At 41.7% G+C, this 57,671-nt stretch carries 57 protein-coding genes (1 of these 57 running past the window's edge); 35 read left to right on the top strand and 22 right to left on the bottom strand.

Annotation, left to right across the window (positions count from 1 at the left end):
• The 7 genes from M998_RS12010 to M998_RS20090 form a co-directional block, all read left to right on the top strand.
• Positions 1 to 716: the 3' portion of a fimbrial protein gene (locus M998_RS12010; RefSeq protein WP_068909068.1), read on the top strand. It extends 271 nt beyond the left edge of the window; 716 of the gene's 987 nt are visible here — the last part of the coding sequence; its start codon lies beyond the left edge, outside the window; the stop codon is at positions 714 to 716.
• 11 nt (positions 717 to 727) lie between these two features.
• On the top strand, positions 728 to 1,237 hold the full coding sequence (locus tag M998_RS12005) for a fimbrial protein (protein WP_282956479.1): 510 nt from the start codon (positions 728 to 730) through the stop codon (positions 1,235 to 1,237).
• A 14-nt stretch (positions 1,238 to 1,251) separates the two neighbouring features.
• Positions 1,252 to 1,749, top strand: a complete 498-nt coding sequence (locus M998_RS12000) for a fimbrial protein (protein WP_068909066.1) — start codon at positions 1,252 to 1,254, stop codon at positions 1,747 to 1,749.
• 36 nt (positions 1,750 to 1,785) lie between these two features.
• Positions 1,786 to 2,076: a helix-turn-helix domain-containing protein gene (locus M998_RS11995; RefSeq protein ID WP_068909064.1), complete on the top strand. Its 291-nt coding sequence runs from the start codon at positions 1,786 to 1,788 to the stop codon at positions 2,074 to 2,076.
• Positions 2,063 to 3,040: a fimbrial protein gene (locus tag M998_RS11990; RefSeq protein WP_068909062.1), complete on the top strand. Its 978-nt coding sequence runs from the start codon at positions 2,063 to 2,065 to the stop codon at positions 3,038 to 3,040. The genes M998_RS11995 and M998_RS11990 overlap by 14 nt, the downstream gene beginning before the upstream one ends.
• 290 nt (positions 3,041 to 3,330) lie before the next feature.
• On the top strand, positions 3,331 to 3,561 hold the full coding sequence (locus M998_RS11985) for a helix-turn-helix domain-containing protein (RefSeq protein ID WP_068909060.1): 231 nt from the start codon (positions 3,331 to 3,333) through the stop codon (positions 3,559 to 3,561).
• A 64-nt stretch (positions 3,562 to 3,625) separates the two neighbouring features.
• A complete protein-coding gene (locus tag M998_RS20090) occupies positions 3,626 to 3,913 on the top strand; it encodes a helix-turn-helix domain-containing protein (RefSeq protein ID WP_068909058.1) in 288 nt (95 codons plus the stop codon).
• A gap of 70 nt (positions 3,914 to 3,983) precedes the next feature.
• Here M998_RS20090 and M998_RS11975 read toward each other — a convergent pair whose 3' ends face one another.
• Positions 3,984 to 4,865, bottom strand: a complete 882-nt coding sequence (locus M998_RS11975) for a LysR family transcriptional regulator (protein ID WP_068909056.1) — start codon at positions 4,863 to 4,865, stop codon at positions 3,984 to 3,986.
• A 193-nt stretch (positions 4,866 to 5,058) separates the two neighbouring features.
• Between M998_RS11975 and ampC the strand changes: the two genes are divergently transcribed.
• Complete coding sequence (gene ampC, locus M998_RS11970; RefSeq protein WP_375342652.1) at positions 5,059 to 6,192, top strand: class C beta-lactamase; 1,134 nt, start codon at positions 5,059 to 5,061, stop codon at positions 6,190 to 6,192.
• 357 nt (positions 6,193 to 6,549) lie between these two features.
• Here ampC and hemN read toward each other — a convergent pair whose 3' ends face one another.
• The 14 genes from hemN to greB all read right to left on the bottom strand — a co-directional run bounded on the left by hemN (position 6,550) and on the right by greB (position 21,128).
• Positions 6,550 to 7,923, bottom strand: coding sequence for an oxygen-independent coproporphyrinogen III oxidase (gene hemN, locus M998_RS11965; RefSeq protein WP_068909052.1), 1,374 nt, complete (start codon positions 7,921 to 7,923; stop codon positions 6,550 to 6,552).
• A 227-nt stretch (positions 7,924 to 8,150) separates the two neighbouring features.
• Positions 8,151 to 8,669: a Der GTPase-activating protein YihI gene (gene yihI, locus M998_RS11960; RefSeq protein WP_068438652.1), complete on the bottom strand. Its 519-nt coding sequence runs from the start codon at positions 8,667 to 8,669 to the stop codon at positions 8,151 to 8,153.
• A gap of 260 nt (positions 8,670 to 8,929) precedes the next feature.
• On the bottom strand, positions 8,930 to 10,261 hold the full coding sequence (locus tag M998_RS11955) for an NCS2 family permease (RefSeq protein ID WP_068438654.1): 1,332 nt from the start codon (positions 10,259 to 10,261) through the stop codon (positions 8,930 to 8,932).
• 190 nt (positions 10,262 to 10,451) lie between these two features.
• Entirely contained in the window at positions 10,452 to 11,204 is a 753-nt protein-coding gene (locus M998_RS11950) for an amino acid ABC transporter permease (RefSeq protein WP_068438656.1), read from the bottom strand.
• 1 nt (position 11,205) lies between these two features.
• Positions 11,206 to 11,958, bottom strand: a complete 753-nt coding sequence (locus M998_RS11945) for an amino acid ABC transporter permease (protein WP_068909050.1) — start codon at positions 11,956 to 11,958, stop codon at positions 11,206 to 11,208.
• Between the two features lie 168 nt (positions 11,959 to 12,126).
• Complete coding sequence (locus M998_RS11940; protein ID WP_068438665.1) at positions 12,127 to 12,966, bottom strand: ABC transporter substrate-binding protein; 840 nt, start codon at positions 12,964 to 12,966, stop codon at positions 12,127 to 12,129.
• Between the two features lie 500 nt (positions 12,967 to 13,466).
• On the bottom strand, positions 13,467 to 14,180 hold the full coding sequence (gene phoU, locus M998_RS11935; protein ID WP_068439029.1) for a phosphate signaling complex protein PhoU: 714 nt from the start codon (positions 14,178 to 14,180) through the stop codon (positions 13,467 to 13,469).
• Between the two features lie 13 nt (positions 14,181 to 14,193).
• A complete protein-coding gene (gene pstB / locus M998_RS11930; protein WP_068438668.1) occupies positions 14,194 to 14,970 on the bottom strand; it encodes a phosphate ABC transporter ATP-binding protein PstB in 777 nt (258 codons plus the stop codon).
• A 37-nt stretch (positions 14,971 to 15,007) separates the two neighbouring features.
• Positions 15,008 to 15,889, bottom strand: coding sequence for a phosphate ABC transporter permease PstA (gene pstA / locus M998_RS11925; RefSeq protein WP_068909048.1), 882 nt, complete (start codon positions 15,887 to 15,889; stop codon positions 15,008 to 15,010).
• A 1-nt stretch (position 15,890) separates the two neighbouring features.
• Positions 15,891 to 16,847 (bottom strand): phosphate ABC transporter permease PstC, encoded by a 957-nt coding sequence (pstC, locus tag M998_RS11920; RefSeq protein ID WP_068438672.1) that lies wholly within the window; start codon positions 16,845 to 16,847, stop codon positions 15,891 to 15,893.
• Positions 16,848 to 16,962: 115 nt separating this feature from the next.
• Positions 16,963 to 18,006 carry a phosphate ABC transporter substrate-binding protein PstS gene (gene pstS, locus M998_RS11915; protein ID WP_068438676.1) on the bottom strand — a complete coding sequence of 348 codons (1,044 nt, stop codon included), beginning with the start codon at positions 18,004 to 18,006 and terminating at the stop codon, positions 16,963 to 16,965.
• A gap of 471 nt (positions 18,007 to 18,477) precedes the next feature.
• On the bottom strand, positions 18,478 to 19,809 hold the full coding sequence (gene envZ / locus M998_RS11910) for a two-component system sensor histidine kinase EnvZ (protein WP_068438681.1): 1,332 nt from the start codon (positions 19,807 to 19,809) through the stop codon (positions 18,478 to 18,480).
• Positions 19,806 to 20,525, bottom strand: coding sequence for an osmolarity response regulator transcription factor OmpR (gene ompR, locus M998_RS11905; protein ID WP_068909046.1), 720 nt, complete (start codon positions 20,523 to 20,525; stop codon positions 19,806 to 19,808). The genes envZ and ompR overlap by 4 nt, the downstream gene beginning before the upstream one ends.
• Positions 20,526 to 20,642: 117 nt before the next feature.
• Positions 20,643 to 21,128 carry a transcription elongation factor GreB gene (gene greB, locus M998_RS11900; RefSeq protein WP_068438684.1) on the bottom strand — a complete coding sequence of 162 codons (486 nt, stop codon included), beginning with the start codon at positions 21,126 to 21,128 and terminating at the stop codon, positions 20,643 to 20,645.
• Positions 21,129 to 21,297: 169 nt separating this feature from the next.
• On the opposite strand from greB, the gene M998_RS11895 reads away from it, so the two are divergent.
• The 4 genes from M998_RS11895 (at position 21,298) to M998_RS11880 (ending at position 26,861) form a co-directional block, all read left to right on the top strand.
• The gene (locus M998_RS11895) at positions 21,298 to 23,628 is read left to right on the top strand and encodes a Tex family protein (protein WP_068909044.1); all 2,331 of its coding nucleotides are present in this window, start codon (positions 21,298 to 21,300) and stop codon (positions 23,626 to 23,628) included.
• Between the two features lie 381 nt (positions 23,629 to 24,009).
• A complete protein-coding gene (gene feoA / locus M998_RS11890) occupies positions 24,010 to 24,240 on the top strand; it encodes a ferrous iron transporter A (protein ID WP_048605471.1) in 231 nt (76 codons plus the stop codon).
• A gap of 57 nt (positions 24,241 to 24,297) precedes the next feature.
• Complete coding sequence (gene feoB, locus M998_RS11885) at positions 24,298 to 26,616, top strand: Fe(2+) transporter permease subunit FeoB (protein ID WP_068909122.1); 2,319 nt, start codon at positions 24,298 to 24,300, stop codon at positions 26,614 to 26,616.
• Between the two features lie 11 nt (positions 26,617 to 26,627).
• Entirely contained in the window at positions 26,628 to 26,861 is a 234-nt protein-coding gene (locus M998_RS11880; protein ID WP_068438690.1) for a FeoC-like transcriptional regulator, read from the top strand.
• A gap of 47 nt (positions 26,862 to 26,908) precedes the next feature.
• On the opposite strand, the gene bioH is transcribed toward M998_RS11880, so the two are convergent.
• A complete protein-coding gene (gene bioH / locus M998_RS11875; protein ID WP_068909042.1) occupies positions 26,909 to 27,688 on the bottom strand; it encodes a pimeloyl-ACP methyl ester esterase BioH in 780 nt (259 codons plus the stop codon).
• 43 nt (positions 27,689 to 27,731) lie between these two features.
• On the opposite strand from bioH, the gene M998_RS11870 reads away from it, so the two are divergent.
• From M998_RS11870 to M998_RS11840, 7 genes are all read left to right on the top strand, one after another.
• Positions 27,732 to 28,415 (top strand): competence protein ComF, encoded by a 684-nt coding sequence (locus M998_RS11870; protein WP_068438695.1) that lies wholly within the window; start codon positions 27,732 to 27,734, stop codon positions 28,413 to 28,415.
• Positions 28,416 to 28,478: 63 nt separating this feature from the next.
• Positions 28,479 to 29,057: a Fe-S biogenesis protein NfuA gene (nfuA, locus tag M998_RS11865; protein ID WP_068438699.1), complete on the top strand. Its 579-nt coding sequence runs from the start codon at positions 28,479 to 28,481 to the stop codon at positions 29,055 to 29,057.
• Positions 29,058 to 29,174: 117 nt separating this feature from the next.
• Positions 29,175 to 29,498: a thiosulfate sulfurtransferase GlpE gene (glpE, locus tag M998_RS11860; protein WP_068438702.1), complete on the top strand. Its 324-nt coding sequence runs from the start codon at positions 29,175 to 29,177 to the stop codon at positions 29,496 to 29,498.
• A gap of 16 nt (positions 29,499 to 29,514) precedes the next feature.
• Complete coding sequence (gene glpG, locus M998_RS11855) at positions 29,515 to 30,360, top strand: rhomboid family intramembrane serine protease GlpG (RefSeq protein WP_068438705.1); 846 nt, start codon at positions 29,515 to 29,517, stop codon at positions 30,358 to 30,360.
• Positions 30,361 to 30,387: 27 nt separating this feature from the next.
• On the top strand, positions 30,388 to 31,146 hold the full coding sequence (locus M998_RS11850; RefSeq protein ID WP_068438709.1) for a DeoR/GlpR family transcriptional regulator: 759 nt from the start codon (positions 30,388 to 30,390) through the stop codon (positions 31,144 to 31,146).
• A 286-nt stretch (positions 31,147 to 31,432) separates the two neighbouring features.
• A complete protein-coding gene (gene glpD / locus M998_RS11845) occupies positions 31,433 to 32,935 on the top strand; it encodes a glycerol-3-phosphate dehydrogenase (protein WP_068909040.1) in 1,503 nt (500 codons plus the stop codon).
• A 329-nt stretch (positions 32,936 to 33,264) separates the two neighbouring features.
• Entirely contained in the window at positions 33,265 to 34,827 is a 1,563-nt protein-coding gene (locus M998_RS11840) for an ATP-binding cassette domain-containing protein (RefSeq protein ID WP_068909038.1), read from the top strand.
• 60 nt (positions 34,828 to 34,887) lie between these two features.
• On the opposite strand, the gene M998_RS11835 is transcribed toward M998_RS11840, so the two are convergent.
• Genes M998_RS11835 through M998_RS11825 form a run of 3 tightly spaced genes read right to left on the bottom strand, consistent with a single transcriptional unit; the run spans position 34,888 to position 36,369 of the window.
• Positions 34,888 to 35,412, bottom strand: a complete 525-nt coding sequence (locus tag M998_RS11835; RefSeq protein WP_068909036.1) for a DUF2569 family protein — start codon at positions 35,410 to 35,412, stop codon at positions 34,888 to 34,890.
• Positions 35,413 to 35,424: 12 nt separating this feature from the next.
• Complete coding sequence (locus tag M998_RS11830; RefSeq protein WP_068909034.1) at positions 35,425 to 35,778, bottom strand: DUF488 domain-containing protein; 354 nt, start codon at positions 35,776 to 35,778, stop codon at positions 35,425 to 35,427.
• A 39-nt stretch (positions 35,779 to 35,817) separates the two neighbouring features.
• Complete coding sequence (locus M998_RS11825; RefSeq protein ID WP_082787499.1) at positions 35,818 to 36,369, bottom strand: DUF2569 domain-containing protein; 552 nt, start codon at positions 36,367 to 36,369, stop codon at positions 35,818 to 35,820.
• Positions 36,370 to 36,550: 181 nt separating this feature from the next.
• On the opposite strand from M998_RS11825, the gene M998_RS11820 reads away from it, so the two are divergent.
• The gene (locus M998_RS11820; RefSeq protein WP_068438722.1) at positions 36,551 to 37,438 is read left to right on the top strand and encodes a DNA-3-methyladenine glycosylase family protein; all 888 of its coding nucleotides are present in this window, start codon (positions 36,551 to 36,553) and stop codon (positions 37,436 to 37,438) included.
• Between the two features lie 84 nt (positions 37,439 to 37,522).
• Here M998_RS11820 and poxB read toward each other — a convergent pair whose 3' ends face one another.
• Positions 37,523 to 39,247, bottom strand: a complete 1,725-nt coding sequence (gene poxB / locus M998_RS11815) for a ubiquinone-dependent pyruvate dehydrogenase (protein ID WP_068438724.1) — start codon at positions 39,245 to 39,247, stop codon at positions 37,523 to 37,525.
• 778 nt (positions 39,248 to 40,025) lie between these two features.
• Here poxB and proP point away from each other — a divergent pair.
• The 3 genes from proP to M998_RS11800 all read left to right on the top strand — a co-directional run bounded on the left by proP (position 40,026) and on the right by M998_RS11800 (position 43,399).
• The gene (gene proP / locus M998_RS11810; protein WP_068438726.1) at positions 40,026 to 41,528 is read left to right on the top strand and encodes a glycine betaine/L-proline transporter ProP; all 1,503 of its coding nucleotides are present in this window, start codon (positions 40,026 to 40,028) and stop codon (positions 41,526 to 41,528) included.
• A gap of 25 nt (positions 41,529 to 41,553) precedes the next feature.
• Positions 41,554 to 42,999, top strand: coding sequence for a deoxyribodipyrimidine photo-lyase (gene phrB, locus M998_RS11805; protein WP_068438728.1), 1,446 nt, complete (start codon positions 41,554 to 41,556; stop codon positions 42,997 to 42,999).
• Between the two features lie 88 nt (positions 43,000 to 43,087).
• A complete protein-coding gene (locus tag M998_RS11800) occupies positions 43,088 to 43,399 on the top strand; it encodes a monooxygenase (protein WP_068438730.1) in 312 nt (103 codons plus the stop codon).
• A gap of 115 nt (positions 43,400 to 43,514) precedes the next feature.
• Here M998_RS11800 and M998_RS11795 read toward each other — a convergent pair whose 3' ends face one another.
• Together M998_RS11795 and paaZ are read right to left on the bottom strand one after the other, a co-directional pair.
• Positions 43,515 to 44,276, bottom strand: coding sequence for a class I SAM-dependent methyltransferase (locus M998_RS11795; RefSeq protein WP_068909032.1), 762 nt, complete (start codon positions 44,274 to 44,276; stop codon positions 43,515 to 43,517).
• A gap of 111 nt (positions 44,277 to 44,387) precedes the next feature.
• Entirely contained in the window at positions 44,388 to 46,448 is a 2,061-nt protein-coding gene (paaZ, locus tag M998_RS11790) for a phenylacetic acid degradation bifunctional protein PaaZ (protein ID WP_068909030.1), read from the bottom strand.
• A gap of 321 nt (positions 46,449 to 46,769) precedes the next feature.
• Here paaZ and paaA point away from each other — a divergent pair, with 321 nt between their 5' ends.
• From paaA to paaX, 12 genes are all read left to right on the top strand, one after another.
• The gene (gene paaA, locus M998_RS11785) at positions 46,770 to 47,708 is read left to right on the top strand and encodes a 1,2-phenylacetyl-CoA epoxidase subunit PaaA (protein WP_068909028.1); all 939 of its coding nucleotides are present in this window, start codon (positions 46,770 to 46,772) and stop codon (positions 47,706 to 47,708) included.
• 30 nt (positions 47,709 to 47,738) lie between these two features.
• The gene (paaB, locus tag M998_RS11780) at positions 47,739 to 48,026 is read left to right on the top strand and encodes a 1,2-phenylacetyl-CoA epoxidase subunit PaaB (RefSeq protein WP_068438738.1); all 288 of its coding nucleotides are present in this window, start codon (positions 47,739 to 47,741) and stop codon (positions 48,024 to 48,026) included.
• Positions 48,027 to 48,036: 10 nt separating this feature from the next.
• On the top strand, positions 48,037 to 48,795 hold the full coding sequence (gene paaC, locus M998_RS11775) for a 1,2-phenylacetyl-CoA epoxidase subunit PaaC (RefSeq protein WP_068909027.1): 759 nt from the start codon (positions 48,037 to 48,039) through the stop codon (positions 48,793 to 48,795).
• 4 nt (positions 48,796 to 48,799) lie between these two features.
• Positions 48,800 to 49,309, top strand: coding sequence for a 1,2-phenylacetyl-CoA epoxidase subunit PaaD (paaD, locus tag M998_RS11770; protein ID WP_068909024.1), 510 nt, complete (start codon positions 48,800 to 48,802; stop codon positions 49,307 to 49,309).
• A 10-nt stretch (positions 49,310 to 49,319) separates the two neighbouring features.
• On the top strand, positions 49,320 to 50,378 hold the full coding sequence (paaE, locus tag M998_RS11765) for a 1,2-phenylacetyl-CoA epoxidase subunit PaaE (protein ID WP_068438744.1): 1,059 nt from the start codon (positions 49,320 to 49,322) through the stop codon (positions 50,376 to 50,378).
• Positions 50,379 to 50,386: 8 nt separating this feature from the next.
• The gene (gene paaF / locus M998_RS11760; protein ID WP_068438747.1) at positions 50,387 to 51,160 is read left to right on the top strand and encodes a 2,3-dehydroadipyl-CoA hydratase PaaF; all 774 of its coding nucleotides are present in this window, start codon (positions 50,387 to 50,389) and stop codon (positions 51,158 to 51,160) included.
• A 2-nt stretch (positions 51,161 to 51,162) separates the two neighbouring features.
• A complete protein-coding gene (gene paaG / locus M998_RS11755; RefSeq protein WP_068909023.1) occupies positions 51,163 to 51,957 on the top strand; it encodes a 2-(1,2-epoxy-1,2-dihydrophenyl)acetyl-CoA isomerase PaaG in 795 nt (264 codons plus the stop codon).
• A 2-nt stretch (positions 51,958 to 51,959) separates the two neighbouring features.
• Positions 51,960 to 53,510 carry a 3-hydroxyacyl-CoA dehydrogenase gene (locus M998_RS11750; protein WP_068909021.1) on the top strand — a complete coding sequence of 517 codons (1,551 nt, stop codon included), beginning with the start codon at positions 51,960 to 51,962 and terminating at the stop codon, positions 53,508 to 53,510.
• Positions 53,507 to 53,947 (top strand): hydroxyphenylacetyl-CoA thioesterase PaaI, encoded by a 441-nt coding sequence (gene paaI, locus M998_RS11745; RefSeq protein WP_068909019.1) that lies wholly within the window; start codon positions 53,507 to 53,509, stop codon positions 53,945 to 53,947. Before M998_RS11750 ends, paaI begins: the two co-directional genes overlap by 4 nt.
• Positions 53,944 to 55,146 carry a 3-oxoadipyl-CoA thiolase gene (gene pcaF / locus M998_RS11740; RefSeq protein WP_068909017.1) on the top strand — a complete coding sequence of 401 codons (1,203 nt, stop codon included), beginning with the start codon at positions 53,944 to 53,946 and terminating at the stop codon, positions 55,144 to 55,146. Before paaI ends, pcaF begins: the two co-directional genes overlap by 4 nt.
• Positions 55,147 to 55,250: 104 nt before the next feature.
• A complete protein-coding gene (gene paaK, locus M998_RS11735) occupies positions 55,251 to 56,561 on the top strand; it encodes a phenylacetate--CoA ligase PaaK (RefSeq protein ID WP_068909015.1) in 1,311 nt (436 codons plus the stop codon).
• Between the two features lie 161 nt (positions 56,562 to 56,722).
• Complete coding sequence (gene paaX, locus M998_RS11730) at positions 56,723 to 57,661, top strand: phenylacetic acid degradation operon negative regulatory protein PaaX (protein WP_068438758.1); 939 nt, start codon at positions 56,723 to 56,725, stop codon at positions 57,659 to 57,661.
• Positions 57,662 to 57,671: the final 10 nt, after the last annotated feature.

The raw sequence follows: 57,671 nt of genomic DNA, 5'->3' as shown, positions 1-57,671 counted from the left end.
CGCCTAATACTAATAACATAGCTCCAACAAATATATCAGGAGTAGGTATTACTGTCGCTACCGGTGCAGTAGGTGGTAACTATAATCGTCGTTGGGGGCCATCAGCAGGAGGGACATTAAGTTGGATAATATCCGATACCACCTGGCATATTACTATCAAAAAAACAGGGCAAATTACAACATCGGGTTCAATACGATCCGGACAAGTTGCACGTTTGACACAAACAAATACGCAGCCAAGCGCATCAACATGGTATTTAACAACACTTAATATGCCTGCCAATGCGATAAAAATAAATGTATTGAGCTGCTCAGTAAAAAATAATGCGACCACCTATAATATTAACATGGGTGATTGGTTTGATACGCAATTTCAAAATATTGGTGATGCTAGCGCTGCGGTTGATATACCTCTCACATTAACTTGCATGGCAGGTGCAAATATTAAAGCAACGATCACCAGTGCAAGTGGATATGTGGATACCAACACCGGAAAACTGGCACTATCAGGTGCAGATAAAGCGACAGGCGTTGCAATACAATTGTTAGATAAAAACAATGCCCCAATAAAACTCAATACTAAAAATAGCCTACAAAATAATGTTCCTGCTGGTGATTATCTATTTAATTGGAAAGCTAGATATATTAAAACAGCTGAAACTATTATACCTGGCTCAGCAAATGCAACTGCAACTGTGAATATTCGCTATGAATAAGGGTTATTAAAATGGAAACAATCAGAAAAATTTTATTCATCAGCTTGCTTATTAACTTTCAAGCTATTGCTGCCAGTAATGTTACCTTAAACTTTACAGGTAATATTAAAGCCGCTACTTGTAATATTTCTGGTGGTGAAAACATTAATGTTGATTTAAAAGCATTACCGGCCGGATTATTTAACGTAGCACAATCGGGATCGAACTGGACAGTATTTAATATTAATTTAATTAACTGTTCTACCTACATAAACCAAGTGAAATTGACATTTACAGGTACAGCTGATCCAGATAATACCAATAGCCTGTATAAAAATCAGGGCACTGCCAAGAATATTGCAGTACAGCTACAAAGTAATGCGAATGCAACACCGCTTGGCAATAATAAAGTACTACAAGTGCCACTAAATGGGCAAACAAGTATCAGCATCCCATTAAAAACACGAGCTTTTAGTTTTAAGGGTAATGCTATTCCAGGCTCTATATCCGCCAATGTTACCGCGACTATTACCTACTTATAAAAAGGAAAGATAACATGAAACAACTAATACTCACATTATCACTCCTTATCTATTCTTCATTTTCAATCAGCGCTACAGTTAAGATAAATATTTTTGGTTCCGTTACTGCTATGCCTTGTGAGGTTGATAAAGCTAATTATCAAATTGACCTAAAAAAAGTGAATATATGGAATATTAGAGATAGCCAAACATCTCCATGGGTTAATTTTTCAGTTAAATTAAAAAATTGCCCGATAAATACAACAGGCGTAACTATGACTCTATCTGGGGTTATTGACCCAATAAATGCTGATTATTTTATTAATAATGGTACTGCAAAAAATGTCGCTTTAAATTTAGCCACGGGTACAAATAAAACCATAGTTAAAAATGGTACGAAACTTACATCTACAATTAATAGCCAAACACGCAGTACTGAAATTCCATTTTCGGCAAGAATGGCCGGCTATGGTAGTGGCATGACAGCGGGTTCATTTAAAAGCCATCTAGAATTCACACTATCATATAATTAATACATGTATTAGAAATAGATCAGAAGGGGTTATATAATGAGCAGCCATTATCCTGTATCTAAAATAATTGGTCATAAAATCACTTATTATCGAAAAATGAATGGAATGACATTGAGCCAGTTAGCAACAATAATTGGTGTAAGCGAGCAGCAGCAATCACGATATGAGCATGGTATTAATCGAATTAATTTAGACAGGCTAAACCAATATGCAATAATATTTAACGTAAATATATTAAATTTTTTTGAGTTCAATCATAGAGAGAAAGAACATCTTAAAAATAATTTATCTGAAAAAATGGGAATAAATAATCATGAAAAATTTTAATCTAAAGTTAATATTTTCAGCAATATTATTGTATTCAACATATTCATATTCTGCTTGTGTTCAGAACCCTAACTTAAGAAATATTATAGTCAATGTACCCGTAAGAACATATTCAATTCAGTATGATGATATGGGGTCACGCGACTTAGAGACTATTTATGTTAATTTTAAAAGCTCAGTGACTAATACTTTTTCAGGAGAGGATGGCCTTTGTGGTAATGCTTATCTACATGCAGATTATGTCAATGGCTGGGTGCCAAATGGTAATAAAATTGTAGCGAGTAATATACCCGGTATTAGTGTCCAAGTAAAAGCAGCTGGAATTGGTGCCTTAAATACAAAATACGGACCCGAAAATACATCAGAGCCTTGGTTATGGCGCATAGATAACCCCTATTGGACAATTATCATCAAAAAAACAGGGCAAGTAACACAATCCAATAGTTTAAAATCAGGACATATAGGTAAAATGACACAACGTAATACTGTACCAAATAATAGTACATGGGATATCTCATCCCTAAATATTCCAGCAAATGCGATTAAGATAAATGTCGTTAAATGTACGACTAAATCGCCTAACTATACCGTTAACTTAGGTGATCGGTATGATACTCAATTTAAAAATATTGGTGATGCCAGTGTAAGCGTAAATATTCCGATAACACTGAGCTGTGCGGCGGGTACCAATATTAAAACAACTGTTACCAGTAGTGCGGGATATGCTGATGCTTCTACCGGAAAAATTAATCTTTCCGGAGCTAATTCAGCCAAAGGTGTTGCTATCCAGCTATTAGATAAAAACAATACCCCAATAAAATTAAATGTAAAAAATAACTTACAAAATAATGTGCCTAACGGTAACTATATTTTTAATTGGAAAGCTAGATATATAAAAATATCTAATAATATAACACCAGGAAAAGCAAACAGCACAGCAACAGTTAACATTCGTTATGAATAGCATATGTTAAACAACATTTGACATACCCTTTTATAATTCTTATATGACTTTATTTTTTGATTGCAAAACAATCTAATAGTCATCATTAAAAGTATGTCATTAAAAAACCACTGTGGTATTAATAAGCAAACATATATTTTTCATGACCTATCCCTATATATAATAAAAATACTATCTGCTAGAGTAGCCAATATTATATTGACTATGAGGTTATTGATTAGAATATAAACTACTTTTTTATTTATACTAATTATGATTACTCGAATGTTTTTTAATAAACGAGGATGACTATGCTTAAATATTACCCAGCCTCAAAATTAGTTGGTAATAAAATTTTATACTATCGAAAAATGAAAGGGGTTTCATTATTAGAGATTTCAAAAGTGATTGGTATTAGTGAGCAACAGCAATCAAGATACGAGAGGGGCATTAATAGAATTAATCTAGATAGATTAGCACAATACGTTAATTACTTTGACGTTAGTTTTCATGACTTATTAATGATTAATAAAACTAAATGATTCTTATTATATATGAAACCAACAGTCATTAATTAAATTTATATATTTACTTGGGGATATAGTGATGAAAAAAACAACATCAAAATGTGTCGGTCTAAAAATAAGAGCCTTAAGAGAAAGTCGAGGAATGAGTGGTAAAGCATTAAGCCTTTTATTAGGTATTAGCCAACAACATCAATCACGCTATGAAAATGGTGAAGTTAACATTCATGTTGATACCCTTTTCCAGCTAGCTCAAATATTTGATATAGATGCGACTTATTTTTTCTCTGATTTTAATATCGACAATAATATAACCAATGATACACACTGTAAAAAGAGTTTTTACACCGCAGAAACGCTTGTTTTCTGATGGCTTATCCACATTGGATGGATAACCCCTTATTATCATCGGCGTCAACCTTATTACGACGCCGATTTATTTAAGCTTGTTTCGACTCATCCATTAGCCAGTTGCGAAATATCGCCATTGCCGGCGTCATCGGTCTGGACTTTAAACGACTCAACCAGTAACCACCAAGCGTAACGCTAATATCAAAGGGCTGTACTAGAGTGCCAGCACTTAGTTCATGTTCAAACATACTACTAGGGGCTAAAGCAACGCTCTCGGTCAATAGGGCAGCCTCGACCATTAAACGGGATGAATCAAATAAAGGCCCTTTTACTCTCCATGGCTCAATACCCGCAGCAATCATCCATTTTTCCCATTCATCTTTACGATAAGAACGCAGTAAGTGTTGCTCTTTCAAATCAAGCGGAGTCTTCAGTTTATTCGCGATTTTCTCTGAACATAGCACCGTGTGCGCAGCCGGAAATAGTGGCGTATTTTCGACTAATGGCCATAAGCCTTCGCCAAAACGGATTGCAAAATCAACGCCCTCTCCCGCTAAATTCACCACATTATTGTGAGTCATAATACGTAAATCGATATAAGGGTATAAATCATAAAACCGTGGTAAACGCGGTAATAACCAGCCGACTGCAAATGTTCCTACCACCGAAATACTGAGTACTTCATGATAGTGCCCATCTTCAAATTGCTGTAATAAAGCTTCGATTTTATCGAAAGAATGACTTAAAACAGGTAATAGCGCTAAGCCTTCATCCGTCAATGCTAACCCTCGCGATAAGCGAATAAACAATTCAAGACCTAGCTGATCTTCCAGTAGACGAACTTGCTGGCTTACCGCGGCTTGGGTGACATTTAATTCAACACCCGCCTGCGTAAAACTAAGGTGGCGAGCTGAAGCTTCAAATGCTCTTAATGCATTTAATGGTAACCGGTGGCGAGAACTTCCTGACATAAGATTTTCTATTGCCTCATCGAATTTTATATCGTTTTAAATAAATAATAAAAGCATGCATACTTGCCGCCAGTGACTACTCAATCAGGCTCATGTGTATATTAAGGCACTTCATATTACCTAAAAAGCCATTTTCTGAATTTAATTAGCAATAACTTAAACTTTTACTTTAATGGATATCTCTATGAGAAATATTTTTCGTCAAGGGCAGCTTTTTATCGCCTTAAGTTTAGTTTTCACCTCAATCTCAGCCTCTGCGTTAACCCAAATAGAGGTTGATGATATTATCAAGCCTTTGATGAAACAGCAGCAAATTCCCGGTATGTCAGTGGCAATTTCCGTTGATGGCAAGCATTACATTTACCATTATGGTGTGCAATCGAAACAAACCAATGTACCTATTACAAACAATACATTGTACGAAATCGGTTCATTATCGAAAACATTCACCGCAACACTGGCTAGTTATGCACAAGGGAAAGGACGGTTAGATTTTGCTCAAACCGTCAGTCACTACTTACCTGAATTAAAAAATACGGTGTTTGATAAAGTGACAGTGATGAATTTAGCCACACACACCTCCGGTTTATCCATATTTGTTCCCGATGCGGTTACTAATAGTGCAGAGCTAATGCATTATTACCAACAATGGAAACCTGAAAATGAGATTGGGCAATATCGTTCTTATTCTAATCTTGGGGTAGGGCTATTAGGTATTGTGGCAGCAAAGCAACTTAATATGCCATTTTCCCAAGCCATGGAAAAAATGATGCTACCCGCCTTGGGACTGAAGCACACTTATATTAATGTGCCTGATGCGCAGCAAAAATATTATGCGCAGGGATACAATAAGAAGGATCAGCCCGTTAGAGTGACGCCGCAAATATTAGACGCCGAGGCTTATGGGCTAAAATCCACAGCGAAAGATTTAATTCGTTTTTTAGATATTAATATGCAAGTCACCAAAGTCGCACAACCTTGGCAAGATGCCGTTGAGGATACTCATACTGGCGTTTATCTCACTGACTCATTTGTTCAAGATATGATGTGGGAAAGTTATCCTTGGCCTGTTTCCCTTGCTCAGCTACAACAAGGCAACCGCGATGATATGGCGCTTAAGCCGCAAAAAGTTGAAATTATTCAACCTATTTTACCACCTGAAACACGCGCTTATTACAATAAAACAGGTTCAACCAATGGCTTCGCCGCTTATGCAGTATTCATCCCTGAAAACCAAGTCGGTATCGTAATTTTATCAAATAAATGGTATCCAATTCCAGAACGCATATCTACTGCCTACCAGTTAATTGAAAAGATTGATCACTAGAATTTGCAGTATAAAAATAGCGAATACGCTAAATAGTTCGTACTGTAGCTAGGCGGCAAGTGAAGCTAATCCCTAGGAGCATACAAAAAGTATGTGACTAGGGTTAGTGAACGCAGCCAACAACGCTACAGGGCGAAATAAGGATATCTAGGGGAGCATACACTAAGTATGTGACCCGAGTAGCCGAATGAAGCCAACGCAGCTATAGCGCGAAATATAGTGATTATTCAATGTTCTAAATAGTTCGTGCGAGAGCAAGGCGGCAAAATGAGGATATCTCGGGGAGCATACACTAAGTATGTGACCCGAGTGGCCGAATGAAGCCAACGCAGCTATAGCGCGAAATATGACGAACAATTAGATGACCCGGGAAAACTGACGCTGCCTCATCTGATTCCGTAGATAAACATCAAAACACATACAAATATTACGGATCAACAAGCGCCCTTGGGGGGTCACTTTGATGCCCACGTCATTGATTTCCACCAGCCCATCATCTGCCATCGGTTTCAATAATGCTAAATCTTCGGCAAAGTGAGTTTTAAAATCAATCGGATACATCTCTTCGATTTGAGAATAATTCAGTTGGAAATTACAAATCAGCAGTTTAATAACATCACGACGTAAACAATCATCATCGGTTAATACCAACCCACGCCATAGGGCATGACCTTGTTCCTCAACTTGCGCATAATAGGTTTTTAAATCTTTCTGATTTTGCGCATAGTTGTCACCTAACATACTGATTGCAGATACACCAAGCCCTAATAAATCGCAGTCCCCTTGAGTGGTATACCCTTGAAAATTACGGTGTAAAACCCCTTCACGCTGCGCGACCGCAAGCTCATCTTGAGGTCGAGCGAAGTGATCCATACCGATGAATTGGTAACCACCCGAAGTGAGTGTGGCAATGGTTTCTTGTAGAATATCTAATTTTTGCTCTGCGCTGGGCAAATCTTCATCTTTGATTTTACGCTGCGCTGCAAATAAATTGGGTAGGTGAGCATAATTAAATACACTCAAACGGTCAGGGGATAACTCCGCCACTTTTTTCAAGGTGAAGGCAAAACTTTCTGGTGTTTGTTTAGGTAAACCATAAATTAGATCGATGCTTGTCGAGGTAAAGCCGGTTTCTTTTGCTCGATTAATCAGTGCAAAAATAAAATCTTCATCTTGCTCGCGGTTGACTAGTACTTGCACTTCTTTATTGAAGTCCTGTACGCCCATACTCAGGCGGTTAAAACCTTCGTGGCGTAAGTGGTCAATCATATCCAGCTCAATTTCACGAGGGTCAATTTCTATCGACATCTCTACATCATCAGCGAAGTGAAAATGTTGTTTTAATAAGCCGACTAAATGACTGACTTGTGCTTTATCAAGATAAGTTGGCGTGCCACCGCCCCAATGCATTTGTGTCACTGTACGATTTTTTAATAATTCGGCACGCTGAACAATTTCTTTTTCAATAACTTTTAGATATTCATCTGCTTTATGCTTTTGACGAGTGACTAATTTATTACAACCGCAGAAATAGCAAAGTTTATGACAAAAAGGAATGTGCACATAGAGCGATAATGGGCGATCGGGGTAGCGCTGAGTTGCGCTAATAAAGGCTTTCTCGTCATAGTCTTGATTAAATTCTAAAGCCGTCGGATAAGAAGTATATCGCGGCCCTGAATAATTATATTTTTGAATAAGAGAAAGATCCCAAACGATATTTTGCTCTGACATTTACATTCCTCAATTGACCAAAAGCTAGAAATTCACAACGATAAGTTGCGCCCTATTTAGATTTTTTTATTAGGCGAGATTTAGATGAAATACATCATAACATAAACAATATTATAAATTATGAGTGCTAAAGGAGACTTGAAGCAATATCAAAGAAAAGCGTGTTAGGTGAAAAAATAAGCGATATTTCCCCCCGTATCGCACGGGAGGAAATAGTTAAAGAGACGTTATTTACTTTTTAGAATACGCATAATGTCATCTAATTTTTCGTCTTCTTCTTCACTCTCGTCTTCATCACTAAATTCAATACCTAGCTGTTTCATCAACTCATCGATGCGATCTAAGCAAGTATCAATATACTCTTGCTCTTTCGCTGTGATGGTTTCACCGTCTTCGAGACGAGCAAGTAAAGCGTCTAAACGATCATCGCTTTCCAGCAACTCTAACTCTCTTTCTGGTGTTAGTTTTTCTTTAACTGTAGGCTGTTTTTTAGACACTGGCTGTGCTTGAATTTGGTTTTCATCAAGAATTAACGGAACCGGTTTCTTGCTGCCCAAACGTGGGTCAGCCACATTATTTTGCCCATTATTTTGGCCGTTTGATGACTTATCTTGATAACGGCTACCGGATTTATGTCCACGGTGCTTGGTATCACGCTTACGCTCACGGCCTTCTGCATTAAGCTCTGCAGTCGTTTTGCGGTATTTTTTCTTTGTTTTACTGGTCGGTTTTTTTGGTGAATTCATGGTCTGATACCTTGATAAAGTCAGTTTCTGCTGCGGAATCTAGCAGAATCCCTTAAGCGGCGAAAGCACTGCTTTGCAATTTAAGTGGATTTTTTATCTCACCTTCAGTTCAGCACAGTACTTTATTGATTATACCTTAAATAATTTGCGTTGCATGTAGGCGAGCAGAGAAGTTATCCCTAAGGGGTAAATGGCATTAATCATAATGCTAATTAATAGAAAACGGCCCCAACAATGAGGCCGTTAAATGACGTAACAGGCTACGAATCTACCAGCACCATTTTTAAGATAAATAACGCGGCAACTAAAATCACGCACAGGCTCAGATCACGCCAGCGCCCTGTACCTACTTTCATCGCACAATAAGCAATAAAGCCTAACGCAATACCTTCAGTGATTGAAAAACTAAATGGCATCATGACCGCGGTAATAAAGGCAGGAACAGATTCCGTTAAATCATCCCATTTAACACGAGTCAGGCTGGAGGTCATTAACACGCCAACGTAGATTAGCGCACCCGCTGTAGCATAAGCAGGGACCATACCGGCTAGCGGGGAGATAAACATAGTCAATAGGAATAAGACCCCAACCACCACAGCGGTTAAACCTGTGCGGCCACCAACAGAGACACCTGCCGAACTTTCAATATATGCCGTGACTGAAGATGTACCCATCGCCGAACCGGCGACTGAGCTCAAGCTATCCACATAGAGCGCTTGCTTCATGCGAGGGAATGTTCCACGTTCGTTGGTAATACCTGCTTTATCTGTCACCCCAATCATGGTACCAGAAGAGTCGAATAAGTTGACGAGCATAAAAGCAAAAATAACACCGGAAAGTGCAAGGTCGAAAGAACCAGCAAAGTCGACTTGCCCAACCACACTGGTCACACTCGGTGGCAGAGAGAAAATACCACTGAATTTAACATCTCCTAGCGCAAGACCAATCAGTGTTGTCACTGCGATTGACACCAAGACCGCTGCATGAATATTACGAGCGGCTAGAATCGCAATAATGAAGAAACCCAGCGCACCAAGCCAAACGTTGTGGTGGGTTAGATTACCGATAGAGACTAAGGTATCTGGGTTCGCAACAATGATCCCTGAATTTTTCAGCCCCATCATGGCGATAAATAGACCAATACCACTAGTGATACCCACACGTAAACTCAGGGGGATATTAGCAATAATCCAATAGCGGATACGAAATAGCGTCAGAATAAAGAGACCAACCGCCCCCCAAAATACTGCGCCCATTGCCACTTGCCATGAATAACCCATCGCGCCAACAACCACAAATGCAAAGAAAGCATTTAGCCCCATTGCAGGCGCGACTGCGATTGGCAGGTTAGCCAATAATCCCATTAAAATACTGCCGAACGCTGCGATTAAACAGGTGGTCACGAACACCGCTTGAATATCCATTCCGGCGACGGACAAAATCTGTGGGTTGACGAAGACGATATAGACCATCGTTAGGAAGGTAGTACAGCCTGCAACAACTTCTGTTCTTGCTGTTGTACCATGCTCTTTTAATTTAAAAAAACGCTGAAACAGACCCTGCTGTGTAGAGTCAGAAGATTGATCGCTCATTAGACATTGCACCCAAAAAAAGTTTTTTTCGGCTCATACTACCGTTAAAAATCAGAAAAGAAAACGATTGCGTGAATATAAAAACAAAAAATGTCCTAACTTACTGATACAAAGAGGCGAGTGAGAGTAATCAATCAGAATATATTTTTGATTAGCACAGCGACGGTTTAAATCGCCATGCTATCTGGAATTAAGATAACGCGAGCAGCTTTTGTCTACGCCAAAATAGCCGTTTACGCTTTGCCGTTTGCTTATGCAATGCATTCTGGTTAGTGAGCTTTTTAGCCACTGTATTTGCCGCAATTTCTATCGTCAAACACATCACAAAATAGATAAAGGCAACAAAAAGGAATACTTCGAGTGGATATACCATTTCACGGTTATTAACTTGAGTGGCAAGGAAAGAGAGTTCTGCAACCCCCACAATATAAGCCAAAGAGGTATCTTTAATCAGCGCTATCCATTGGTTGATGAATGACGGTACCATCATACGCAGCGCTTGGGGTAAAACAATATTCCATAAAACTTGCCAGCGGTTGAACCCAAGAGACAGCCCAGCCTGCCACTGCCCTTGACCAATCGCTAGAATACCTGCTTTAACCGCATGGGCTAAATAGGCTGAAGTGATCAGCGCCAACGCACACACTACCGTGGTGATCCCGGGGATCTCGGTTCCCAGCAGCATCGGCAATAAAAAGTAAGTCCAAAAAATCAGCATAATCACTGGTATAGCACGGAAAAAACCAAGCACTGCGGCGAATAGGTTCATCCAAAAACCTCGCAGCATTGCCAGCGCAACCCCCCCTAATGTGCCAAGAACGATTGAGGCAGCTCCTGCAAGCACACTAATAACTAACGTCAATGCTGCACCTTCAAGTGGGCCATCAGGGTAGGCTCCAAACAGTAAATATTGCCAATTTTGCTCTATCACTGAGAAATCCATTTTATGCCCCTTGCGCTAAATTACGTTGTTGATGCCATTGTCCCCAGCCTTCCATTAGCGCGATAATCGCAATATAAAGCACTGTCGCAAGGCCAAAAGCGGTAAAGGTTTGCAGTGTTTGGCTATCTACTTGGCGAGAGACATAGGACAACTCGGCGACCCCAATCGCCATGGTCAGTGATGAATTTTTTACCACATTCATATACTGGCCAAGCAGCGGTGGCATGGCAATTTTGACAGCTTGAGGTAACACCACTAGCCTCATGGCTTGCCATCCGGTCAAGCCTAATGCAAATGCCGCATACTTCTGGCCTTGGCGTACACCACGGATACCCGCACGCAACTCTTCGGCAATAAAAGGGACGGTATAGAGCGTTAAGCCAATAAAGCCTGCTAAAAATTCAAATGATGGCCAGCAAACCGTCAGGCCAAGAAAGGTAACTTCATGAGGTGTGTTCAACCATACCATCGCTGACGAGGGTAATATTTCACCCGAGGCGAAATACCAAAAAAAGAGCTGTACAAGTAAAGGCGTATTTCGAAAAATCGAAATATAAAGGCTGACAAACCAACGCAACGGTGCGATTTGGCTATCTTTAGCGGATGCAACGATGAAACCTAACAGCGTCGCCGCAATAATCGTGCACACAGAGATCCAAACTGTGAGCAAAAAGCCATAACCAAACCATTCAAGGTATTGGGGGGCTAATAGATGCGTAGACCAGAAGTCACCACTAAAAAATGTTTCAAACATAATTGGATACCCTGTAAATGCTCTAAATACTTCAAGTGGTATATAGACGACAAACGAAAATAATCGGGGAGCATAGATAAGCTAGGCGACTTGAAGTATGTCGAGTACAACTAAGAACCCCGCTATCGTTGCGGGGTATCTATTAATGCTTTAACTTTCAATTGATTGTTATGACTGAGGAGCTTGTTCGCTTAGTGGTGCAAACTTGAAATCACCACGAGGTTGAGCCGCTTTGGTTTCTGGACCAAACCAACGGTTATAAATCACCTCAGCTTTACCGTCTTTTTCCAATTTCAGCAGCGTTTCATTTACGCTCTCAACTAAGCGAGTTTCACCTTTTGTTGTCGCCAGCGCTTGATACTCTTGGGTTAAGCTAAAAGGAGAGATTTCGAAATCTACTTTTACTTTTTCGGGTAGATTACCTAATAGACCGACCAATTTTGCATCATCTTGGGTAATGGCTTGTACATTACCATTGCGCAGTGCAGCAAAAGCTTGCGGGGTATCGTCATAGGAAATCACTTTAGTATCTGGGAAACGCTCACGTAACGTCACTTCTTGTACCGTGCCTTTATCCGCACCAATGCGTAATGGTTTAATATCATCTGGCGTTTTCAGAACACCTTTACGGGCAATGAATTTTTGGCCTGTCGCAAAATCAGGGATAGTGAAATCAACCTGTTTTGCTCGCTCATCGGTAATCGTGAAATTCGCGCCAATCAAGTCAACTTTACCTGAGCTTAGCAGTGGAATACGGTTTGCTGGGTTGGTTGGACGCAATTCTAATTTAACGCCAAGGTCATCCGCAATCGCCTGAGCGATATCAATATCATAACCCGCTAGTTTTTTAGTCTGTGGATCAATAAAGCCAAATGGCGGGTTGCTATCAAAAACAGAAATACGAACCACTCCGGCCTTTTTAATATCATCTAGTTTATCTGCACTTGCGATATTCGCTGTCAGCGCCAGACCTGTAAGTAATACGGTAGTAAGAATACGAGCTTTCATTGAACACCCCAAAACGGTAAATTTTTGTAAATCGACCATCACAAGCTATCAACTATCGCTTAGCACTTGAAATAATATTAAATAATATATTTATATCAAAATAAAATATAGGAAGGTATAAAAAAAGGGCAAAGCCATCGGAGGTGCCCCAAACTCGTTATACTTCAAGTTGCATGGTTGCTGACAGCAACTTGAAGTATGTTGAGTAAACATCGCTTATTGAGCGAGAAGAAAACGGATTAACGACTTCAGGTTTAAAATCGTTAATGCGTTAAATTCTCAACCCATAATATTCTAAATAATTCGAGTTGTAGCAAGAGTAGCTCGTAGAGTGAAGCCAACACCGCTACAGCTCGAAGTATGACAACTATTTTAATATTCTAAATAATTCGAGTTTGTAGCAAGGCGGCGAACAAGGGTAGCTTGGGGAGCATACACAAGTATGTGACCCGAGTAGCCGAGTGAAGCCAACACCGCTACAGCTCGAAGTATGACGAATATTATTTTTTAGTCAGCATCTTTTCAAGATCATCCCGACCCACATGGCGGAAATCCTGACCTTTAACGTAGTAGAAAATAAATTCACAAATGTTTTGGCAACGATCCCCAATACGCTCGATAGAACGGGCGCAAAATAGTGCCGTTAATACACTTGGGATCGTTCGTGGGTCTTCCATCATATAGGTCATTAGCTGGCGCACGATCCCTTCGTACTCTTGGTCAACTTTCTCATCTTCACGATAAATACGTACCGCCTCATCCACGTCCATACGGGCAAAAGCATCAAGTACATCATGCAGCATCTGTACGGTATGACGGCCAAGTGACTCAAGACTTACTAATAAAGGCTGGTGCTGATGAGAAAATTTTTCCAGTGCTGTTTGGCAAATTTTATCGGCTACGTCACCAATTCTTTCTAGCTCTGCTATCGTTTTCGAGATGGCCATAATCAAACGCAAGTCGCTTGCCGTTGGCTGACGCTTGGCGATGATTTTCATGCACTCTTCATCAATAGCGACTTCCATCATGTTGACTTTATGGTCATTTTCAATAACTTCACGCGCTAAGGCTTCATCTTGATTATGCATGGCAGTGATGGCTTTGGTGAGCTGTTCTTCAACTAGCCCTCCCATCGTCATCAATTCTGTATGGATATGTTCCAGTTCAGCATTGAACTGCCCAGATATATGTTTATTGTGATTCAGCGTATCCATCGTCAGCTCCATATCAACCATAGCGGCCAGTAATATAATCTTCAGTTTGCTTCATTTCGGGGGCGGTGAACATCTTGTCAGTATGATTGAACTCGATTAATTCACCTAAATACATAAATGCAGTGTAATCAGAACAACGTGCCGCTTGTTGCATGTTATGCGTCACAATCACTACGGTATATTCTGATTTTAATTCACTGATCAGTTCTTCAATTCGACCCGTTGAAATAGGGTCAAGAGCCGAACATGGCTCATCAAGTAGTAATACTTCAGGACGAATGGCAATACCGCGAGCAATACATAGACGCTGTTGCTGACCACCCGACAAGCTATAACCACTTTGGTGCAGCTTATCTTTAGTTTCGTTCCATAACGCGGCTTTAGTCAAAGCCCATTGCACACGCTCATCCATTTCGACACGTGATAATTTTTCAAACAAACGCACGCCGAAAGCGATATTGTCATAAATTGACATCGGGAATGGCGTTGGTTTTTGGAATACCATACCCACTTTTGCTCGCAATAAGGCGATATCTTGTTTATCTGTCAGGATATTTTGACCATCCAGTAAAATTTCACCTTCAGCACGTTGCTCACCATAGAGCTCATACATTTTATTAAAAGTACGCAGCAGGGTTGATTTACCACACCCTGATGGGCCGATGAAGGCAGTAACTTTGTTCTTTTCAATGTCTAAAGAAATATCTTTCAGAGCATTAAATTTTCCATAATAAAAATTTAAGTCACGTACTTGAATTTTACTGTTTGTAATTTCATTTGCTTTAATCATGGCTACTTCTCTCTATAAATCTCTATTCAGTCCGGGCTTAGTGTTTTTTCTGTGCAAACACAACGCGTGCAATGATGTTGATTATTAGGACACATAGGGTGATCAGAAGTACCCCTGCCCATGCTAAATCTTGCCATTCAGAGAATGGGCTCATCGCAAATTTAAAGATGGTCACAGGTAAGTTAGCAATCGGCTCGCTCATATCTGTACTCCAGAACTGATTTGACAGTGAAGTAAACAGTAGCGGTGCGGTTTCACCCGCAATACGCGCAATCGCTAGCAAAATTCCCGTGATAATCCCGGATACAGACGCTTTTAGCGTAATAGATAAAATCATTTTCCATTTTGGTGTGCCTAGCGCATAAGCTGCCTCACGTAAGCTATCAGGTACTAACTTCAACATATTCTCAGTCGTACGGATAACAATCGGTATTTGCAATAATGCCAAGGCAATAACACCTGCCCAACCAGAGAAATGTTGCATCTGCGCAACCACAATGGTGTAAACAAACAGGCCAACAACAATGGAAGGGGCTGATAACAAAATATCGTTAATAAAACGTGTCACTGATGCTAGCCACGATTTACGGCCATATTCAGCCAAGTAGATACCCGCAAGGATCCCTAACGGTGTTCCTATGACAGTAGCCCATAAGATTAATAGCCCACTTCCGACAATAGCGTTAGCTAAACCACCGCCTTCGGTATTTGGTGGGGGCGTCATTTCGGTAAACAAATTCAGGGACATACCATCGATCCCTTTAGTTACCGTCGAAAATAAAATCCACACTAACCAAAATAGGCCAAACGCCATTGCTAGCATTGAGATAATCAAGGCCATTCTATTGATTTGTCGACGCCACGCTTGGCGACGAGCGCGATCTTTTTGATTCACTGCGACAGGCTGATAAGTTGACATATTAGCGGCCCTCATTCTTCGCAAGACGCATCACCATCAGTTTTGATATAGCCAGAACGATGAATGTGATAACAAACAAGATCAATCCAAGCTCCATCAGGGCAGAGGTATGCAAACCACTTTCTGCTTCAGCAAATTCATTCGCTAACGCAGAGGTAATACTGTTTCCAGGCATAAAGAGTGACGGGCTATCAAGTTGGTAAGTATTTCCGATGACGAAAGTCACCGCCATTGTTTCACCAAGAGCACGACCTAAACCTAGCATAACACCACCAATAACCCCGTTTCGGGTATAAGGCAGGACGATATTCCAAATCACTTCCCACGTGGTACAACCGATACCATAGGCTGATTCTTTCATCATGACCGGTGTTTGTTCAAACACGTCACGCATAACAGAAGCGATGTAAGGAATAATCATGATGGCGAGGATAATCCCTGCCGCCAAAATACCAATCCCGAATGCGGGACCCGAAAATAGCTCGCCAACAATTGGGATACTCGACATGACATTTCCAACCGGCTCTTGGAAATATTCGGCAAACAGGGGCGCAAAGACAAACAACCCCCACATCCCATACACAATACTTGGGATGGCGGCGAGAAGTTCAATAGCAATACCTAACGGGCGCTTTAACCAGTTAGGTGCAAGTTCAGTTAGGAATAATGCAATACCAAAGCTGACGGGTACTGCGATAATCAGAGCAATTAACGATGTCACGATCGTACCGTAAATAGGCACAAGTGCACCGAACTGCTCAGCAGGAGCATCCCACTCTTTTGTCCACAAAAACGAAAAACCAAATTTCTGCATACTTGGCCAAGATGCAAAAATAAGGGAAATAATGATGCCACCGAGCATTAACAGGGTGATTAGCGCGGCAATTTTTACCAGTGCACCAAAAATCACATCACCTGATTTGCTGGGAGCTTTAAATGCCGTTGTTTTTTCGGCCATGCGCTTTTTTCTCATTCTGCACCTACGATATCAGTAGGACTTACGTTACTACAATTAGAAGGCAGATACCGTTCCTCAGTACCTGCCTGCCATTTCCAACCCGAGGTTTCCACACTTAGAACAGTGCTTTACCTTGGCTATCTTTAACTTCTGTTTTCCATGCTGCACGAACCGCTGTCACAACTTCTTCAGGTAAAACTGCATAATCTAAATCTTCTGCTTGTTTGCCGCCTTTATCGTAGGCCCAGTTGAAGAAATCGAGAACTGTTTTACCTTTTTCGGCATTAGCTTGTTCTTTGTGTAATAAGATGAAAGTTGTTGATGTGATTGGCCACGCGTTCGCGCCGTCACGGTTTGTTAGGTCTTGAGCAAATGATTGAGACCAGTCAACTTTCTTCGCTGCTGCGCTGAAGCTTGCACCCGTTGGTGATACGGCTTCGCCATCTGCAGAGATAAGTTTAGTATACGCAAGGTTGTTTTGTTTTGCGTAAGCATATTCAACATAACCGATTGAACCTGGCAGACGTTGAACAAAAGCAGCGACACCGTCGTTACCTTTACCACCTACGCTATTTTTCGGCCAGTTAACGGTTGAACCCGCACCAATTTCATCTTTCCAGCTTGTGCTCACTTTTGCTAAATAGCTGGTGAATACAAACGTGGTACCTGAACCGTCAGAGCGTCTAACAACTGCGATCGTTTGATCTGGTAAGCTGACATTTGGGTTCATTTTTACGATAGCAGGGTCATTCCATTTAGTAATTTTACCTAAATAGATGTCACCCAGAATTTTACCATCTAAAGTCAATTGACCTGATTCAATCCCTTTTACATTTACTGCAAGAACCACACCGCCAATCACGGTTGGAAATTGAAATAAACCATCTTGTTTTAATTTTTCATCCGTCAAAGGTGCATCTGATGCGCCAAAATCAACGGTTTTTGCATTAATTTGTTTCACACCACCAGAAGAACCAATCCCCTGATAGTTCACTTTATTACCGGTTTCTTTCTGATAAGAATCAGCCCACTTCGCATAGACAGGAGCAGGGAATGTCGCGCCAGCGCCAGTCAGGCTGGTAGCAGCAAAAGAAGACATCGCAGTCAGAGATAAAGTTGCTGCCATTACGCTTGTTAGGGTGGTACGCATCATTTTCATAATCCCTCCGGGGATATAAGAAACAATCAAGTATAAAATTGTTGAGTGAATGTCACGGTAGGGAAAATAGGACAATTTAGTTACGACAACATGTCATATTTATGACAGTTTTATGACAGCAGATTATTTTTTCACAGAGAGGGAAGTAAAAACGGAAGAAAAACAAAAATAAAGAAATTAAATTCAATTAGTTATAAAAAACAAAAATGAAAACCAACATCAAAAACAAAAATTAAAAACTGTCATAAAAAAGAAAAATATTTATTTTTTAAATTCAATATTCAAAATAGTTTGTGTTGTAGCTAGGCGGCAAAATATGAAGAATAATTTTGGCTTATTAAAAAGATATCTCTAAATAGTTCAAGTTGTAGGTAGGCGCCAAACGAAGATATCCCTTGGAGCATACACAAGTATGTGACTAGGGTAGCTGAGTGTAGGCAACACACCTACAGCTTGAAATATGACGAGGTATCAGTCTTCTTTTTCTTTTAGGGGCAGGAGAGCCCGAATAGCAAACCCACCACGCTCACTCTTACGGATCTCAATATTCCCTTCGTGAGCATCAATAATCCGCCGAATTATCGCTAACCCCAATCCGGTTCCTGTATTGCTTCGTGCTTTTTCCCCTTGAACAAAGGGTTGAAATAAACGTTGAATATCTTCAGGTTTGATTCCCGCACCATCATCTTCCACTTGGAACCAAACATAGTCCTCACTCTTACCACTACTGACTTTAATCCAACCATTACCGTAACGGTATGCATTTACTATCATATTAGTAATCGCGCGTTTGATTGCCAGTGGGTTACCATTAACAATCATTGAGCCCGGTTCTAGTGCCGTTTCTATTTCACCGATAACATTGATTTCTGAGTTTACCGCTTCCATTAGAATGGCATTCAGGTCGCAGAATTCCATATCCATTTCCTGACCTGTTTTCAGGAAAGACATAAACTGGCCAATAATGGCATCACATTCTTCAATATCTTTATTAATCGATTCCGCCAAGTAACTATCTTCTGGGCTCATCATTTCTGTCGCCAGACGAATACGCGTTAGTGGCGTTCTAAGATCATGGCTGACCCCTGCCATTAATACAGTACGGTCATTTTCTAACGTTTTAATGCCTGTGGCCATATGGTTAAAAGAACGGATCGCCGCCCTAACCTCTGTGGCGCCTTTCTCTTGCATCGGCGGCAAGCTAATCCCTTTGCCGACTTCACCAGCATGATATTCCAATTCAAGTAATGGCTTATTTTGATAACGAATATAGAGCCAAACACCGGCGAAAATGGTGAGAAAAATGGTGAGTGTGTAGCGAAAAACAAGGGAAAATTGATTTTGACCGATTTCAGTCAAGGGAACTCGCACCCAGATATCAGGTGCGAGGTAAGATGTTAGCCATAAAATCGGATAGTCACGCCCAAGTTCGAGATGAACACTCGCCTTTCCGCCCAAATATTCCGACATATGATTACTTAAAAAATCATATTCTTTTGCCCAGTTCAGCCCTTCTTCCATCGCGGCTGACTGAGCATAAAACGTAATACCTAATTCATTATAAATTTTCTTACGTAACGCGGGGGATACCCGCACTGAGGTTCCATCCTGTAGAACCATTTTCTCTGTCATTAATGTGCGCACTTCATAAGCCAGTACTTTATTGAATTGTTGTAAACTTGGCATAACTACAAAATTCAATACAACCATATAACTGGTCACAAGACTGGCGAACAATAGTGCAACAAACAAAAATAACGAACGAGAAAATGTGCTACGGCGTGAGAACCTCAATCGCTTCATGCTTTACTTCCATCCGGAACAAATACGTAGCCCAAACCCCACACTGTTTGAATATAACGAGGGTGGGCTGGGTCTTCTTCAACCATGCGGCGTAAACGTGAAATTTGAACGTCGATTGAGCGTTCCATCGCGCTGTATTCACGGCCTCTCGCTAAGCTCATCAGCTTGTCACGAGAAAGCGGTTCTCTTGGATAAGAAACTAAAACTTTAAGTACCGCAAATTCACCGCTCGTCAGTGGCATATTTTCGTCACCTTGGAACATTTCACGTGTACTAAGGTTCAGTTTAAATTTACCAAAGGTAATCACCGCATCATCTTGCGATGGAGCGCCCGGTAATTCATTTGCTTGACGGCGTAGTACAGCACGAATACGCGCAAGTAATTCACGAGGGTTAAACGGTTTTGGTATGTAATCGTCCGCACCGATTTCTAAACCAACAATACGATCAACTTCCTCGCCCTTGGCAGTGACCATAATGATTGGAATCGGGTTATTTTGGCTACGTAAACGACGGCAGATAGATAAACCATCTTCTCCCGGCAGCATTAAATCGAGTACGATCAGATGAATAGATTCACGTGTTAGGATCCTGTCCATTTGTTCTGCGTTAGCCGCACTTCTTACCTGAAAACCTTGTTCAGTGAGGTAACGCTCCAGCAGTGCACGTAAACGCATATCATCATCGACGACAAGAACTTTATAACTTTCCTGCATTTTGTAGCCCTCAAGATGTGCATCTTTAAAATTATTTTTCTAATGAATGTGAACAAAAACAATATTTATGCTCACTAATTTACCACTAACGTAGGATTTAATGAATCATTTTACACTTCAGTTGGTTAGTGGCTTATAGCTTATATCCAAGACAAAATAAGTAACTTCTCCTCCTGGTGTGATGACCGTGATTTCATCATCAACTTGCTTGCCTATCAGGGCTCGCGCAACAGGAGAGTCTATCGAAATCCACTGTTTAGCCGGATCAAATTCATCTGCACCGACTAACCGGAATATTCTGATATTTTCATTTTCATCTTCAAGTTTAACCCATGCACCAAAAAACACACGCCCCTCTTGGCGAGGATCAGGCTCAATTATTCGAAGTTGATCTAACCTTTTAGATAAAAAACGGATGCGCCTGTCGATTTCTCGCAGTCTTTTTTTACCATAAATATATTCTGCATTTTCTGAGCGATCGCCCTGAGCTGCTGCTTCAGAGACGGATTGAGTTACGCGAGGTCGCTCTTCTTTCCAAAGATATTTTAGTTCTTTATCGAGCGCATCCCAACCTTCACGTGTAATTAAAAGACTTTTAGCCATAACCTTCGAATATTAGTAAATTGATTTGATAATTATAGTATTTTATAAAAAATAATCTGAGACTTTCATACCAATCATCGGAAATTCAGTCTGGAAATTCTCTCTCCCACCAAGTATAACAGTGCAGTAAATTTATTAACTGTTCTTTCAGTAGGTATTTAAACACGACATGAATGAAACTCTAAGCCAAATTATTGCAGCTGAGCTGCACGCCCAACCTAAACAGGTATTTTCTGCCATCACATTACTTGATGAGGGAAATACAGTCCCGTTTATTGCTCGTTACCGTAAAGAGGTTACAGGAGGGTTGGATGATACTCAGCTTCGCCAGCTAGAGAGTCGTTTAGGGTATTTAAGAGAGCTCAATGACCGTAAGCAAACTATTCTTAAATCCATCGAAGAACAAGGCAAGCTGACACCAGAACTCTCTTCTGCAATTAATACCACCCTCAATAAAACCGAACTTGAAGACCTTTATTTACCCTACAAGCCTAAGCGCCGTACACGTGGGCAAATTGCTATTGAAGCAGGATTAGAGCCGTTAGCCGATACCCTATGGAACGACCCAAATCAATCCCCTGATGAGCTCGCACAAACCTTTATTGATGCCGATAAAGGGGTTGCGGATACTAAAGCCGCATTAGATGGTGCTCGCTATATCCTAATGGAGCGTTTCGCCGAAGATGCCCTTCTTTTAGCTAAAGTTCGTGACTATTTATGGAAAAATGCGCATCTCGTTTCTGTTGTTGCTGACGGTAAACAAGCTGAAGGTGTAAAGTTCAGCGATTACTTTGAACATCAAGAGCCTGTGGCTCAAGTACCATCGCACCGCGCTCTTGCCATGTTTCGTGGTCGTAATGAAGGAATTTTACAGCTGTCTCTTAATTGCGACCCACAATTCGATGAACCGCCAAAAGAAAGCTACTGTGAAGAAATTATTACCCGTCATCTTGATGCTCGTCTAAACAATGCCCCCGCCGATCAATGGCGTAAAGCGGTCATAAGCTGGACATGGCGTGTAAAAATTCTATTGCATCTAGAAACTGAAATCATGAGTACTCTGCGTGAAAAAGCAGAGGAAGAAGCGATTAATGTCTTTGCTCGTAATCTCAGTGACTTGTTAATGGCAGCGCCTGCTGGCATGAGAGCGACGATGGGACTCGATCCTGGCTTACGTACTGGTGTGAAAGTTGCCGTTGTCGATTCAACAAGTAAAGTTATCGCCACCGATACTATCTATCCACATACGGGCCAAGCGGCAAAAGCCGCGGCCATTGTCGCCGCATTATGTCAAAAACATAACGTTGAATTAGTCGCTATTGGTAATGGGACGGCTTCACGAGAGACTGAACGTTTCTTTGCTGAAGTGCAAAATCAGTACCCTGACGTTACTGCACAAAAAGTGATTGTCAGTGAAGCGGGTGCCTCCGTTTACTCTGCCTCAGAACTTGCTGCTCTTGAATTTCCTACACTTGATGTCACGTTACGGGGTGCCGTATCTATTGCTCGCCGCCTACAAGACCCACTCGCTGAACTGGTTAAAATCGACCCTAAATCCATTGGCGTGGGTCAATATCAGCACGATGTTAGCCAAACCCAGTTGGCTCGCAAGCTTGATGCTGTGGTTGAAGACTGCGTAAACTCAGTCGGTGTTGATCTCAATACGGCCTCTGTCCCGCTTCTAACTCGCGTGGCAGGTTTAAGCAAGATGATTGCACAGAATGTCGTGGATTGGCGCGATGAAAACGGTAAGTTTAATGATAGAAAACAGTTACTCAAAGTTGCTCGCCTTGGGCCTAAAGCATTTGAGCAATGTGCGGGTTTTTTACGGATCACCAATGGTGATAACCCGTTAGATGCTTCTACTGTTCACCCAGAAGCTTATCCTATCGTTGAAAAAATCCTTGAAGTGGTTCGTCAACCGCTAAAAGAGATTATGGGTAATTCACAAGTGTTAAATGGGTTAAGCCCACGCGAATTTACCACTGAGAAATTTGGTGTTCCAACCGTCACAGATATCATTAAAGAGCTTGAAAAACCGGGGCATGACCCACGTCCTGAGTTTAAAACGGCCACCTTTGCTGATGGTGTCGAAACCATGAATGACCTTCTGCCAGGAATGGTGCTAGAAGGTGCGGTGACTAATGTGACCAACTTTGGTGCCTTTGTTGATATTGGTGTCCATCAAGATGGGTTGGTACATATTTCTTCCCTGTCGAATAGCTATGTTGAAGACCCACACAAAGTGGTCAAAGCGGGTGATATCGTCAAAGTAAAAGTGATGGATGTTGATATTGCTCGTAAACGTATCGCCCTGACGATGCGTTTAGATGAGCAACCTGGAGACACCAACAGTGCACCGCGCAGTGCAAATAAAGGTCAAGATAAAAATACCCGTAAAGCCCCCGCACCTCGCAATCAGCCACGCCAAAATAACGCAACTTCAGGTAATAGTGCGATGGGAGATGCACTTTCAGCGGCGTTGGGTAAAAAACGTTAACCACTTTGCTGCACCTTAAATTATTTAATAATAGACTTCACCATCTCATATAATGGTGAAGTCTATTATCTACATCGAATTAATTACAAACTAAATTAAATAATAAATTCAATCTATTGTCTTCTTTTGCTCTCTTCATCTCCCCTTAGACTAAATCAGACTACCTCTAAGAAACCCAGTCAACTCAATGCTTCGTTGATCCACATCAATTCAAATTGACGAAAAAAGAGGCTAAATATAACAAAAGGCAGATGATTATTATTATCATTGTTAATTAGATTTATTTTTGCTTTGCATCGCTCTTTGCTTGTAAACAATCGTATTTCTAACAATAATTATCAATATTATTATTGATTCTAATTACTAGAGCTGGAAGGCAATATGGCCATACTTCCTCAATGCAGTTACAAAATAATCGGTTTCTCACCCGAAATCAGCCCAGCTTATCGTCAAAAGCTCCTTTCCCTTGGTCTACTACCGGGTTCTGTCTTTAAAGTGGTTCGCTTAGCGCCATTTGGCGATCCTGTACAGATAGAAACTCATCGAGTCAGCTTAGTTCTACGTAAAAAAGACTTAGCCCTATTGAATCTTGATGAAGCACCTACGGCTTAAAGTTCTCATTTTCTTATTGGTAAAACTAGGTTGGCAAACACGATGTTAGCAAATGCGATAAAACCATTGACTATCGGCTTAATTGGCAACCCAAACGCCGGTAAAACAACGTTATTTAATCAACTTACAGGTTCACGCCAACGTGTAGGTAACTGGGCGGGCGTCACTGTCGAACGAAAAGTTGGACGCTTCCATACGCCCGAGCATAAAATTGAGCTCGTTGACCTTCCCGGTACCTATTCGCTCACCACAATTTCTGAGCAAACTTCTCTTGATGAGCAAATTGCCTGCTATTTCATCCTAAGTGGTGAAGCAGATATGTTGATTAACGTCGTCGATGCATCAAATTTAGAGCGAAACCTCTATCTAACGCTGCAATTAGTTGAGCTGGGCGTCCCTTGTATTGTGGCATTAAATATGTTGGATATAGCGCAAAGCCAACACATTGAAATTGATATTGAAAAACTTGAAAAACAACTTGGCTGCCCTGTCATTCCATTAGTTTCAACCCGAGCAACGGGTATCGATAAACTTAAACAAGCCATTGATAGCCATCCACAAAATAATTTACAGGCATTAGTTCAGTATCCACCTCAATTATTAAATGCTGTCGATTCATTATCAGAACAAATTTCCCCGCAACAATTTAGCCAACAACAAAGACGTTGGTTATCACTACAAATATTGGAAGGGGATATTTATAGCCGCCAGCGGGCAAATATTTCTGAAGAAAAGCTGACTGAAATTCGGCTTAACTTAACAGAGAACTTACATGAAGAGCCTGAATTATTAATTGCGGATGCACGCTACCAATCTATTGCTGCGATTTATAATGCAGCGGTCAACAATAGCATTGCACAACCCAATAAATTAACCCAAACCCTTGATAAATACATATTGAATCGCTGGCTTGGCGTCCCTATTTTCCTACTTGTTATGTATTTAATGTTTGTTTTGGCCATTAATATCGGTGGCGCATTACAACCTTTCTTTGAAGGGGCATCAGAAGCCATATTTATTCATGGCATCCAATGGACTGGCGCTTATTTTAACTTCCCTGAATGGCTAACAATTTTCCTTGCTCAAGGTGTCGGGGGCGGTATCAATACGGTTCTGCCTTTAGTACCTCAAATCGGCATGATGTATCTATTTCTCTCTATCTTAGAAGATTCGGGCTATATGGCTCGCGCCGCTTTTGTGATGGATAGATTGATGCAGGCTCTTGGTTTACCCGGTAAATCGTTTGTTCCGTTGATTGTTGGTTTTGGCTGTAATGTCCCGTCAATCATGGGTGCACGTACCCTTGATGCACCACGTGAAAGGTTGATTACGGTATTGATGGCGCCGTTTATGTCATGTGGGGCACGACTGGCTATTTTTGCGGTATTCGCCGCCGCATTCTTCGGTAAAAGCGGTGCTAGCGTAGTCTTCTCCCTCTACATTTTAGGGATTGTGGTGGCTATCCTGACCGGATTGCTGCTGAAGCATACTTTAATGCGTGGTGAAGCCTCCCCATTTGTAATGGAATTACCGGTCTATCATGTTCCTCATCTCAAAACATTGCTGATCCAAACATGGCAGCGTTTGAAAGGTTTCGTTATTCGTGCAGGTAAAGTTATTATCGTAGCAAGTATTTTTATCGGGGCATTAAATAGCTTTTCATTCTCAGGTAAACCTGTCGATAATATTAATGATTCCGCACTGGCTTCAGTCAGTAAAGTGATCACCCCGGTTCTTCAACCTATTGGTGTCCACGCAGATAACTGGCAAGCAACCGTAGGCTTAATAACCGGTGCAATGGCAAAAGAAGTGGTCGTTGGGACATTGAATACCTTGTACACGGCAGAAGCGATCACCACTGAACCCTTTGATGCCGAGTCCTTCAATCTACTGGAGGAGTTAGGGGATGCAGTTGGCGAAACATGGGATAGCTTGAAAGGGACATTCACATTAAGCGCACTATCGAACCCAATCGAAGCCAGCAAAGGTGATGGGGAAATGGAATCAGGTTCAATGGGCACAATGGCGGCTAAGTTTGGCTCCGGAATTGCGGCGTATAGCTACCTAATTTTTGTTCTGCTGTATGTTCCATGTGTCTCGGTGATGGGTGCAATTGCTCGTGAAACCAATAAAAGCTGGATGACGTTTTCTATTCTTTGGGGTCTCAATGTGGCTTACAGCCTTTCGGCACTGTTCTACCAAATCGCAACATTCAGCGAACACCCTCAGAGCAGTTTGATTACCATCGCTGCTGTCTTGTTATTTAATATTGTATTGTTTGTATTCTTACGCCGTATGCGTAGCCGAGTCACATTAAATATTAAGACTAAAACAGCGCAACAATGCGCTGATTGTTCAGGTAGTGCGTGTCATTAATGGAGAAACCGATGGTCAGCTTGCTTCAAATTAGAGACTTAATTGCCTTATATGGGCAAGCTGATATCCAGTTACTCAGTGAGCAGTTGAATACCCCAGCCCCACTTATTCATGCGATGACAGAAAAATTGGTCAGTTTGGGGAAAATTGAACAGGTCGATATCAGCGCCTGTTTAACCGGAACGAGCTGTAAAGGATGCCCAGAAAGCCAGGATTGCTCTCACTTCATTTATAAAATTAAATAGTTAATTCAAGATGCATGTAGGCCAATACCATGCATCTTGAAAACTCGCTAGCCCTCTAATCGATTTAAGAAATCAATCAAATATTCGCAAAACTCATCAGGGTGAGAAATAAAGGGAGCGTGAGCGCTATTGCGCATCACCACTGAGGGAGAGTTTGGGTACATTTCATCCAGTAAAACCGCAACCTTACGCGGCACTAGCCCATCTAAATAACCATAAATTCGTAAGAATGGTACTGGTAGCGCTTTTAATTCATCACGTAAATCTTCAGTTCGTAATGACTCAAGCCCCGCATTTAATACTTCAACGGTCGGGATCGGTTGCTCAAGTACCACAGACTTTAGCATTCGTGCGTCATTGCGCGCACTTTCTGTGCCTAATGTCTGTAAGGCAAGGAAACGCTCAACGGTACGATGAAAGTCAGCAGACAGTTGGTGTTCGAAACCTAATAATACATCTGGTTTAATACCCGGCCATTGATTTCCTTCAGCCCGAAAACAAGGGGAAGATGCCACTGAAATTAACCCAACGACCTCATGAGGGTGATCAAGGGTGATGCGACTCGCCACGTGGCCACCCAGTGACCAGCCCAGCCAAATCGCATTTTTAGGGGCCTGAGACCAAACAATATCAGCCATGGATTGTATATCCATCGGCGCAAAGCCTTGGCTGCGACCATAACCCGGTAAGTCAACTAAATGAACACGAAATTGGGAAGCAATTCGCGGAATCATTGTCTGCCAAACTTGGGCATTCAACCCCCATCCGTGTAGTAACACAAGATCTTGTTTCCCTTCTCCAACCGTCTGCCAATATAACGCTGCCATGGTTACACTCTCTTTTTCATCACGTTTAAATTAAGGCTCATCTATGCTAACAATGGAAGGGGCTTGTTGGCTATGCCATCAGCCATTAAAGTTATCTTGTCAGGGAATATGCGGTTTTTGCTTAAAAAATTTACCAACAATGCCGAATTGTTGCCCCCGCTGTGCTTTGCCTTCTGAGCAACAAGATATCGCCTGCGCTCGATGCTTGAACCGCCCACCTTCATGGCACCAATTAATCACAGTAGCGCCTTATCAAGCCCCTTTGCGTAAACTGATCCATCGCTATAAATTTAATAAACAGCCTCAGCTGGCCTTTTCCCTTGCGCGTATTTTTTTACTTTTTTGGCTCAAGGGTTATCGAGAAAATCGATGGCGAAAACCCAATTTGATCCTCACTATTCCGACACATCCTAATCGCTTATGGCGACGAGGATTTGACCATATGGCGCTAATAGGCGAAAATTTATCCACATGGTTAAATATCCCCTATTCACGAAATTCATTATTACGCACTCGTGATACACTGACCCAGATAACGTTAGAACGCGAACGCCGCCAAAGCAACCTAAGGAATGCATTTACCCTAAAAGATACCGTTTCAGGCCTACATGTTGCCATTGTTGATGATGTCATTACGACAGGCGCTACGATGAATACCGCCGCACAATTGCTGATTTGTGCTGGAGCGCATACTGTTGATGCATGGTCCCTGTGTCGCACCTTGTAGGAAAGGGGTAAATGGGCGTATTATAACCAACTGAAGCAGTCAACTATTATTGAGCAAATGATTATGATTAATATTACAGAAGCAGCACAGGCTCATTTTGCCAAGTTGTTGGAAAATCAAGAGCCAGACACCCAAATTCGTGTATTCGTCATTAACCCAGGCACACCTACTGCCGAGTGCGGTGTTTCTTATTGCCCGCCGGGTGCAGTTGAAGCAACAGATAAAGAACTTAAGTTCGAAAAATTATCTGCCTATATTGATGAAATTAGCGCGCCATTCTTAGAAGATGCTGAAATTGATTTCATCACTGACCAATTAGGTTCACAGCTAACGCTAAAAGCACCTAACGCAAAAATGCGTAAAGTGTCTGATGACGCATCGCTCATTGAGCGTGTTGAATACGTTTTACAATCACAAATTAACCCACAATTAGCCGGTCATGGCGGCCGTGTTTCCTTGATGGAAATTACTGACGATGGTTTCGCTATTCTGCAATTCGGTGGTGGTTGTAATGGTTGTTCTATGGTCGATGTGACACTAAAAGAAGGTATTGAGAAAGAGCTTCTCAAAATGTTCGAAGGTGAATTAAAAGGCGTTAAAGACCTGACTGAACACCAACGTGGTGAGCACTCTTTCTATTAAGCTTATCCGAGCGTAATCTGGCGAGTTACTCAGCCTATTTATTTGGCACTCCTGTTTTTACTCGAGTGCCAAAATTTATGCAATTTCAAGGGGTTTCCCCTTAATATTCGGTATTTTATGGACCATTTTGAGACACTAACACCAGAACAAGCCTATCAGCATTTATTAGATGGCACGGCTGTACTTGTCGATGTTCGTGACCCACAAAGTTTTCGTGCAGGGCATGCGAATGGCGCTTACCATCTAACCAATGAATCGCTGAGTGCATTTTTAGAACAAACTGACTACGAACAACCCGTTATGGTCATGTGCTATCACGGGCATAGCAGCCAAGGTGCCGCACAATATCTGATTAATATTGGCTTTGAATCTGTTTACAGTATCCGTGGTGGATTTGAAGCATGGTTAAGGGAATACCCACAAGCCGTTACGGCGCTCTAGATGAGAACATGCATTCATGACCCATATTATTTCTTTTGCTAACCCCAGAATGGCTCAAGCATTCATTGACTATATGGCAAGTCAGCATATTTCTATTCGAATGCAACAATCGTCCGACAAACAGCAATTTGAACTTTGGCTAGAGGATGAACAACACCTCTCGCGAGTCCAAAAAGAATTGGAAACTTTTCTACACGATCCTAATAACCCTCGCTATCTCGAAGCCAGCTGGCAAACCGGAAACACCAACGCACAATTCGAATATCGTAACTACCTCACCCTAAGCTATTTAAAAGAGCAATCCGGCCCATTAACCATCGCTGTCATTCTGTTATCGGTTGTTGTATATCTTTGGGTAGTTATGACGGATGCGCGAGAGGTTTTGCGTTATTTAGCTTGGCCAATAGGTAGCCAACAAAGTGAATTGTGGCGCTGGTTTAGCCCTGCATTTGTCCACTTTTCAATTTCACATATCGGCTTTAATCTCGCGTTATGGTGGTTTCTTGCAGGCCAAGTCGAGCGAAAACTCGGTAGTGGCAAGCTTTTTACCATTTTATTAGTCTCCGCATTATTTAGTAATTGGGGCCAATCGCTGTTTAGTGAAAATAACTTTGGTGGTTTATCGGGTGTTGTTTATGCTCTGGTCAGTTATGTTTGGCTAACTGGAGAGCGTAGACCTGAAACCGGTATCGGTGTCCCCCGAGGGTTGATGATCTTCTCAATTATCTGGCTCTTTTTCGGCTATTTCGATATTTTAGGTATGCATATTGCCAATGCCGCACATACTTCAGGGTTAATCATCGGCTTATTGATGGGAGTATGGGATAATAGGCATAGCTTTAAACACCAGAGCGCCAAATAGAATATTTTATAATTAGAGGCTAACGCTGTGAAACAAACCCAGAGACATGATGCAATCATTGAACTTGTGCGTCTTCAGGGATATGTCAGTACTGAAGAACTTGTCGAACATTTTGAGGTCAGCCCTCAAACCATTCGGCGAGACCTCAATGATCTTGCTGAACAAAATAAGATTCAGCGACACCACGGCGGTGCAGCATTGCCTTCCAGCTCAGTCAATGCCGCTTATCATGATAGAAAAATCATGTGGTCAGACGAAAAAGCGCGTATTGCACAACATGTTGCCAGCCAGATCCCTGACGGTGCGACCTTGTTTATTGATATTGGTACCACACCTGAAGCGGTTGCTCACGCCTTAGTGAATCATAAAAACCTTAGAGTTGTGACCAATAACCTTAACGTTGCAACACTACTGATGCCGAAAGAAGATTTTCGTTTGATTTTAGCCGGTGGTGAAGTTCGTTCACGAGATGGTGGAATTGTGGGTGAAGCTACTCTCGATTTTATCTCTCAATTTAGGCTGGACTACGGCATCCTCGGTATCAGTGGCATCGATATGGATGGCTCGCTGCTTGAATTCGATTATCATGAGGTGCGTACTAAACGCGCAATTATTGAGAATTCGCGTTGTGTTATGTTAGTCACCGACCATTCGAAATTTGGCCGCAATGCAATGGTTAACCTCGGCAATATGAACCTTATTGATTATCTGTTTACCGATAAGCAACCTCCTGACAGTATCCTCAAAGTCATCGAACAACATAATGTTCAATTAGAACTTTGCTAATCAAATAATCGCCCCCCTATGATGGTAGTTCCGCTACCATCATATCTTTTAAAATATTCCTTCCATTCGTTTCTCCTATTTTCTTATGCTTTATCGCTCTGCAACATTTATTTTTTGTAAAAATAACAACATAGAATGTATGGTTATTGAAAATACTTTGTTATCGATATCACGTACTTGTTATTTATATTTCGATTACTAGTTGGCATATTAATAGATTTTGATTACAATCAAATGAGCGAAAACGAACATTATTGAAAATGTTTCGAACATCTCAGGGGGATGCATGGAAACGAAAGACTTGATTATAATTGGCGGCGGGATCAACGGCGCTGGTATTGCAGCAGATGCTGCTGGCCGTGGATTATCTGTATTACTGCTCGAAGCTCAAGACTTGGCAAGTGCCACCTCATCTGCGAGTTCAAAACTTATTCATGGCGGCTTACGTTATCTTGAACATTATGAGTTCAGACTCGTCAGTGAAGCGCTTGCTGAGCGTGAAGTTCTGCTAAAATTAGCGCCACACATTGCCTTTCCAATGCGCTTTCGTCTACCCCATCAGCCCCATTTACGCCCTGCGTGGATGATCCGTATTGGTCTATTTTTATATGACCACTTAGGTAAGCGTACCAGCCTACCAAGCAGTAAAGGGTTGAAATTCAATCAAAATACTGTGCTTAAACCGGAGCTAACAAAAGGCTTCGAGTACTCCGATTGCTGGGTTGATGATGCGCGTTTAGTCGTGTTAAACGCTCAAGAAGTGATACGCAAAAAAGGTGAAGTTCGCACTCGCACAAAAGTCACTCGCGCCTATCGTGAAAATGGCTTATGGGTAGTTGAAGCCCAAGACTTACGTACTGGAGAAACCCACACGTGGAAAGCCAAAGGTCTCGTTAATGCAACAGGACCTTGGGTAAAAGAATTCTTTGATGATGGCTTGAAATTAAAATCACCTTACGGCATTCGTTTGATTAAAGGCAGCCATATTGTTGTTCGCCGTGCCCATGATGAGCCACAAGCTTATATCTTACAAAACGAAGATAATCGAATTGTTTTCGTTATTCCTTGGATGGATGAGTTTTCTATTATTGGCACCACCGATGTTGAATACAACGGCGATCCAAAAAATGTCAAAATTGATGAAAACGAAATTAACTACTTATTAAAAGTGTATAACGACCACTTTAAGAAACAGTTAGATAAAACGGATATCGTTTGGGATTACTCTGGGGTTCGCCCATTGTGTGATGACGAATCAGATTCACCACAGGCGATTACGCGCGACTATACGCTCGATATTCACGATGAAAACGGCCAAGCACCATTACTCTCTGTATTTGGTGGTAAATTAACAACTTACCGTAAACTAGCAGAAGCCGCCGTCACAAAACTGGCTAGCTATTACCCAAATGCAGGTAGTCCATGGACCAAAAATGGTCAGCTGCCCGGTGGTGATATTGAAGGCTGTGATCGTGATGGCTATGCACGTGTATTACGTCAGCACTATCAGTGGCTCCCTGAAGGGCTTGCACTACGTTACGCCAGAACCTACGGCAGTAACAGTAAACTGATCCTTGAAGGCGCAAACTCACTGAGCGACCTTGGTGAAGCTTTTGGTACCAACGTTTACGAAGCTGAGTTACGTTACTTAGTTAACAATGAATGGGTTGTCGAATTAGATGATGCCATTTGGCGTCGTACAAAATTGGGCATGTGGCTGAATGATGATGAAAAACAGCGCATTGCACAATGGCTGGCAGAGCAAACGAAAGCGGCTGTGTTGGCGTAGTTAGTAAAGTATAAAAATCTCGTTGTAAATAAAAGAGCTGGTCGGATCATTTCTGACTGGCTTTTTTACCTCACGAGAGAAATATAAAAATAGTCTCCAAGACCAATAATTTGCACAAACACATTCTCTTAGCCTATAATACCTCCGTATGATTTTCACTCTCACTCTACTTAGCAGGTACTTCCTACGATGAACTAAGCACTGCCAGAAAATATTTTTCAAATACCCTTTAAGTATTTATTTTTCTGTTCCTGGCGGGCAATAGTTATCATCCAAGCTTATTTTGTAAGCCAACGACCTTGTCTGCCATCTCTCTTTTGGAGGTGCTCATGACAATCGCTTGTCACTTTTCACAACTCAATATTGAATTTAACCAAACGACACTATTTCCCTCGCTAAATGGCGCATTGTCTTGCCAAAAAAATGCCCTTATCGGTAATAATGGCAAAGGAAAATCGGTGTTAATGCGCATACTTGCGCAAGCATTATCACCAACATCGGGCAAAGTTCACTGGAATATCCCTTTTATTCATGTGGATCAACTGACTCGCTTAACGGGAAATACCCTAATAGAGGCGTTGGGCATCACTGAGCTTTATCACGCTTTTTCTCGTATTGAAGCGGGTAATGGCAATATGGAAGATTTCGAATTAACCGAAGATAGATGGCATTTGCCCGCTGCATGGCAAAGTCTATTAGATTCAGCCAAATTACCTATTGAGATGGAAACCCCGATTGCACACCTAAGTGGCGGCGAACGAACTCGCTTAGCCCTTTGTCGTGCATTTTTATATCAAGACCATTTTTTATTATTGGATGAACCCGATAACCATCTTGATATCCCAGGACGCCAATGGCTAAAAGATAAACTCGATCAGCACAGTGCTGGTAGCCTCGTGATCACCCACAATCGCGCTTTATTGGCCCATATGGAGGCTATTTTCGAGTTGAATGAGAACGGATTGCAAGAGTATGGGGGAAATTATGCCTTGTATGATGAGCAAAAAAAATTCGAGATGGCTTCAATTGAGGCTGAGTCTGAACGACTCGATAAACATATACGCCATGAAAAACAGCAGCAGCAAGCAACGTTACAAAAAGCAGCGCAGCGGCGTAAACAAGGGGAAAGCATTCGTAAAAGTGGTTCACAATCTTTGCTGTTACTGGATATGAAAAAAAATCGGGCTGAAAAAAGGCAATCAGGCGTCGCTGAACGCCACCAGCGCGTACTTGGAAACTTACAAACTCAATTACAACAAAGCCAAGATAAAGCCATTCACACAAAGCCGCAAAAAATGGCATTAAATTACCAATCTGACGGCAATAAAGTCACAGTATTTGCCTCTGATTTATGTTTACCCTATGGCTATTCGTCCCCCCTTTCATTTACCGCATACAGTGGCGAACACTGGCACATTAAAGGGAATAATGGTTCCGGTAAATCCACTTTACTCAAGGTGCTTACCGGTCAAACTAAAGCGAGTTCAGGTGAGTATCGTCTTAGCGGCGATTTTTGCTATCTGGACCAACACTTAAATTTACTCGATAAATCACGCCCCGTTGCAGAAGCATTACATCAATATCAGCCTTCTTTTACAGTGGAACAATGGCGAACACAGCTTGGTATGCTACGCATTCGCGGGGAAAAATCACAGCAGCCCTTAAATAAACTCAGTGGGGGGGAACAGCTTAAAGCCACTTTATTAGCGCTAACCCATAGCCCAAAACCACCGGCGATTTTATTGCTCGATGAACCGGATAACCACTTAGATTTAGAATCAACACAATTGCTGGAAACACTATTAAGCGAATATCAAGGCACGCTATTTTTAGTTTCTCACGATGAGGAATTTATTAAGCACTGTAATATTACACATCAATTGAATCTATAAGCGCTATTGAGAAAGGCTGTCTAATGACAGCCTTTTTCTATTATAAATCAGTGACAGTTATTAACGAATAAAGGTATTTTTTACACGGTTGGAGACCAAAAAATAAGGGATCCATAGAACGCAATAAAAGCTCCCGTTAATCGCAGTGATCACATTTGTGTAATTGATTTCTAACCCGAAAAAAGTGGGAAAAACAAAACGTGCATTAATTACCATCGCCGTATAAAAAACCATCGAGATAATAAACAGTGATTTGGCACTTTTTTTCCATTTAACGGCAGCAATAAAGGTCCATAGCAATAAAACAATTAATAACCCATAGCCACTTTGCAATGCATAAAATGCAGATGAGAAGCCTGAAACATAAAAATCAGAATCGGGTTGCGTCGCTAATGGCCAAGCTATTTTTACTTGAGCTATCTCTTGTAGCATCATCACAACCGCTTTATAGAGCATATAAAATAGCCCTATCATCGGTAAAATTAGCCATCCACTAATCCCCTGAAGTGGTGACTTTTCCACACCTTGCGGTATAGTTTGGGCGAATTGTTGCTCTGCCTCAGACGGTACCTGATTTGCATCCATTCTAATCACCTTCTATTTATCTTGTATCTGTTCTTCAAGAAATGCCTTTAGTACCTTAGCCTGATTATGTTGAGTATCTTTTGCACTATACAAAAGCGTTAAACTCCCTTGCTTAGCCTTTTCAGCTAACGGCTGCCAGGCTTGGCTTTCATAAAGCTCTTGGCGATATCGTTCAATGAATTGTTCAAATTGATCCGTATTTTGATGAAACCATTTGCGTAAGTCATTAGAAGGGGCAACCTCTTTATTCCATTCCTCGCACTGCAAATCTATTTTTTTTATTCCACGAGGCCATAGCCTATCGATTAAGACTCGATAACCATCCTCCGAAGAGAGAGGGTCATAGACTCTTTTACAATAAATCATGAGTTCTTCTCCTATTTATCAGATGAGTTAAATCGTAGTTCAATTAATAAAGGTATTTTTAACCCTAACCGAAAGTAAGAAATACGGTATCCAAATCGCACAGCTCACGACGCCTCGCATAATATCTTTAATATCTGAACTCTCAAGTTCTAAATCAAGCAGCGACATTGCTAACACAATATCCGAAATAGTCAGTAATAAAGAAAATAACTGAAAGAAAATATAAACCTTAATGGTAATTTTCTTCTTAGTGAAAAAAACATAACACAGGAATAATAGTGCTGCATATAATATGCTGTTTCCCAGCACCTCAAAATAGATCAATTCTTTAAATAATGGAATAAAGGAGTCCGATTGAGCATTAGTTAACTCGTCCCAATATTCAATGACTTCAACATTTTGCATATAAATAGCAAAAGGTAAAATAAAAATAGACAGTACGATCCCTAGCATAGGCAGAATAAGCCACCCGCCGAGCCCTTTTAACTCACTAGGTTGCTTTTGCCGTGGAGGCGAAGTTATCGCATTTGTCTCACCATGAGAAGGCGGTTGTATTCCACCTTGAGATGAATTATTTTCTTCATTTCTCATTGTCACATCCTTGGCTTTTAGCTTTATTCACTTTATTCCACGCAGAGTGCTTTTATAGACTCCAACAATAATCATTAATCTGTCATGATTATTGTCAACAAGATAGCATATTTAATAAGTTAAATATGAGCAGTGAAATGCTCTTCATAATAAAAAATAAAAATCTGATAAGGCCATAACTATGTCAACAATTTTACTGCCAGAACACTATCGTTCCGATGATTTTTTTGCCTTTCATTTAAGGGATCAACAAAATATTGCCGAAATTGTTGATGAAAATTGTTTACGTAAAGGAATTATTTGGCAAGGTAATGCGGCACAAATTCATCTTCACATTGAAAATCAAAAAGCGGTGATTTCACTCGATATTGATTCATCAAACTTCAGTGTGAGTGAAAAGCAAGCATCATCATTAGGCCAACATATGCTTGGACTAAATCAAGACGTCGCAAAATTTGAACAACAATACTCAGCAGACCCGATTCTTGAAAAATTAATTAACAACCAAAAAGAATTGAGAATTTATCAATCTGCCAGTCCATTTGAAGCTTTGGTTTGGGCAATTATTGGCCAACAAATTAGTGTCCATGCCGCCATTGCGATTCGTCGTCGCTTTATTCAAGCCGTAGGTATTCAACATTCTTCGGGTATTTGGTGTTTCCCTACCGAGCAACAAGTCATGTTAGTCGATGACGATATTTTACGCCAAACGGGCTTCTCAACAGGTAAAATCATTGCATTGAGAGCATTGTGTGATGCTATTCAAAACCAGCACCTCGATTTATCACAGCAAGTTTCGCCGGAAAATGTTGCCGTGATCACTGAGCAACTTTTGAGTATTAAAGGGATCGGTCCTTGGACCGTAAGTTATGCGCTGCTTCGTGGATTTAACTACCTAGATGGTTCTTTGCATGGGGATGTTGCGGTGCGACGTAATTTACAAAAGTTACTCCAACAAGAGACGCAGCCGACCGCTAAAGAAACGGAAAAATGGTTAGAACAATTTTCACCTTGGCGTGCTCTTGTTGCTGCTCATTTATGGCGTAGCCAATCTGCAGCAGGGTATTAATCAAAAAAATATTTTACAGATGAATAAATCAAGCCCAATCAATCATGAGTTAATTGGGCTTGATGGGGCTATAAAATCAAATAATTAGCGTAGCCAGTTTGTTTTTACGAGTTGTAAAACTTCATCACCACGACCACTCATGATCGCTTTCATCATATATAAGCTAAAACCTTTCGCTTCTTGCGCTTCGATTTCTGGCGGCATAGAAAGTTCTTGTTTTGCCGTTAACACATCAACAATAACAGGACCATCATAAGCAAAAGCTTCTTTCAATGCAGAATCCAGATCCTCGCTTTTTTCTACGCGAATACCTTTAATCCCAGCCGCATTTGCAATAGCTGCAAAATTTGGGTTTTGCAAATCAGTACCTGCGGTTAAAAAGCCAGCGACCTTCATTTCCATCGCAACAAAGCCTAAAACTCCGTTATTATGAATGATAATTTTTACGGGTAACTGCATTTGTGACAGTGAAATAAAATCGCCCATCAACATGCTAAAGCCACCATCACCGCACATCGCGATAACTTGACGTTTTTTATCAACCGATTGAGCTCCTAAAGCTTGAGGCATTGCATTTGCCATTGAGCCATGATTAAAAGAGCCAATTAGGCGACGCTTTCCATTCATTTTTAAGTAACGCGCTGCCCATACAGTTGGTGTACCGACATCGCAGGTGAAAATGGCATCATCATTCGCCAGCTCACTAATTTTAGTTGCCAGATATTGTGGATGAATAAGACCTTCATGACCCGGTTTGGCTAAATCATCTAACCCTTTACGCGCCTCTGCATAGTGCTTTAATGCACCCTCTAAATGTTTTTGATCCTGTTTAGCCTGTAAATGAGGCTGCAATGCCGTCAGTGTAGCCTTGATATCGCCAATCAACCCCATATCAATATGACAATGAGAGCCTAGGCTGCCTGCATTAATATCAATTTGAATGATTTTTGCATCATTCGGATAGAATGGACGATAAGGGAATTGTGTCCCGAGTAGCACCACTGTATCCGCATTCATCATCGCATGATAACCCGATGAAAAACCGATAAGCCCCGTCATTCCAACACTATACGGGTTATCCCATTCAATATGTTCTTTACCACGTAGAGCATGCACAACCGGCGCTTTAAGTGTTTCGGCCAGTTTAATCACTTCATCATGAGCGCCCGCACAACCGTTTCCACAAAATAGTGTAATATTATTCGATTGATTTAATGCTTCTGCCAGTTTTTCAATCTCCGTACGCTGCGGCATGATAAGCGGTGCTTGTGGCTGATACCATGTATCTTTTACCATTTCTGGTGCATCTTTTAGCGCAATATCGCCCGGAATAACAACGACTGAAACGCCTTTATTGAGAATAGCTTTGCGCATGGCAATACCGAGCACCTGCTGGATTTGCTCTGGATTCGTGACCATTTCACAATAGTGGCTGCATTCACGGAATAGTTCGGTTGGATGCGTTTCTTGGAAGTAATTACTCCCGATCTCACTGGAAGGGATGTGTGCGGCAATCGCTAACACGGGTACTCGGTTACGATGACAATCATACAACCCATTGATAAGATGCATATTACCAGGCCCACAAGAGCCAGCGCAAACGGCTAAATTTCCAGTAAGTTGAGCCTCAGAACCTGCGGCAAATGCGGCAACCTCTTCATGCCGAGTACCTAACCACTCAATATTACCTTGGCGACGTAAGCTATCAGTGAAGCCGTTCAATGAATCTCCAGTCACGCCCCAGATACGTTTAACACCTGCGTTATCAAGCATTTTGGCGATATAAGATGCAACACTCTGTTTTTTCATAATGGCACTCTTTTTAAGTCAGATAATAGATTATTTGCAAAAACTACATTGTATTTTGCAATACTCGGTCATTCTCAAACTCTTCATCAAATTTAATCGATTGTAACCAAACAGATTTGCTATTCATACGGATGTAATTAAATATAAAACAGAACAATACAATCATCCGCTAATATCGAAAGAAGAGCTTAACAACAGAATAAGTAAAGAGTTTACCATCAACCCGATCATACAAAATAAGAGCATCAAAAATAGATTTATTATTGTTTTTCTTATTTTTATTACCATAAAAATAACGTATTAACACATACGTAAATTCTCTGTTATATAACATTCTACATTATCCAAAGCTTAGCCCATCCATCATCACACTCTACGTTAGCGTTAAAGTTCAAAAACAAAAGACCCGGCAGCATAAAGCGCCTATATTTTACATTTAATCGACATTAATGTATGATAGAGAGATGTTTGGTTATTCAAAGGAGCGTCTTTTGCTTTATTTACAACAATTATATTTACAATTAAATTGCCCACAACATCGCTCTTCGCTATATTCCCACCTGCAATGATGTATCTAAAAATAGCTGATTAAAATCAATATAAGCAGCGAAATAACAAAATTAAACTTCAAAATACTTAATAAACTGATGCATTCTACAGATAACGACTATTCTAAATATTCAGTCCTTGCTCTTTGTCCTAATAAATTGGATGCGGAAACCCTACATTTTGAATGCTGTTAATCATGTTGTTTAAATTCAGATAAGAGGATGGTTCCATGAAATTCAGAAAGAAAAAAGAAAAACCGTTAAATATTAATGATATTACTATCATTGATGACGGCAAATTAAAAAAAGCAATCACCGCAGCTTCGCTGGGTAATGCGATGGAATGGTTTGATTTCGGTGTATACGGCTTCCTCGCCTATGTATTGGGTCAAGTTTTCTTTCCGGGCGCATCACCGAGCGTCCAAATGATAGCTGCACTTGCCACCTTCTCGGTACCGTTCTTAGTCAGACCACTTGGTGGGCTTGTATTTGGTGTTCTCGGCGACAAATATGGCCGACAAAAAGTGTTGTCGATGACCATTATTATTATGGCCGTCAGTACCTTCTGTATCGGGCTAATTCCCGCATATGACACCATCGGGATCTGGGCACCAATCTTATTATTGCTAGCAAAACTCGCTCAAGGGTTTTCTGTTGGCGGCGAATATTCAGGTGCGGCAATTTTTGTGGCTGAGTACTCCCCTGACCGTAAGCGTGGGTTCATGGGAAGCTGGTTAGATTTCGGCTCAATTGCAGGTTTTGTACTTGGTGCCGGTGTTGTTGTACTAATCTCGAGTATTTTAGGGGATGAAAGCTTCCATGAATGGGGATGGAGAATACCTTTCTTCTTAGCGTTACCATTAGGGATTGTTGGTCTCTATTTACGCCACTCTCTTGAAGAAACCCCTGCATTCCAACAACATATTGAGACATTGGCTAAACAAGACAAAGCCAATATTGAAAATCCGCCGAAAGTCTCTTTCCGTGAAGTGGCCTCAAAATATTGGAAAAGCTTACTTATCTGTGTGGGTTTAGTTATCGCAACAAACGTTACTTACTATATGTTGCTAACCTATATGCCAAGCTACTTGTCCCATAACCTTAACTACTCTACCGACCACGGCGTACTAATTATTATTGCCATTATGATTGGTATGTTATTTGTACAGCCTATAATCGGGATGACGAGTGATAAAATTGGTCGACGCCCTTTTGTTATTATCGGTAGTGTCGGGCTGATCTTTTTAGCATACCCAGCGTTTATGTTAATAAACAGCGGTTCTGTTGGTTTGATTTTTGTTGGTTTATTAATTCTTGCCGTATTGCTTAACTGTTTTACTGGAGTAATGGCCTCAATCTTACCGGCTATTTTCCCAACAAATATTCGTTACAGTGCATTAGCTATCGCATTTAATATTTCAGTATTAATTGCAGGTGCAACGCCGACAGTAGCAGCATGGTTAGTTGAATCTACTAATGATCTATATATGCCTGCATATTATCTGATTGTGATTGCGTTAATTGGCTTATATACCGGTATTAGAATGCCTGAAACGGCGAATAAGCCGCTTCGAGGTGCAACACCTGCCGCATCGGATAAAGCTGAAGCAAAAGAAATTTTAAGTGAGCACTTTGACAATATTGAGCAAAAAGTTGAAGATATTGATCAACAAATTGCTGAGCTTGAGAAAAAACGTCAGTCATTAATCAATCAGCACCCTAAATTAGATTAGTTTTCAAAAACTCAGGAGGAAAGCGGTGGCAGAACAACAGGTTTGTCATCTTATCTGGTTTCGCAATGACTTGAGAATAACCGATAATAAAGCGCTTTCCTCCGCTTGCGTTAACCCGCAAGCAAAAGTGATCGCGATATTTACGGCAACGCCGCAACAGTGGTTAGCACACGGCGTTTCTTCTCGACAGATTACTTTCTTGCACCAAAATCTTGTTGAGTTACAACAAGCCCTTGCCCAACTGGGTATCCCATTAATTTGCCAAACAATGCCTGATTTTACGGGCGCGGCTCAGTGGGTATTGGATTATGCCAAAGAGCAGCACGCGGATGCTCTTTTCTTCAATCGTCAATATGAACTCAATGAAAAACAACGGGATGATTGGTTAGTTAAGCAATCGCACTCTCTGCATATTCATGCCTTTGATGATGCACTGCTACTCCCTCCAAGTACGGTCAATAATCAAAAAGGGGAGATGTACCAAGTTTATACGCCCTTTCGTCGCGCATTTATCACGCAATTGACCGCGACTGATTGTCGTTCGCTAACCGCCCCCGAAAAACGGGGTAAACCATTAGCGATTGAGTGTACCCAACCATTATTTGCACATGTTGCTACGGATATTTCGCCACAATTTAAAGCGGGGGAACAGGCTGCTCGCCATCAGCTTAGGCAATTTTGTCGTGAGCGCGTACAAAATTATCAACGAGACAGAGATATCCCATCGATTGATGGAACCAGCCAATTATCCCCTTATTTAGCCGTCGGGGTGCTATCACCTCGTCAATGTTTTAATCGCTTACAAGCAGAGAACCCACAGCTACTCGATTATCCTGACAGTGGTGCATTTACTTGGCTTAATGAGCTAATTTGGCGTGAGTTTTATACCCATTTATTGGTCGCTTTTCCGCGCCTTTGCCGCTATCAGCCCTTTATTCAATGGACGCAGCATATTCAGTGGAATCATTCGCCAGATGATTTTGATGCATGGAAAAATGGGCAAACAGGTTATCCGATTGTGGATGCAGCCATGCGCCAATTAAATGAAACAGGCTGGATGCATAACCGTTTACGCATGATTGTTGCTAGTTTTTTGGTGAAAGATCTATTAATTGATTGGCGAAAAGGTGAGCAGTACTTTATGAGTCAACTCATCGATGGCACGCTAGCGGCAAACAATGGTGGCTGGCAATGGTCAGCATCAACAGGGGTCGATGCATCTCCTTGGTTTCGGATTTTTAATCCCACAACCCAAGGCCAAAAATTTGACCCACAGGGCACCTTTATTCGGCACTGGTTACCTGAATTGAAAAATGTACCCGACAAATATATCCATGCGCCCCATGAATGGGCGGCAGCCAATCATATACAACTCAATTACCCAATACCGATGGTTGACCATAAGCAAGCAAGATTAAACACGCTAGAAGCTTTTGAGGCCGGAAAACGAAATAGTCTTAAAGTTGAATAACCATCAAGGTTATAAATCTTTATATTTGTCATACTTCAGGTTGCATATCAGCAATAGCGAAGATAGAACCACATAACAAGGAGAAAGTATGCAGGTGCTTTTACAAGTCGATTTTCCATACCAAGGACCATGGGGTGATGAAATGACAGTAGCAATGAACACTCTTGCTGAATCTATCAACCAAGAACCCGGTTTTTTGTGGAAAGTTTGGACAGAAAATAAAGAGACACAACAAGCAGGTGGGATCTACCTGTTTGCATCGGAATCGGATGCACAAGCTTACCTACAAAAACATAGTGCTCGTTTAAAATCCTTTGGTATTCCTGAAGTTTATGGAAAAATCTTTGCGGTAAACACCGCACTGAGCCAACTGAACCAAGCACAGTTTATTCAAAAATAATTAGCCTCTTCATACTTCAAGTTGTAGCATTGTTGACTACGTTCATTCGTACGAGTCGCCTAGCTACACCTTGAATTATTTTGAATAGATACAAATGTTATTCCAAATAACATCGTTAAAGGCGCTGGAATTCAAACAACATCACATCTGAAGTGAATGAGCCATCATCTTGTACCGCAAAATAATTTTTTGCTTCGTGGCTTAATGTCCCTTGATATTGACGAATCGCATCAACCAAAGGTTGTGGTGTTCTCATCCGCTCAACCCAACTGCTAAACTCCAACGCTAACCGAAAACTTTTTATGCCACTAACAAACAACCCCGCATTATTAAACATCCCCGACCATTCCCCGGCAGAATAATCACGAATATGCGAAGTATCTCGCAGCACTTCAACCGTTTGCAGATAGATATCCAATACGGGATGCCCGGGTGATACTACATCAATAAAAATGCCTCGACCACCAGGCTTTAATACGCGGCGAACCTCTCGTAATGCAAGTTCAACATCGTGCCAATGATGCGCCGAATAACGGCTAATGACGATATCAAAGACACTGTCACCAAACGGCAATGATTCCGCTGTTCCCTTACAGGTAGAGATATTTTTAAGATTGCGATCCGCAGCCGTTTTCTCTACCACATCTAACATAGCATCTGATAAATCATAAGCGATAACTGAGCTAACTAACGGAGCGGCATGAAAACTAGCATGCCCAGCGCCACAACCAAGATCGAGTACGCTTGCGTCATGACTTCCTTGCAATGAATGCTGCAAGGCAAGTAAATCTTCACCTTGCGCATGCACTTGGCTAGTTAAATACGAGTTGGCTTGCTCATCGAATTGCTGATAAACCGCTTGGTGGTGTGTTTTCATCACTGCTTCCTCTGCGCTAATTACGTTATTTATCCATCAAAACAGAAAATGATTAAAAAGACACCTATTTATATCAGCAAGACAATAAAATAGCCGCTAAACGAGTTAGGATTAAAAATCCCCTTCACGGCGTTCCACTAATGTCAAAATACTGTATAACGCAACAACGGTATCATCTTGATTGAAAACCTGAACGTCCCACTCCACAACGCCATTAGGGGTATCTTCTGCAATTTTCTGTGCTTTTTTTATCTTTTTCTTGCATGTTAGGCGAACTTGTATGGTGTCCCCAATTTTTACCGGTTCGATAAACCGCAGGTTTTCCATTCCATAATTAGCAATAACGGGGCCAACTCCTGCATCGACAAATAGCCCTGCGGCGGCCGACACCACAAAATAGCCGTGTGCTATTCGCTCACCAAAAAGGGATTGTGCCGCACCCAGTTTATCGACATGCACGTAAAAATGGTCCCCACTTAAACAAGCAAAATTGACGATATCAGCCTCAGTCACCGTTCGCCTTGCCGTTAATAAGGTATCGCCAATGACCAAATCTTCGAAATGTTTACGGAAGGGATGAACCACGTCCGCAATGGTATCCGCACCGCGTATCCATTGCTTTGTAATGGCAGTCAGCATAGATGGGCTGCCTTGGATCGCCGTTCGTTGCATATAGTGCTTCACTGCACGTAAGCCACCCAGCTCTTCACCTCCGCCTGCCCTTCCTGGCCCACCATGAACGAGTAAAGGTAGCGGAGAACCATGACCTGTTGATTCTGCTGAAGAATCTTCGTTAAGGATCAGCATTCTACCATGTACTCTTGCCGTGGCTCTAATGACTGATTGTGCAACCTGAGCATCTGCTGTCACCAAAGTACCAGCTAAACTTCCCCCACCTAACGCTGCAAGTTGTACCGCCTGTTCGATATTGTCATAACACATCAATGTTGCTACTGGGCCAAAGGCTTCCGTTTCATGTACTGCATGTTGCGTAAATGGCTCTGCGCAATAAAGTAATGTTGGTGGATAAAAAGCGCCATTTTGACTGTCGCCACCCATAATATTTTGCTGGTTAATCACGCCACCGCAAAGGAGTTCACAACCGTTCTCTCGTAAGTAATCGACTTTACTTTGAACATCTTGCCGCTGCTCTAAATTAATTAGTGCTCCCATCCGTACACCTTCAACCGCAGGGTCGCCCACAATGACGGATGATAAACGCTTAAGTAACGCTTGTTGGACATTTCTTAACTGACTTTTTGGCACAATAATACGACGAATTGCCGTACATTTTTGCCCTGCTTTCGCCATCATTTCACGTACAATTTCTTTAATAAAGAGAGAAAATTCAGGCTGTTCAGGCTGAACATCAACACCTAAAATCGCACAGTTAAGCGAATCCGCCTCCATCGTAAAAGGCACCGATTTTTCAACGATTCTTGGATGTGACTTTAATTTTTGCCCCGTTGATGCCGAGCCCGTAAAAGTCACGACATCTTCAAAATCAAGATGCTCAAACATGTCCCCTACACCACCACAAATTAACTGGATAGCGCCTTCCGGAACTAAACCACTTTCGACAATTAATTTCACCATTGCTTGTGTTACTTGTGCCGATGCAGTGGCAGGTTTAATAATTGCAGGCATCCCCGCTAGCCAAGTAGGAGCAAGCTTTTCGAGCATACCCCAACATGGAAAATTAAAGGCGTTGATATGTAAAGCAACTCCCCGACGCGAAGATAAAATATGGCGGCCAATAAACTGCCCTTGTTTTGATAATGGGATCATTTCATCTTCAGGCCAAATGGTGTCATCGGGCAACTCTCGGTTTGCCAACCCTGAATAGGAAAACAGGGTCGCGATTCCGCCTTCAATATCGACCCAACTATCCGCTTTAGTTGCCCCTGTTTGAGCAGAAATAGCATAAAGTTCAGCCTTATGAGCAAGCAAATATTTCGCTACGGCTTTTAGCATTTGCCCACGCTGCTGAAATGTCAGTGCTGATAAAGGGTCTCCTCCCGTCGTTCTACCGTATTGTAAACTTTCTGCTAAAGGTAGCCCTTCCGTAGTGACGTCATACAGAATTTCATTCGTGAGCGCATGATAAATTTTTCGCCCTTCGCCAGCACCATTAACCCAACTTCCCATAATGTAACTTGCTAAATGCTTCATTCTTCTCTCCAGAAACAAAAAAAATAAATAAAATTAACATTGAAATATGTATCATAAAAACAACTATAGTGGCTAATTTAAATTTAACAAATTTAAAACAAATAGGCAGTAAGCCCTTGATGCCCAATAAGAACACACAACAAATAGATAATTCAACTCACTGTTAAATAAAGATATATATAAAATTACCGTGAAGTCAGTCTCAAAATAGACTTAAGTACCATTGATCTTTTTGTTAACTATTCCTAGCATTGATGTTAAATAATCGTGATTCGTATTTTAATTTATTGTGTTTTTTTTGAATCATTTTTAGGTGACGTAATGAATGAGCATAATCAGGCAAACTTCGAGGCCAAAATCGAAGCAGATATTTTTATCGAACCAAAAGACTGGATGCCCGATGCATACCGGAAAAATCTAATCCGGCAAATTGGGCAACACGCCCATTCTGAAATTATCGGTATGCTACCAGAAGCAAATTGGCTGACGCGTGCCCCAACACTAAGGCGAAAAGCAATTTTACTGGCGAAAATTCAAGATGAGGCTGGTCACGGTTTGTACCTCTACAGCGCTGCCGAAACGCTGGGTTGTACACGCCAAGATATCTATCAAAAATTGTTAGACGAGAAAATGAAGTACTCCTCTATTTTCAATTATCCCTCTTTAAGTTGGGCTGATATTGGGGTCATTGGTTGGCTAGTGGATGGCGCAGCAATTGTTAACCAAGTTGCGCTGTGCCGAGCTTCTTACGGCCCTTATGCACGAGCTATGGTGAAAATCTGCAAAGAAGAAAGTTTCCACCAGCGCCAAGGCTATGAGGCTGTTATGGCTTTAGCCGCAGGAACAAATGAACAAAAAGCCATGTTACAAGACGCAATTAATCGTTTTTGGTGGCCAGTATTAATGATGTTTGGACCCAATGATGCCGATTCGCCCCACAGTGCACAGAGCATGGCGTGGAAAATAAAAAGATTCAGTAATGACGAACTTCGTCAAAAATTTGTGGATAACACCGTTCCCCAAGTTGAAGCGTTGGGCATGTCGATCCCTGACGCTGATTTAATCTGGGATGAAACCATTGGTCACTATCGTTTTGGTGAAATTGATTGGGCAGAATTCTACCAAGTCATCAAAGGTAATGGCATTTGCAACACGGAACGTTTAGCGGCTAAACGTAAAGGTTGGGAAGACGGAGCTTGGGTTCGCGAAGGCGCAATGGCACATAGCCATAAACAAAAAGCAATGAAATCCGCCGCCTAACGTTGCAAGACAATGAAAAAAGGAAAAAAAATGAGCAATCAAGATTGGCCACTGTATGAAGTTTTTGTTCGCAGCAAGCAGGGCCTTGCCCACCGCCATGTAGGCAGTCTGCATGCCGCAGATGACCAAATGGCGCTCGAAAATGCACGGGATGTTTACACTCGTCGAAGCGAAGGTTGCTCTGTTTGGGTGGTAAAAGCGGCAAGTTTAATTGCTTCACAACCCGAAGATAAAAGCACTTTCTTTGATCCTGCGGATACAAAAATTTATCGCCACCCCACATTTTATACCATTCCTGATGGCATAAAAAATATGTAAGGAGCTTGTGATGGACCAACAGCAACAACTTCACCATTACGCCCTCAGACTCGGCGATAGCCCACTGATTTTAGCCCAGCGCTTATGTGAATGGTGCGGGCACGCCCCTGAAATCGAAATTGATCTTGCTCTTTCAAATATTGGTTTAGATTTGCTGGGGCAAGCACGAAACTTTCTGAACTATGCCGCTCAATTAGCGGAACCGGAATGTGATGAAGACCAACTCGCCTTTCAGCGCGATGAAAGAGCATTTAGTAATTTATTATTAGTCGAGCAACCAAACGGGGGTTTCAATGACACCTTAGTGCGTCAATTTTTTATGGATGCCTATCATGTCCCACTATACGAAGCCCTTATCCATAGCCGCGATGAACAACTTTCTGCTATTGCAGAAAAATCCTTAAAAGAAACCTTATATCACCTGCGTTTTAGCCGGAATTGGATGATCAGATTGGGGGATGGCAACGAAGAAAGTCATCAAAAAATCCAACAATCTATTGATGATTTATGGCGATTCACGGGGGAGTTATTCCACGCGGATGAAATTGAAATGGCACTCTGTGAAGCAAAAATGGCTGTCGACCCTCGAACATTAAAACAAACATGGTTGAGTACAGTGAGTGAAACATTAGCAGAAGCCACGCTTATTTTGCCTGAAAAAGAGGCTTATCGTTTAGGTGGAAAGCAAGGCAGGCATACGGAACATTTAGGATTACTTTTAACACAGTTGCAATTTGTGCAACGCGCTTATCCAAATTGTCAATGGTGATGTAATGAAACAGAGACTGGAACCAAGTGAATTACAAGCCCCTCAAATTCACCAGATCTGGCAACAACTACACCAAATTCCAGATCCTGAACTCCCTGCGCTCTCCATTACTGATCTTGGGATGATCCGCAATGTTGTTCCTGCGGATCAAGGCTGGAAAGTTATTTTTACACCTACCTATTCAGGTTGCCCCGCCACTGAGTTTCTGATTAACGAGATCAAACTGGTGCTTGGTAAAGCTGGCTTTCAACACATTGATATTGAAATCATGCTCACACCTGCATGGACAACTGACTGGATGAATCAAGATGCGAAACGGCGTTTACGTGAATTTGGTATTGCCCCACCACAGGGGACATCTTGCGAACATCCTGAACATACGGGTTCCATCCAATGTCCACGCTGTGAAAGTGAAAAAACAGAAAAAATTAGTGAGTTTGGTTCAACCGCCTGCAAGGCGTTATATCGATGTACAGAATGTTTAGAACCTTTTGATTACTTTAAATGTATTTAAGGCCACGATTATGACCGTATTCCATCGTTTAAGTATTGCTGCAATTGAGCGCGACACCCCAGATGCTGTTGCGGTAACTTTTTGTATTCCTGATGATTTACGAGAACATTATCGCTATCGTCCAGGACAGCATCTCACCTTAAAAGCGGCTATAAAGGGGGAAAACCTGCGTCGCTGTTACTCTATTTGCAGTTCTCCCGATGAAGACATGCTAAAAATTGGTGTAAAAGCGATTTATGAAGGCCGTTTCTCAAACTTTATTAATCAAGACCTGCGTGTTGGCGATAGCCTTGATGTGATGATCCCTCAAGGGCAATTCGGCTATCAACCAAACCTCAATAACCGAGCACACTACCTTGCGGTTGCCGCAGGTTCGGGGATCACTCCGTTACTTTCGATTATTAAATCAACACTGCAAACTGAGCCTAAAAGCCGCTTTACTTTAATTTATGGCAATCGAAATAGCCGTACAGTAATGTTTAAAGAGAGTATCGCCGATCTCAAAAATCGCTTTACTGAGCGCTTTCAGGTGCTCTATTTGTTTAGCCAAGAACAGCAAGATAGCCAGTTACTCAGTGGTCGAATCGATGAAAAACAGCTCAGTGCGTTAGGCCAAACGTTATTAAATTTTAGTCGATTTGACCGTGCATTTGTTTGTGGTCCTGAAGCCATGATGGATGATGTTCAATTAGCACTGATTAAATCGGGTATGCCACAAGAGCATGTCCATACTGAACGTTTCAACACCTCTGGTACAAAATTTAAACCTACGAATACCATCACAACACAAGACCGCCAAGTGAGTATCCACCTCGATGGTCGCACAATGAATATCAGTATGGATAGCCAAGATGACAGCATTCTTGATGCAGCATTACGCCAAGGCGCCGATCTGCCATACGCCTGCAAAGGTGGTGTTTGCGCAACCTGCAAATGTAAATTGCGCTCTGGTGAAGTCGAGATGGGTGTCAATTACAGCTTAGAACCGGACCAAATCGCAAATGGATTTATTCTTAGCTGCCAATCATGGCCAAAAACCGACGATGTCGTTCTCGACTTTGATGTATAGGAGCGATTATGGATACCAATTGGATTTTATCTCACCAAGAAAACCGCGTACTCACTCTTACGCTAAATCGACCTGAAATTCGCAACGCTCTGAGTACTGATTTTCTGGAGTTGCTTGCCGAGCACCTTGAACAGGCAGATAACGCTACGGATATTGGCGTTATCGTCATTACCGGAAATTCCCGATTTTTTGCCGCAGGTGCTGACCTAAAAGAGTTACAGAAACAAACGGTTGCCAGCGCCACTACCGACAGACGCCCACAAATATGGCGTCGCATTTCCCTGATTTCAAAGCCTATTATCACGGCAGTCAATGGCTATGCACTTGGCGCAGGTTTTGAACTTCTTCTTGCCAGCGACATTATTGTCGCTGGTGAATCAGCACGTTTTGGATTACCTGAAATCACCCTTGGCTTGATGCCCGGCGCCGGTGGTACTCAACGGTTAATTCGTAGCGTAGGAAAATCCCTTGCGATGCAAATGGTGCTGACCGGAGAAGCAATAACCGCAAAAAAGGCACAGCAAGTAGGCTTGATCAGTGAAATCTACGTTGATGATTTAGTACTTGAAAGTGCGCAAAAATTGGCTCTGCGTATCGCTAATCACGCGCCTTTGGCTGTTCGCTCAGCCAAAGCTGCATTAAATAATGCTCAAGAAACGCATTTGTCTGTAGGGCTGCAATTAGAACGCCAATACTTTGTCACTCTTGCAGGTACCGAAGATCGCCTTGAAGGGATCAATGCATTCTTTGAAAAGCGCGATCCACAGTTTACAGGACAATAAAAATGCCCAATAACCCAATGATCCTCACCAAAATAGAACAAGGGGTACTCACCATTACCCTAAACCGCCCTGATAGGCTCAATAGTTTTAATGATGAAATGCATCGCCAATTGAGTGATGCCATTAAAATTGCCGAGCGGGATGATACCGTGCGCTGCCTAGTGATTACCGGCGCTGGAAAAGGGTTTTGTGCTGGACAAGATCTCAATGATCGTAATGTTTCAGTGGGTGAAAAGGCCCCCGACCTTGGGTTTTCCGTGGAGACGTTTTATAACCCGCTGATCCGTAGACTTACCCATTTACCTAAACCGATTATTTGTGCCGTAAATGGAGTCGCAGCAGGTGCTGGCGCTGCTATTGCTCTTGCTGGTGATATCGTCATAGCGGCTAAAAGTGCTAGCTTTATTCAGTCATTTTGCCGCTTAGGTTTAGTTCCCGATTCCGGCGGAAGCTGGTTTTTACCCCAATTAGCCGGTCATGCAAGAGCCATGGGAATGGCATTGTTGGGTGATAAAATCAGTGCAGAGCAAGCATTACAATGGGGAATGATTTGGCAGGTTACTGAAAATGAAGATTTAGTTGAAACCGTTGATTCCCTCGCTAAACATCTCGCTACCCAGCCGACTTATGGGCTAGGCCTTATCAAAAAAGCAATCTACAGCGCAGCAACCAATACCCTTGATGAACAACTGGATCTTGAGCGTGATTTACAACGTTTAGGTGGACGCAGCCAAGATTACCGCGAAGGCGTTGATGCGTTTCTTAATAAACGCACGCCTCAATTTAAAGGAAAATAGGCATGACATTACCTTTAAATTCATCAATAAAAACAGTCGCTGTTATCGGCGCTGGCACAATGGGGATTGGGATTGCACAAGTTGCTGCCGGTGCAGGTTTGCAGGTTTTATTATTTGATATGAACAGTGAAGTGTTAAACCTTTCACTCGCGTCAATGAGTGAACGATTACGCAAACGTGTTCAACAAGGAAAAGCGGATGCGCAAATAACAGAACAATTAATTTCTCGTGTCGCTATCGCTTATAGTTTGTCTGAATTATCTAGCGCACAACTGGTAATCGAGGCGGTTGCTGAGAAGCTCGAGATCAAACAAGCTATTTTCGGTGAATTAGAACATATTTGCGGTGAAAACACGCTATTTGCCAGCAATACTTCGTCATTATCGATTACCGCCATCGGTAGGCATCTTAAACATCCTGAACGCCTTGCGGGACTCCATTTTTTTAACCCTGCCCCCGTCATGAAGCTAGTCGAAATTATTCGTGGCTTGGAAACATCAGAATCCGTAATTAAAACACTGAAAGCATTAGCGCTATCATTTAATAAAGTGCCTGTCATCTGCCGCTCAACACCTGGATTTATTGTCAATCGCGTTGCGAGGCCTTTTTATGCAGAAACATTACGCGCGCTTGAAGAGCAAATCGCCACACCTGAAACACTAGATAGTGCGATTCGCGATGCAGGTGGATTCGCCATGGGGCCATTACAACTAACTGATTTAATTGGTCATGATGTCAATTATTCTGTTACAAATTCTATTTTTCAGGCCTTTGGTTACGACCCTCGCTTTCAAACTTCACTAATACAATTGGAACTTGTACAAGCAGGACATTTAGGGCGTAAATCAAAACGTGGCTTTTATCATTATGATGAAAATAAATCCCAACGTTCTCCTTCATTTGCGCCAAAAATAACGCTTAGCAAGCCGTATGATATTAAAGCTCGAGGCGATTGGCAGTTATTACCTGAGTTTGCGCAGCTTTTATTGAAAAATGGGATCCCTCTCGAAGAACCCACACAAGACGACCGCAATCTTCCGACACTTATCGTTAATCAGGTTATTGTTATGTTAACAAACGGTAAATTATCCTCGGATGTTGCGCAACAAATGAACCGCCCTGTCGTGCAATTTGATTTATCGGCTGATTATGGTCGTGCAACAGCGATAACGTTAAGTTGTGCAAAACAAAATAACCATCAACAAAATCAACACGTTATTGCCTTTTTCCAATCTCTTGGCAAAGAAGTGATTGTATTACCTGATTATCCGGCACTGCTAACCATGAGAACAGTCGCAATGCTCTGTAACGAAGCTTTAGATGCAGTGAATAAAGGTGTTGCTAGTGTACAAGACGTTGATAATGCCATGTGTTTTGGTGTGAATTATCCCAAAGGGCCGTTGGCTTGGGGAATTCAACTAGGGTGGCAACATATTTTATCGACCCTTGAGCAACTTTCCCATTTTTATGGCGATCACCGCTATCGCCCTAATCCGTTATTAAGAAAACTTGCAGCGGGTTATCAAACCTTATCTTTCAAGGAGTTGTCATGATTTCAATCCCCAATACTACATTGGCTCAGCAATCAGCCCACGTGATGTATCTAAGTGATACATGTGCAAAGGCGATGGGTATGGGCATTGAACATGTCGATGACGGCTATGCCTTACTGACCATGACCATCACACCTCATATGTTAAACGGGCATAAGACCTGCCATGGCGGGCAACTGTTTAGCCTTGCAGATACGGCATTTGCCTATGCATGTAACAGTCAAGGATATGCGGCTGTTGCAACAATGTGTTCCATTGATTTTATTCGCCCAGGTTTTGAAGGGGATACCTTACGTGCAACCGCAAAAATGAAACACCAAGGTAAGCGCAATGGCTTATATGAAGTTGAAATCATCAACCAAGATGGAAAAACGCTGGCTGTTTTTCATGGGCGTTCTCATCGATTAGGCCACCGTTTAGTAGGAGAAGAGTCATGATAGATGCTTTTATTTGTGATGGTATTCGTACACCTATTGGTCGCTATGGTGGCGCTCTTTCCTCTTTACGACCTGATGATCTTGCAGCTATCCCACTGAAAGCTTTGATTAATAGGTATCCACAGCTAGATTGGTCATTAACTGATGACATCATACTTGGTTGCGCAAACCAAGCGGGTGAAGATAACCGAAATGTTGCCCGTATGGCGGGTTTATTATCGGGTTTACCCGTCTCGGTATCGGGCACCACCATTAATCGGTTATGTGGTTCAGGTCTCGATGCAATTGCACTCGCAGCAAGGAGTATCAAAGCGGGTGAATCGGGCTTAATGATTGCGGGTGGTGTCGAATCGATGAGCCGTGCCCCTTTTGTTATGGGTAAGCATGAATCTGCATTTTCGCGTCAATCCCAAATTTTCGACACTACCATCGGATGGCGCTTTATTAATCCCCTGATGGAACAGCAATTTTCGACTGATTCAATGCCTGAAACCGCAGAGAATGTTGCACAAACCTACAATATCAGCCGTGAAGATCAAGATGCATTTGCATTACGCAGCCAACAACGCACTGAAATTGCCAAAAAAAATGGCATTTTGGCACAAGAAATTATCCCTGTTGCGGTAAAACAACGCAAACAAGAAATATGGGTTTCTGAAGATGAACATCCGCGCCCTGAAACAACCGAAGCACAATTACAAAAATTAAAAACACCCTTTCGTGAAAATGGCACGGTGACGGCGGGTAATGCATCAGGTGTCAATGATGGCGCGGCCGCATTAATTATCGCATCAAAAAATATTATTCAAAGACAAGGCTTAACACCAAGAGCGCGCATCATCGCAACGGCGACTTGTGGCGTAGAGCCAAGGTTAATGGGAATAGGCCCACTTCCTGCAACACAAAAAGTCTTGAAATTAGCAGGACTCAGCATCGAGCAAATGGATGTTATTGAGCTAAACGAAGCCTTCGCAGCTCAAGCATTAGCCGTTTTAAGAGGGTTAGGTTTACCTGATGATGCTTCACAAGTTAACCCTAATGGTGGTGCGATTTCTTTGGGGCATCCACTTGGAATGAGTGGTGCAAGACTTGCCATTGCTGCAATTAACGAACTACACCGAAAACAAGGCCGCTATGCCTTATGCACCATGTGTATCGGTGTGGGTCAAGGAATAGCCATGATTATTGAACGAGTCTAGACATTAAAACAAATAAAAAGCCTGAAAATACTCCACCTGCTCAGGCAAATACCTAAAACGTCAATAAACGGACAGGTATTTATAATAACTATGAGGACGGCAATATGAGCACAATACAAGACAACATTGACCCAATTGAATTTGCTTCCCGCGATAAAATCGAGGCACTGCAATACACACGAATGAAGTGGACACTCACTCACGCATATGAAAACGTGCCTATGTACCGTAAAAAATTTGATGACGCGGGTGTACATCCTGATGATTTTAAACAGCTCAGCGACATCGAAAAGTTCCCTTACACCACAAAACAAGACTTACGCGAAAATTATCCGTTCAGTACTTTTGCTGTGCCAATGGATCAAATTATTCGTATTCATGCCTCATCAGGTACAACGGGTCGCCCAACCGTCGTTGGTTATACACAACAAGATATTGATAATTGGGCAGATTTAATCGCTCGTAGCTTACGCTCTGCCGGAACAGTTCGAGGAGATAAAGTGCATGTTGCCTATGGCTATGGGTTATTTACTGGCGGGCTAGGAGCACATTATGGCGCGGAGCGTCTTGGTGCAGCGGTTATTCCAATGTCTGGAGGGCAAACGGAAAAACAAGCTCAATTAATTGTTGATTTTAAGCCTGACGTCATCATGGTCACCCCTTCATATTGTCTGAGCATTATCGACGAGCTAGAAAAAATTATGGGCGGAGACGCAAGTAAGTGCTCACTTCGACTAGGTGTATTTGGTGCAGAACCCTGGACTGAATCGCTCAGAAAAGAAATTGAAACACGATTAGGTATCAAAGCATTAGATATCTACGGGTTATCAGAGGTGATGGGTCCTGGCGTCGCCATGGAGTGTGACGATTCAGAGGAAAATGGCCCTACAATCTGGGAAGACCATTTTTACCCTGAGATTATTTCCCCTGAAACACTTAAAACACTCAAACATGGGGAACATGGTGAGTTAGTGTTCACTACCTTAACAAAAGAGGCTATGCCTGTTATTCGCTATAGAACAAGAGATTTAACTCATTTAATGTCTGGGGTAAATCGCAATATGCGACGCATTGGAAAGATCACTGGTCGTTCTGATGACATGATGATTATTCGTGGTGTTAATGTGTTCCCTACTCAAATAGAGGAACAAATTATGCAATTCAAAGAGCTTTCGCCTCACTACCAATTAGAAATTGGTCGTAGAGGTAACATGGATAATTTATCCGTCCGTGTTGAGCTCAAAAATCCTGAGCTACTCAACTATGATGAACGTTGTAATATTTGTCATCATCTTAAACATCGCATCAAGTCGATGGTAGGCATCAGCACACGCGTTAGCATTGTTAATTGTGGTGATATTCCCCGTTCACAAGGTAAAGCAGAGCGTGTTATTGATACAAGAATTGCAATTTAAATCAAAAAAATAAGGTATATCCTCTATTTTTGATGGATATACCTTATTGTGAATTTACTGCTAGGTGTGTTTCCTGTAGAGACAAAACAAGACAATAGGCGAAATTATGTCTACTATTTGCTTAGTCTTTTGATACAAAAAATTTTATGGATTGAAAAATAATGGAAACCAAACTCAGCCAATTCATTCAACATGCAATACAAAGCCAACCGATTAGCGGAACATCATTGATTATTTCACTCTATGGCGATGCTTTACATCATCGAGGCGGCGAAGTCTGGCTAGGAAGTCTGACCAATTTATTAGAGCCGATGGGCTTTACTGATCGCTTTGTCCGGACATCGGTTTTTCGCCTACAAAAAGAGTCTTGGTTGGACGTCGAAAAAATAGGGCGGCGTAGTTATTATCGAATATCAGAACGAGGACAAAACCAATTTCGCCACGCAGAAAGTAAAATTTATCAGAGTGAACAACCTGACTGGGATGGGAAATGGGATTTATTATTGCTCGAAGCCGCCAATAAAGAAGATAAATTAAGATTAAAGAAAGAGCTTAGCTGGCTTGGTTTTGGTCAATTCAATACCTCATTAATGGCAGCACCTAGCTGTGCACAAAGTGATATTCCTTCGCTCTTGAGTGAATTAAATGCAGCGGAACACGCTATTTATTTTCGTGCAGATTATCCGAGTGCTCGTTCAGAAAAAAACTTGAAAGAGTTGGTCTCTAATGCTTGGTCTTTGCAGGAAGTCGCAGAACATTATCACCAATTTATTCTGTTATTTAGGCCGCTCGCTTTATTGCTTAAAGATATAACAGATAAACAGATTTCACCTGCACAATGCTTCCAATTACGTTTACTTTTAATTCATTTTTATCGTCGCGTTATTTTAAAAGATCCACTACTACCGGATGAGCTACTGCCAGCTCAGTGGGAAGGCCAAATTGCACGCCATCTTTGCACGAATATCTATCAACGTGTCGATCAAGCCGCAACGCAATATGTCTCACAAATATGTGAAACTACGGTTGGGGAACTCCCCCAACCCTCTACCTCTTATTACCGGCGTTTCGGTGGCGTATTAAAAGAAATAGCCGCTTAATATAAATCGA

The organism is Providencia heimbachae ATCC 35613, from assembly GCF_001655055.1.
Classification (GTDB): Bacteria; Pseudomonadota; Gammaproteobacteria; order Enterobacterales; family Enterobacteriaceae; genus Providencia; species Providencia heimbachae.
This window is presented reverse-complemented; position numbering and strand designations above follow the sequence as displayed.

Excerpts from the sequence above, each read along its gene's own strand:
- M998_RS12005 (WP_282956479.1), top strand. The coding sequence starts at position 728 with ATGGAAACAATCAGAAAAATTTTATTCATCAGCTTGCTTATTAACTTT.
- M998_RS12000 (WP_068909066.1), top strand. The coding sequence starts at position 1,252 with ATGAAACAACTAATACTCACATTATCACTCCTTATCTATTCTTCATTT.
- M998_RS11995 (WP_068909064.1), top strand. The coding sequence starts at position 1,786 with ATGAGCAGCCATTATCCTGTATCTAAAATAATTGGTCATAAAATCACT.
- M998_RS11990 (WP_068909062.1), top strand. The coding sequence starts at position 2,063 with ATGAAAAATTTTAATCTAAAGTTAATATTTTCAGCAATATTATTGTAT.
- M998_RS11985 (WP_068909060.1), top strand. The coding sequence starts at position 3,331 with ATGCTTAAATATTACCCAGCCTCAAAATTAGTTGGTAATAAAATTTTA.
- M998_RS20090 (WP_068909058.1), top strand. The coding sequence starts at position 3,626 with ATGAAAAAAACAACATCAAAATGTGTCGGTCTAAAAATAAGAGCCTTA.
- M998_RS11975 (WP_068909056.1), bottom strand. The coding sequence starts at position 4,865 with ATGTCAGGAAGTTCTCGCCACCGGTTACCATTAAATGCATTAAGAGCA.
- hemN (WP_068909052.1), bottom strand. The coding sequence starts at position 7,923 with ATGTCAGAGCAAAATATCGTTTGGGATCTTTCTCTTATTCAAAAATAT.
- yihI (WP_068438652.1), bottom strand. The coding sequence starts at position 8,669 with ATGAATTCACCAAAAAAACCGACCAGTAAAACAAAGAAAAAATACCGC.
- M998_RS11955 (WP_068438654.1), bottom strand. The coding sequence starts at position 10,261 with ATGAGCGATCAATCTTCTGACTCTACACAGCAGGGTCTGTTTCAGCGT.
- M998_RS11950 (WP_068438656.1), bottom strand. The coding sequence starts at position 11,204 with ATGGATTTCTCAGTGATAGAGCAAAATTGGCAATATTTACTGTTTGGA.
- M998_RS11945 (WP_068909050.1), bottom strand. The coding sequence starts at position 11,958 with ATGTTTGAAACATTTTTTAGTGGTGACTTCTGGTCTACGCATCTATTA.
- M998_RS11940 (WP_068438665.1), bottom strand. The coding sequence starts at position 12,966 with ATGAAAGCTCGTATTCTTACTACCGTATTACTTACAGGTCTGGCGCTG.
- phoU (WP_068439029.1), bottom strand. The coding sequence starts at position 14,180 with ATGGATACGCTGAATCACAATAAACATATATCTGGGCAGTTCAATGCT.
- pstB (WP_068438668.1), bottom strand. The coding sequence starts at position 14,970 with ATGATTAAAGCAAATGAAATTACAAACAGTAAAATTCAAGTACGTGAC.
- pstA (WP_068909048.1), bottom strand. The coding sequence starts at position 15,889 with ATGTCAACTTATCAGCCTGTCGCAGTGAATCAAAAAGATCGCGCTCGT.
- pstC (WP_068438672.1), bottom strand. The coding sequence starts at position 16,847 with ATGGCCGAAAAAACAACGGCATTTAAAGCTCCCAGCAAATCAGGTGAT.
- pstS (WP_068438676.1), bottom strand. The coding sequence starts at position 18,006 with ATGAAAATGATGCGTACCACCCTAACAAGCGTAATGGCAGCAACTTTA.
- envZ (WP_068438681.1), bottom strand. The coding sequence starts at position 19,809 with ATGAAGCGATTGAGGTTCTCACGCCGTAGCACATTTTCTCGTTCGTTA.
- ompR (WP_068909046.1), bottom strand. The coding sequence starts at position 20,525 with ATGCAGGAAAGTTATAAAGTTCTTGTCGTCGATGATGATATGCGTTTA.
- greB (WP_068438684.1), bottom strand. The coding sequence starts at position 21,128 with ATGGCTAAAAGTCTTTTAATTACACGTGAAGGTTGGGATGCGCTCGAT.
- M998_RS11895 (WP_068909044.1), top strand. The coding sequence starts at position 21,298 with ATGAATGAAACTCTAAGCCAAATTATTGCAGCTGAGCTGCACGCCCAA.
- feoA (WP_048605471.1), top strand. The coding sequence starts at position 24,010 with ATGGCCATACTTCCTCAATGCAGTTACAAAATAATCGGTTTCTCACCC.
- M998_RS11880 (WP_068438690.1), top strand. The coding sequence starts at position 26,628 with ATGGTCAGCTTGCTTCAAATTAGAGACTTAATTGCCTTATATGGGCAA.
- bioH (WP_068909042.1), bottom strand. The coding sequence starts at position 27,688 with ATGGCAGCGTTATATTGGCAGACGGTTGGAGAAGGGAAACAAGATCTT.
- M998_RS11870 (WP_068438695.1), top strand. The coding sequence starts at position 27,732 with ATGCTAACAATGGAAGGGGCTTGTTGGCTATGCCATCAGCCATTAAAG.
- nfuA (WP_068438699.1), top strand. The coding sequence starts at position 28,479 with ATGATTAATATTACAGAAGCAGCACAGGCTCATTTTGCCAAGTTGTTG.
- glpE (WP_068438702.1), top strand. The coding sequence starts at position 29,175 with ATGGACCATTTTGAGACACTAACACCAGAACAAGCCTATCAGCATTTA.
- glpG (WP_068438705.1), top strand. The coding sequence starts at position 29,515 with ATGACCCATATTATTTCTTTTGCTAACCCCAGAATGGCTCAAGCATTC.
- glpD (WP_068909040.1), top strand. The coding sequence starts at position 31,433 with ATGGAAACGAAAGACTTGATTATAATTGGCGGCGGGATCAACGGCGCT.
- M998_RS11840 (WP_068909038.1), top strand. The coding sequence starts at position 33,265 with ATGACAATCGCTTGTCACTTTTCACAACTCAATATTGAATTTAACCAA.
- M998_RS11835 (WP_068909036.1), bottom strand. The coding sequence starts at position 35,412 with ATGGATGCAAATCAGGTACCGTCTGAGGCAGAGCAACAATTCGCCCAA.
- M998_RS11830 (WP_068909034.1), bottom strand. The coding sequence starts at position 35,778 with ATGATTTATTGTAAAAGAGTCTATGACCCTCTCTCTTCGGAGGATGGT.
- M998_RS11825 (WP_082787499.1), bottom strand. The coding sequence starts at position 36,369 with ATGAGAAATGAAGAAAATAATTCATCTCAAGGTGGAATACAACCGCCT.
- M998_RS11820 (WP_068438722.1), top strand. The coding sequence starts at position 36,551 with ATGTCAACAATTTTACTGCCAGAACACTATCGTTCCGATGATTTTTTT.
- poxB (WP_068438724.1), bottom strand. The coding sequence starts at position 39,247 with ATGAAAAAACAGAGTGTTGCATCTTATATCGCCAAAATGCTTGATAAC.
- proP (WP_068438726.1), top strand. The coding sequence starts at position 40,026 with ATGAAATTCAGAAAGAAAAAAGAAAAACCGTTAAATATTAATGATATT.
- M998_RS11800 (WP_068438730.1), top strand. The coding sequence starts at position 43,088 with ATGCAGGTGCTTTTACAAGTCGATTTTCCATACCAAGGACCATGGGGT.
- M998_RS11795 (WP_068909032.1), bottom strand. The coding sequence starts at position 44,276 with ATGAAAACACACCACCAAGCGGTTTATCAGCAATTCGATGAGCAAGCC.
- paaZ (WP_068909030.1), bottom strand. The coding sequence starts at position 46,448 with ATGAAGCATTTAGCAAGTTACATTATGGGAAGTTGGGTTAATGGTGCT.
- paaA (WP_068909028.1), top strand. The coding sequence starts at position 46,770 with ATGAATGAGCATAATCAGGCAAACTTCGAGGCCAAAATCGAAGCAGAT.
- paaB (WP_068438738.1), top strand. The coding sequence starts at position 47,739 with ATGAGCAATCAAGATTGGCCACTGTATGAAGTTTTTGTTCGCAGCAAG.
- paaC (WP_068909027.1), top strand. The coding sequence starts at position 48,037 with ATGGACCAACAGCAACAACTTCACCATTACGCCCTCAGACTCGGCGAT.
- paaD (WP_068909024.1), top strand. The coding sequence starts at position 48,800 with ATGAAACAGAGACTGGAACCAAGTGAATTACAAGCCCCTCAAATTCAC.
- paaE (WP_068438744.1), top strand. The coding sequence starts at position 49,320 with ATGACCGTATTCCATCGTTTAAGTATTGCTGCAATTGAGCGCGACACC.
- paaF (WP_068438747.1), top strand. The coding sequence starts at position 50,387 with ATGGATACCAATTGGATTTTATCTCACCAAGAAAACCGCGTACTCACT.
- paaG (WP_068909023.1), top strand. The coding sequence starts at position 51,163 with ATGCCCAATAACCCAATGATCCTCACCAAAATAGAACAAGGGGTACTC.
- M998_RS11750 (WP_068909021.1), top strand. The coding sequence starts at position 51,960 with ATGACATTACCTTTAAATTCATCAATAAAAACAGTCGCTGTTATCGGC.
- paaI (WP_068909019.1), top strand. The coding sequence starts at position 53,507 with ATGATTTCAATCCCCAATACTACATTGGCTCAGCAATCAGCCCACGTG.
- pcaF (WP_068909017.1), top strand. The coding sequence starts at position 53,944 with ATGATAGATGCTTTTATTTGTGATGGTATTCGTACACCTATTGGTCGC.
- paaK (WP_068909015.1), top strand. The coding sequence starts at position 55,251 with ATGAGCACAATACAAGACAACATTGACCCAATTGAATTTGCTTCCCGC.
- paaX (WP_068438758.1), top strand. The coding sequence starts at position 56,723 with ATGGAAACCAAACTCAGCCAATTCATTCAACATGCAATACAAAGCCAA.